A 50,353-nucleotide genomic window follows, 5' to 3' on the forward strand; every position below is an offset into this window, starting at 1 on the left:
AAACTCGCGCACAACAAAGGCAAGAGGTGGAAGCGGCACAACAACACTCCTCAATCAAAACGAGTGCTGTTGCATCGACCCCCTGAACCGAAGGCCGACGTTTGACGCAGAGCTTCAGTTTCGGCGGTGACTTCAGGACATCAATTGCGTGACGACCTTCTTCTTGTCGACCTTGCCGACGGCGGTCTTGGGCAGCGTGGGCAGCGGCGCCAGCACGTCGGGCCTGCAGTGCGCCGACACGCCCCGCTCGTCGAGGAACTCGTTGAGCTCGGCCAGGGTGATCGGGGCGCCCTTGAAAACAACAGCGGCGCAGATCTTTTCGCCGACGAACTCATCGGGCAGGGCCACCGCCGCCGCGGCGTAGACCGCCGGGTGGGCGAACAGATGCTCCTCGAGGTCCGACGCCGACACCGTCTCGCCGCCGCGGTGGATGACGTCCTTGATGCGGCCGGTCACCTCGACGTAGCCGGCGCGCGGACCGTCGGCGAAGATGCGTACGCGGTCGCCGCTGCGGTAGAAGCCGTCCGGGGTGAACGAACGGGCGTTGGCCTCCTCGGCGCGGTAGTAGCCGTTGAGCGTGTAGGGGCCGCGTACCAGCAGCTCGCCCTCCTCGCCGGGCGCCACCTCCGCGCCGGACTCGTCGACCACGCGCATCTCGTCGTGCGCCGACATCGGTCTGCCCTGGGTGTTGACCACGACGTCGACGGGATCGCCGGGCCGGGTGAAGTTCAGCATGCCCTCGGCCATCCCGAAGATCTGCTGCAGCCCCGGCGTGAGGCCCGACAGGATGTACTCGGCCTCCTGCGGTGTCATCCGGGAACCGCCGACCTGGACGAGCCGCAGCCCCGTCGGCAGCACCGGCTCCCACTCGCAGGCCTGGGTCCATACCTTGGCCAGCGCGTTGACCAGCGCGGTGACCGTGACATTGTGCCGGTCGATCAGCGCGAACGCGGCCTCCGGGCTCGCGTCGGTGGTGAAGACCGACGTCGCGCCGACGGTCATCGACCCGAGCAGGCCCGGGCACGCCAGCGGGAAATTGTGTCCGGCGGGCAACACCACGAGATAGACGTCGTCGCCGGTGAGGTGGCACTCCTGGGCGCTCGCCCTCGCGGTGTAGAGGTAGTCGTTGTGGGTCCGGGCGATGAGCTTCGGCAGACCCGTGGTGCCCCCCGACACCAGAAGGAGGGCAGGCGCATCGGGATCGAACGGTGCCCGCTCGGACAGTGGACCATCGAAATCGGCCAGCGCGGACCAGGATTGGAAGCGTCCCGGGTCTCCGTGGACGAACACGTGCTGCAGCGCCGGATTGTTGCTGACGAGTTCGTCGGCGAGTTCGCGGTACTCGAAGCCGCCGACCGAATCGGGCACGATCAGGCCCACCGCGCCGCTGACCGCGGCGAAATGGTTCAGCTCCGCCGACCTGTGCCCCGGCAGGCACATCACGGGGACGACGCCCGCCCGCAGCACACCGAACAGGGCCACGGCGAATTCGCAGGTGTTCGGGAGCTGTAGAAGCATGCGGTCCCCGGGAGCGATGCCGCGATCGGCCAGCGCCGCCGCGATCCGCTCGGCGCGGGCATCGAGTTCGGCGAACGTGTAGCTGACCTGGTTGTCGATCACCGCAGTCCGATCGGGCCACGCCGCGACCGCATCGGTCAGGATCGACTCGAGTGGTTCGTCGGTCCAGTAACCCGCGCGGCGGTACTCGTCGGCGCGGTCTGCGGGGAAGGGTACGAAACCCGTTCCGAGGTCGCCGAGCCCGCCGCCCCCAAGGGGCTGATCTTGTTGTGGGCGCTGCTCGAAACCGGTGCTCATAAAGGATGCGACCCCTTGGGGTAGGTGTGTTCGGTGCGTCGAATATAAGGTAGCGTGCCCCGCGTTAGTTAGGGCAGCCTGTACTAATCCGGAGGACGCGTCGTGGGTGTGGGTGAGACTGGTTCGCTGACCGGGCGAGGGACCGAGCGAACGACCGATCGCACCGTCTGCGAGGAGGTCGCCGAGCTCCTCGGGGTGAGTCCGGACGAGGTCGACCCGAACGCCGACCTGATCGCCTCCGGACTCGACTCGATCCGCATGATGTCGCTGTCGGGCCGGTGGCGCAAGCAGGGCATGGACATCAACTTCGCCGCCCTCGCGGAGAACCCCACCGTGGCGGCGTGGTCGGCGCTGGTCGCCGAGCGGTCCGGTGGCGGCGAAGCCGAGCCGGCGGCGCACACCGCGCCGGCCGGCGACGAGAACGAACCCTTCCCGTTGGCGCCGATGCAGCACGCGATGTGGTTGGGCCGCAACGACGATCAGCAACTCGGCGGGGTGGCCGCGCACCTGTACGTCGAGTTCGACGGCGCCGGCGTCGACCCCGAGCGCCTGCAGGATGCGGCGACGAAACTCGTTGCGCGCCATCCGATGTTGCGCGTGGAGATCCTTCCCGACGGCACCCAGCGGATCGGTGACCGGGGTCTACCGGTGACGGTCCACGATCTGCGCGACCTGGACGCCGCGGAGGCCGAGCAGCGCCTCGAAACCATCCGGCACGAGAAGTCGCATCAGATCCTCGACGGCGACGTGCTCGAGTTGAGCCTGTCGCTGCGTCCCGACGGTCGTACCCGGCTGCACGTCGACATGGACATGAACGCCGCCGACGCGGTGAGCTACCGCAAGTTCATGGCCGACCTCGCGGTGTTCTACCGCGGCGGCGACCTTCCCGACCTGGGATACACCTATCGGGAGTACCGCGCCGCCCTGGCCGCGTCCGATCCGGGGCCCTCCGACGAGGATGTGCGGTGGTGGGCCGAGCGCATCCCCGAACTTCCCGAATCGCCCGCGCTGCCGCTGATTCCGCCCGCCGAACAGGACGACCCCCGGCGCAGCGTCCGGCTGTGGCACATCTTCGACGTCCCGACGCGCGACGCGTTGTTCGCCGCCGCGCACCGCCGTGGCATCACGCCGGCGATGGCCGTCGCGGCGTCGTATTCCCATGCGCTGGCACGCTGGTCGAGCGGTTCGCGGTTCCTGCTGAACCTGCCGATGTTCGGCCGTGAGCCGTTCCATCCCGATGTCGAGAAACTCGTGGGCTGCTTCACGTCGTCGTTGATGCTCGACATCGACCTCACCGAAGCCCGCACGCCCGCGCAGCGGGCGCGCGCCGTGCAGGAGACGCTGCACCACACCGCACGGCATTCGCGATACTCGGGCCTGTCGGTGCTGCGCGACCTCGGGCGCCACCGCGGCAACCAGGTGCTGGCGCCGATCGTCTACACCAGCGCGCTGGGACTGGGCGACCTGTTCGCCGGCGAAGTCACCGACCAGTTCGGGGCTCCGGTGTGGACGATCTCGCAGGGCCCGCAGGTGCTCATCGACGCGCAGGCGACCCCGCTCGCCGACGGTCTGATGATCAACTGGGATGTGCGCGTCGACGCGTTCCGGCCCGGTGTCGCCGACGCGATGTTCGCCTACCACCTCACCGAGCTGACCCGGCTCGCGACCGACGACGCCGCGTGGGACGCTCCCGATCCGCCCGCGGTGCCCGAGACGCAGCGAGCCGTGCGGCGGGCGGTCAACAGCACGACGGCGCCGCCGAGCGGCGAGGCGATCCACGACGGGTTCTTCACCCAAGCGCTCGCGGACCCCGACGCGCCGGCGGTGTTCAGCCGCGACGGCGACCTGACCTACGCCGAACTTCGCGACAGGACCCTGGGGGTGTCGGGGACGTTGCGCGACAACGGCGTTCGCCCCGGCGACCTCGTCGCGCTGATCGGCCCCAAGTGCGCCGAACAGATCCCCGCCGTGCTCGGCATCCTCGCGGCGGGTGCCGCCTACCTTCCGATCGGCGCGGACCAGCCCGCCGAGCGCACCGCGCGGATTCTCGAGTCGAGTGCGGTGGCCGCGGTCCTCGTGTGCGGTGGCGCCGGGGCGAACCACACGGGGACGAACCACACCGGCGTGCCGGTCATCACCGTCGCCGACGCGATCACCCGCGACACCTCCGACGTGCAGCCCGCCCGGACGGACCCGAATTCGCTTGCCTACGTGCTGTTCACCTCGGGTTCGACCGGTGAACCCAAGGGGGTGGAGCTCACCCACGACGCGGTGATGAACACCATCGAGTTCGTCTCCGACCGTTTCGGCCTGCACCGGGGTGATCGCAGCCTGGCGCTGGCCTCGCTGGAAGCCGACATGTCGGTGCTCGAGATCTTCGCGCTGCTGCGCGCGGGCGGCGCGGTCGTGGTGGTCGACGAGGATCAGCGCCGCGATCCGGACACCTGGGCGCGGTTGATCCAGCAGCACGGCGTGACGTTCCTGAACTGGATGCCCGGATGGCTCGACATGCTGCTTGAGGTCGGTGGCGACCGGCTGAGCAGCCTGCGGGTGGTCCTGCTCGGTGGCGACTGGGTGCGCCCGGAACTGATTCGGGCCCTGCGCAACTCGGCCCCGGACGTCCGCGCCGCCGGTTTGGGCGGCGCGACCGAAACCGCTGTGCACGGAACGATCTGTGAGGTCGGTGATCCGCCCGCGCACTGGACATCGGTGCCTTACGGCACGCCCTTCCCGAACAACGCCTGCCGCGTGGTGGCCGCCGACGGGTCGGACTGCCCCGACTGGGTCCCCGGCGAACTGTGGTTCACCGGCCGCGGCATCGCCCGCGGTTACCGCGGGCGACCCGACCTGACCGCCGAGAAGTTCGTTGAGCACGACGGCCGAACCTGGTACCGCACCGGCGATCTCGTTCGCTACCTTCCCGACGGGACACTGGAGTTCGTCGGCCGTGTCGACCACCGGGTCAAGATCAGCGGATACCGCATCGAACTCGGCGAGGTCGAGGCCGCCCTCAAGCGGGTCGCCGGAATCGACGCCGCGGTGGCAGCCGTCATTCCCGGTGAGCGCGACGTGCTGGCGGCTCTGGTGCGCACCGACGATCCCGCGGTCGATGCGCGGGCGGTCACCGCGGCCATGACCGATCTCGTTCCCGCCCACATGATTCCGAAGATCATCGCGGTCGCCGACCGTGTCCCGTTCACCGTCAACGGCAAGATCGACCGCAAGGCCGTGGCGCGCCTGCTGGCCGACGTGGAACCGCCCGCCGCACAGGAGTATCGGGCGCCGGCCACCCCATTGGAGTCCGCGCTGGTGGCGATCGTCGAAGACGTGCTCGACGTCGACGACGACGTCCGCGTGGGTGTCGACGACGACTTCTTCTCCCTCGGTGGGGATTCCGTGCTGGCCACCCAGGTGATCGCGCGGGTGCGCGACTGGCTGGACACCCCGACGGTGTTGGTCACCGACATGTTCGCCGCCCGGTGCGTCGCCAGGCTCGCCGAGCGACTCCTCGGTCGCGAACCCGACGGCGAGCGCCTCAACGCCGTCGCCGAGGTCTACCTGGAGGTCGCGCAGATGGACAGCGCCGCGGTGCTGTCCGAGCTCGGTTCGTCAGCCTAGGGCCTCATCGGAGAGCGCGAGACAACCGACGCCACTGATCGCGCGGGAACTCCCGCGGGTCGGCGGTCAGCACCTGCACGCACACGTGGTCGGCACCGGCATCGAGGTGCTGCTGGACCCGGCTCAGCACGGTCTGTTCGTCGCCCCAGGCGATGATCGCGTCGAACAACCGGTCGCTGACCGTCTCCACCTCCTCCTCGGTGAACCCCGTCCGCAACAGGTTGTTGCGATAGTTGGGCAGCGCCAGATACGAACGCAGCCAATCGGTTCCGACCGAACGCGCCTCGTCGCGGTCGGTGGTGAGCAGGACGGTCTGCTCGGGCAGCAGCAGAGGGCCCTCGCCCAGCTGCTCGCGGGCGTAGCGCGTGTGGTCGGGGGTGACGAGGTAGGGGTGCGCTCCGCCCGCGCGGGTCGCGGCCAGTTCGAGCATCTTGGGGCCCAGGGCCGCGAGCACCCGGTTGGCGACCGGAACCGGTTGCGGGGTCGCATCGATCGCGTCCAGGTACTTGCGGGTCGCGGCCAGCGGCTTGCGGTAGAGCCCCGGCTCCTTCGAATCGATCAGCGGCGCATGGCTCACTCCGATCCCCAGCAGGAAGCGCTCGCCGTGGCTCTCGGTCAGTGCCGCGTAGCGGGCGGCCACTTCGGCGGGCTCGTGCATCCAGAGGTTGAGGATCCCCGTGGCGATCACCACCTGCCTGGTCGCCGAGAGCAGGTGTTCGACCGAATCGAGAACCGGCCCGCCGACGTCGGGGATCCACAGGGCGGTGAACCCGAGGTCCTCCAACTCCGCGGCGGCCTCGGCCGCTTCACCCTGATCGCCGTAGCGCAACTGCGAACTCCAGATACCGACCCCTGCCAGATCCATGAACGGTCCCTTCGAAAGGTGCGAGCTCGTAACAGACGTCCTCACGTTACGTAGCGACCGCCGACTCGTATGCGCCCGGTAGGGTTAGGCGACCCTTACCCACCGCTAGACCTGGAGGGTGCATGACCGCTGTGCAACCCGCGCCCGCCATCGAGACGGGTCCCCCCGAAACCGCGGCCGACGCGGCCAAGCGGGCAGCCACCTACGACAAGCTCGCGCTGCAGCAGCTGCTCGCCCCCACCCGCGCCCGCTCGTCGCGGGCGCAGCGCTACCAGCTGCTGGCCTCGGCGGCGACGATCGTGCCGTTCATCGGCATCGTGGAGATCGGCCGTGAACTGCTCGCCGGCGGACCGCCGGACACCGCCAGGCTCTGGACCGTCGTCGCCATCGTGATCGGCGCGCTGCTGGTGCGCACGCTGGCCGGCGGTGCCGCGCTCACGATCACCCATTTCGCCGACGTGGATCTGCAGCGGTCGTTGCGGCTGCGCATCGTCGACAAGCTGGGCCGGTTGCCGCTGGGCTGGTTCGGCGGCAAGTCGTCGGGGGAGGTGAACAAGGCCGTCCAGAACGACGTCGGCGAACTGCATTTCCTGGTCGCCCATTCGGCCGTGGAGAACACCGGTGCGTTGGCCACCCCGCTGTTCGGCCTGATCTATTGCTTCTACCTCGACTGGCGGCTGGGCCTGCTGGCGATGGCCACCGTGCCGTTCTACATCGGCATCTACCTCGCGCTGGGGCGCGACTCCCGAACGCAGATGGAACGGCTCGACCGGGGGGTCGAACGGATCAGCGCCACCATCGTGGAGTTCATCGCCGGAGTGTCGGTGGTCAAGACGTTCGGCCAGGCCGGCAAGGCGCACAAGCGCTTCGCCGATGCCGCCGACGAATTCAACGAGAGCTTCGCCGGGTGGATCGGACCGCTGGTCCGGGTCAAGGCGGTGTCGTCGGTGTTCATCGACACCCCGGTGCTGCTGCTGGCCAACCTGGCCGGCGGATACTGGTTCGTCCGCAGCGGCTGGGTCACCCCGATCGAGGTGCTGGGCTCGACGCTGGTCGCGGTGACCATCCCGGCGGCCGTCCTGACCGTCGGCTACTCCACCCACATCAAGCGCCAGGCCGCGGCCGCCGCCGGGCGCCTGCAGCGCCTCCTGGACACACCCGTCCTGCCCGTCGCGCGCGAACCCGCGGTGCCGCAGGACAATTCGATCCGATTCGAGGACGTCCGGTTCTCCTACGACGGCGAGAACACCGTGCTGCACGACGTCTCGCTCACACTTCCTGCGGGGACCATCACCGCGCTCGTCGGGCCGTCGGGCAGCGGCAAATCGACGCTGGCCACCCTCGTGCCGCGCTTCCATGACGTCACCGCGGGCGCGGTGCGCGTCGGCGGTGTCGACGTCCGCGACATTGCCCCCGCCGTGCTGTACCGGCACGTCGGGTTCGTGCTGCAGGACGTGCAACTGCTCGGCATCAGCGTCGCCGACAACATCCGCCTCGGCCGCGCCGACGCCACCGATGACGACGTCGTCGCCGCGGCCAAGGCCGCCCGTATCCACGACCGGATCCTGCAGCTGCCAAGGGGATACGACTCCGTCATCGATGAGGACGCCCACTTCTCCGGCGGCGAGGCTCAGCGCGTCAGCATCGCGCGCGCGGTACTGGCCGACACCCCGATCCTGGTGCTCGACGAGGCGACCGCGTTCGCCGACCCCGATTCGGAGGCCCAGATCCAGGAGGCGTTGTCGCGGCTCATCGCCGGGCGCACCGTGCTGGTCATCGCGCACCGGCTGGGCTCGATCGTCTCGGCCGACAACGTGGTCGTGCTGGATCAGGGGCGCGTCGTCGAACAGGGCAGGCATGACGAACTGATCGCCGCGGGCGGGCAGTACGCGCGCATGTGGCAGTCCTACACGGCAGGCCACGCACGGGAATGGGAGGTGGCCCGATGATCCGGGGTTTTCTGCAGATCCTCGGCCCGCAGCGCGGCCGGATGTTCAGCTTCCTGTCGGTGGTGACCGTCTACGGCGTCGTGCACGGCCTGGTGATGCTGCTCCTGGTGCCGGTGACCGTGTCGCTGTTCGAGGGCGACTACGCCGCCACCGGCCGCTGGCTGGGCTTGATGGCGATCACCGTGCTGGTCGCGTCGGTGCTCAGCTACGTCCAAGCCAAACTGGCGATCCGCATGGCGCTGACCACGATGCGGCTGCTGCACCACCGGCTGGGCGATCACATGGTGACCCTGCCGCTGGGCTGGTTCAGCCGCGAGAAGGTCGGCAAGGTGTCCCAGATCGCGGTCAAGGGAACGGTTTTCGTCGGCACCAGCGGCGGCAACCTGGTCACGCCGCTGGTGGTCAACACCGTCAGCGCGCTCACCGTGGTGGTCGGTCTGTTCTACTTCGACTGGCGGATCGGGGTCGTCGCGCTGGCCGGCGGTGTGCTGCTGGTGGTGTGCGGGCGGTTCGCCTCCCGGCTGATCGCCGGCGCCGAGGTGCGCACCCACGACGCGGCGATCGAGGTCAACAACCGGGTGATCGAGTTCGCGCGGTACCAGCCCGTGTTGCGGGCCTTCGGACGCACGGGGGCCGACTACACACCGCTCGGCGACGCGCTGCAGATTCAGCATCGCGCCGGACGCGCCGCCCTGTGGCAGTCGGTGACCGGACTGCTGCTGAACGGCGTTGCCGTGCAGGCGGTTTTCTCGGCGCTGATCGCCGCGGGGGTGTGGATCGCGGTACAAGGCGACATCAACCCCGTCACGCTCGTGGCCATCCTCGGGCTCGCCGCCCGGTTCGCCTCACCGCTGTCGCAGCTGGCCGAACTCGGGTCCGCGGTCAGGCTGGCAACCGGGGAGCTCGGGCGCATCACCTCGATCCTGGACACCCCGTCCTTGGCCGAGCCGCCCGCCGCAAGTGCGCTTCCGACACCCGGACGAGTCGAGCTCGACCGCGTCGCGTTCGGCTACTCGGGCCGCAAGGTGCTCACGGACGTGAGTTTCGTCGCCGAACCGGGCACCATGACCGCGCTGGTCGGCCCGTCGGGCTCGGGTAAGTCGACGATCACCCGGCTGATCGCGCGCTTCTACGACGTCGACGGCGGCGTGGTCCGGGTGGGCGGCGTGGACGTGCGCGACCAGCTGACCGCGGACCTGATGGCGCAATTGTCGCTGGTCTTCCAGGACGTGTACCTGTTCGACGACACGCTGTGGGAGAACATCCGCATCGGTCGGCCCGACGCCGACGATGCCGCCATCGTCGAGGCGGCTCGCACGGCGGGCCTGTTGTCGGTCGTGGAGCGATTGCCCGACGGCTGGCAGACCCGAGTCGGTGAAGGCGGTTCGGCGCTCTCGGGCGGCGAACGGCAGCGGGTGTCGATCGCCCGGGCGCTGGTCAAGAATGCGCCCATCGTGTTGTTCGACGAGGCGACCAGCGCGCTGGACCCCGAAAACGAACATCACGTCGCCGAGTCCATCCGGACGCTGGCGCAACACAGCACCGTCATCGTGATCGCACACAAGCTGTCCACGGTCACCGCCGCCGACAACATCGTGGTGCTCTCCGCCGACGGTGCGGTCGAGGACCAGGGCAGCCATGCCGAGTTGATGGAGCGCGGCGGCCAGTACGCGCAGTTCTGGAACCAACGTGTGGCCGCGAGCGGTTGGGTGATGGCCGCGGCGGAAGGATAGCCGCGTTCGCGCACGTCGCGGCCGGTACCGCTACGCGAAGCAGCGAACGCGACGGGACGAGGATGCCCCTTGGTGGAGGGGCGACGTAGGCGTGTCCGGGTCGCGAAGGATAGGGTAACCTCACTTCCGATTTAGGACAGCCTGCGCGCTAATCACACGGAGGAATTCATGAGTGTTTTCACCGCGGAACCGCAGGCCCGCTCAGCCCATCTGCTGAGCCTTCGCCGCCGCCCCGACGCGTCTGAAACGCGATGATCGACGAACGGAGCCAGCTGACCTTCGCGCCCTGGATCAAACGTTCGGCGGGGCAGTCCTCAGACGGCGCAACCGTCATCTTCCCTCACGCCGGCGGTGCGGCGGCGGCCTACCGGGCATTCGCCTCGGCGTTGGCCCGCACCGGCGACGACGCGTACGTGGTCCAGTACCCGCAGCGCGCGGACCGGCTGCGCCATCCCGCCCCGGAGACGGTGCAGGACCTGGCCGCCGATCTGTTCGCCGCCGGGGACTGGTCTGAGCTGGGACCGCTGCGGTTGTTCGGCCACTGCATGGGTGCGGTGATCGCGTTCGAGTTCGGCCGCGTGGCCGAGCGCAACGGCGTTCCCGTTCGCCAGCTGTGGGTCTCGGCGAGCCAGGCGCCGTCGACCATCGCCACCTCACCGCGGCTGCCGACGGCCGAGGCGGAAGTCGTCGCCAACATGGTCGACCTCGGCGGGACCGACCCCCGCCTACTGGCCGACGAGGACTTCATCGAACTGCTCGTTCGCGCGGTGCGGGCGGACTACACGGCGTTCAACCGCTACGCGTGCGAACCCGACGTCCGTCTCGCCGCCGACATCCACACCGTCGGTGGCCGCGACGATCACCGGATAACCCCAGACATGTTGCGCGGATGGGAGACTCACACCCAAGGCGCCTTCACGCTCTCGTTGTTCGACGGCGGCCACTTCTACATCAACGACCATCTCGACGCCGTCGCGGAGTTGGTCAATGCCGGCTAGCGCGCCCGACGGCGTCAGCGACGATCCGATCGTCATCGTGGGGATGGCGATCGAGGCGCCGGGAGGAATCGGCACCGCCGACGACTACTGGGACCTGTTGGTCAACCGCCGCGAGGGCCTGTGCCCGTTCCCCCGTGACCGCGGCTGGCCGGTCCGCGACATCCTCGACGGCTCGGCGCGCGACGGGTTCAAGCGCATCCACGATCTCGGCGGGTTCCTTTCCGGGGCAGCCGAATTCGATCCGGAATTCTTCGGGATCTCGCCGCGGGAGGCGGTCGCGATGGACCCGCAGCAGCGGGTCGCACTTCGCGTGGCATGGCGGGCGCTGGAGAACAGCGGCATCAACCCCGACGACCTCGCGGGCCACGACGCCGGCTGCTACGTGGGCGCTTCGGTGATGGGATACGGCCCCGATCTGGCCGAATACTCCAACCTCACAGGGCATTTGATGTCCGGGACCGCGCTCGGAGTGATCTCGGGGCGCATCGCCTACACACTCGGCCTCGCCGGACCCGCGTTGACCATCGACACCTCGTGCTCGTCGACGCTGACCGCGATCCACACCGCTTCACAGTCGCTGCGGTCGGGAGACTGCGACCTGGCGCTGGCCGGAGGCGTCTGCGTCATGGGCTCAGCCGGCTTCTTCGTCGAGTTCTCCAAACAACATGCGCTGTCCGACGACGGACACTGCCGCCCCTACAGCGCACAGGCCAGCGGCACCGTCTGGGCCGAGGGTGCGGCCATGTTCGTGCTGCAGCGCCGGTCGCGCGCGCTGCGCGACGGACGCCAGGTCCTCGCCGAGTTGCGCGCCGCCTGCCTCAACCAGGACGGCCGCTCCGTCGGCCTGACCGCACCGAGCGGTCCGGCCCAGGCGCGGTTGTTCGCACGAGCCCTCGAACAGAGCGGACTGAGTCCGCAGGACATCGGGATGGTCGAGGGTCACGGCACCGGCACCCGACTCGGGGACCGCACCGAGCTGATCTCGCTCGCCGGGACCTACGGCGCCACCGAACCCGGCCAAGGTCCACTACTCGGCTCGGTGAAGTCCAACCTCGGACACACGCAGGCCGCCGCCGGGGGACTCGGGCTGGCCAAAGCCCTGGTCGCCGCCGAACACGGCGCCATCCCCGCCACCTTGCACACCGACGAGGCCAGCCGCGAAATCGACTGGGACAGCCAAGGGTTGCGGCTCGCATCGGAGCTGACGCCCTGGCCCGCCACCAACGGGGAACGGTTCGCGGCGGTCACCGCGTTCGGCATGAGCGGCACCAACGCCCATGTGATCGTGTCGATTCCGTCGACCCGACCCGAGGCGGCGTGATGGCCACCGGTTTCCCCGACGGTCGGGTGCCCGTCGTGTTGAGCGCGCACGCCGAGGAACTGCTGGCCGCCGACGCCGAGGCGATACTGCGCTACCTCGATCGCGGCCCCGACGTGGAGGCGGTGGCCGCGACCTTGATGCGCACCCGGCGCTTGCGCAGGCATCGCGCGGTGGTGCGCGCCGCCGACACCGCCGAACTGGCCGAAGGTCTCCGCGCGATCGCCGACCGCGGCACGCATCCGCTGGTGGCCCGCTCATCGCAATCCACCGCGCCGCGAACGGCTTTCGTCTTCCCCGGACAGGGCAACCAGTGGCCGTCCATGGGAGCGGACGCCTACCGGCGGTCCGCGGTGTACCGCATGCACGCCGACCGGTGCGCCGAGGCGTTCGTCGCCGCGGGGCAGCCGTCACCGCTGCCGTACTTGACCGCCGAGACCGACGGCGGGGCGTGGTCGCAGACACAGATCCAGTCGGCGCAGTTCACCCATGCCGTCGCGCTGGCCCAGATGTGGCGCTCGTGCGGAATCGTGCCCGACCTGGTGGTCGGACACAGCCTCGGTGAGGTCGCCGCCGCCTACGTCGCCGGAAGCATCGCGTTGCCCGACGCGGCCGCTGTGGTCATCGCGCGCGCCACGGCAGTCGAGCGCCTCGCCGGCGACTACGGCATGGCCGCGCTGGGGGTCTCACTCGCCGACGCCGAGCGGTTGATCGGGTCCACGCCGGGATGGCTCGAGGTGTCGGCGGTCAACGCCGGTGCGTCGGTGGCGGTGTCGGGGGAGCGCGCCGCGATCGGCGCGCTCGTCGCGGCCGCTACCGAACAGGGTCTGTTCGCCCGCGAACTCGACGTGAACTACCCCGGACACACCAGTGCGCTGGAGCGGGTCCGCGAGGACCTGCTCGCGATGCTCCCGGACACCGAGTTCGCCGACGCCCCAGTCGAATTCATCGGCTCCACCACCGCCGATGTGGTACCCGCAGGCACCGGGTTCACCTCCTACTGGTACCAGAACCTGCGCAACACCGTGCGGTTCGACCGGGCCGTCACGACCGCGGGCCGCTGCGGTGCCACGGCATACATCGAGATGTCGGCGCATCCGGCCCTGCTGTTCGCGCTGGGGGACCTGCTGGCCGAGGAGGACCCGTTGGTCGTCGGATCGGGGCATCGCGACCTTCCGCTCATCGACTCGGTGTCGGCCAACATCGCCACCGCCGCGGTGGGCAACCCCGAATTCCGCTGGACCGACCTGCTCGACGTCGCTGCGCAACCCCACTTGCGCGGCTTCCCGAACGCGCCGATGCGGGCAGTGCGGCTGTGGGCACAACCGCAGCCGTTGGACCCGGTCTACGGCCTGACCGTCGCCCGCGAGAAATGGGACGTCACCACCGCACGCCCGGCGGGATCCGCACCGCGCGTGGCGGTCATCGAGCTTGCCGGCCCGCGCGGGCCGCTCGCTGCGCGACTGCGGTCGGCCCTGCAGGACAACGGGTCGGACGTGGTCGAGCCGTCCGAGGCCGAACTCGTCATCGCGGTCGCCCCCCTGCTGGACCATCCCGACGCCGAACGTGCGGCCCAGGACCTCTCCCAGCTCGTCGGCGCGGGCCTGCTCGATTATGTCGACGCACCGGGAAAGCACTGCCGCGCGGTGTGTCTGGTCACGGTCGGCGGCGAGCACGTCCAGGCACAGGAGCCGGTCGCGTTGCCGGCGCAGACCGCCCTGGCAGCGATGCACCGCAGTCTCGGCCTCGAGCGACCCGAGCAGGCGTTCAGGCATCTGGACCTGCCGTCCTGGGAGCCCGACGACGCACTCACCGCAGCGGCGGTGGGCGCGCTTCTGTCCGGCGGCGACGAACTGGCCGTGCGCGACGATGGTCCGGGCCCAACGGTTTTCTCGCGCTCCGTCGGCGAGGCGGTGGAGCCCGCGCCGTCGTGGCTCTCGGCGCGCGGCGTGTTCGACGACGTCGTGATCACCGGCGGCAACGGTGCGGTGGGCATGCATTTCGCGCGGTACCTGGCCGCCCACGGGGCGCGCCGCATCGTGCTGCTCAGCCGTCGCGGCGTCGATGACGCAGTCAAGGCCGAAATCGCCGCGATCGCACCGGATATCGACGTCTTCGCGCCACGCTGTGACATCACCTCCACCGAGGACGTGGCCGCCGCGGCCGAGGAGTTCGGCGGTGACGGTGCGTCCCTGCTCATCCACGCCGCGGGCGCGGCGGCCTTCGCCGACCGCGACGCGCTCACACCGGAGACGTTCGTCGATGCGGCAGCCGCGAAGATCGGCGGGCTGGCCAGGGTGACCGAGCTTTGGCCGATGCGCGCAGACGCTCGGATCCTGGTGTGCTCCTCGGCGTCCGGAGTGTGGGGCGGGCGCGGGCACGCGGCATACTCGGCCGCCAACCGGATGCTCGACGTGATGGCGGGCCAACTGCGGGCCAAGGGCCAGCACTGCGTGGCCGCCAGGTACGGACTGTGGCGCGGTAGCGGCATCGCCGACGCATCCGAGGTGACCAAGATCGAGCGGTCCGGTCTGCTGGCGATGTCCCCGGACGCCGCCGTCGAGGCCAGCTTGCGGGACCACCGCGAGGATCCGTTGCTGTTCAGCGCCGACCAGGCCCGGCTGCGGGTGTTCCTGGAGAGCCGGACCGCCGAGCGCGCCGAGACAGCCGCGGCGACAACCGAACCCGATGCCGACACGACGACGCTGGTCACCGCGGAGCTGGGTGCGGTGCTCAACATCGACGCGGGCTCGATCGACCTGGAGACCTCGTTGCTGGACCTGGGGGTCGACTCGCTGCTGGCTCTGGATCTGCGTAAGCGCCTGCAACGGACGACCGGACACAAGGTGTCGCTGGCAGTCCTGCTCGGCGGCATCACCGGCGGCGAACTCATCGCCGACCTCGACAGCAAAGAACGATCAGAGAAGGTGGACAACGCGTGACTGACACGGTCGATATCCGCGAGCAGGTTCAGGACCGCCGGCTGGAGCTGTTGCGCCGCAAGCTCGCCGAGCGGGGTCTGCGCGCGGAGAACACCGCGACCGGGGAACAAAGCGGACTGTCCGACGGGCAGCGCCGCATGTGGTTCGTCCAAGCGGCCGACCCCACCGGGGCCATCCTCAACATCTGCCTGTCCTACCGGCTCACCGGCGACCTGGACGCCGCCCGGCTGCACGACGCCGTCAACGCGGTCGCCGCACGGCATGCCGCGCTGCGCACCACCTACGGCGTCGACGAAGACGGCGAACCACAACCGACCGTCCACGACGACCTGGCCCCCGGGTGGGCCGTGCACGACCTGACCGAGCTGACCGAGCATGCGCGCCGGCTCCGCCTGGAGGTGCTGGCCCAGCGTGAGTTCTGCGCTCCTTTCGACCTGAGCACCGACTCGCCGCTGCGGCTCACCGTCGTGCGCACCGCCCCCGACGAACACGTCATGCTGCTCGTCGCGCACCACATCGCCTGGGACGACGGCTGCTGGCAGGTCTTCTTCGGCGATCTCACCCGCGCGTACACCGGTGAGGCGCTTGCGCCCGCGGTCACACCGCCGTCGCACGGCCTCGGCCCGGTCGACGAGGACCTGGAGTTTTGGCGCGACACGCTCGCCGACCCACCGGAGCCGCTGGAGCTGCCCGGGCCCAACGGGTCGGCGGTGCCGACGAACTGGCGTTCGCAGCGGTTGACGCTGCAGTTGCCGGACGCAACGGTCGAACGAGTCGCCGCGCTGGCCAAGGAGGCCGGCGCGACGCCGTACATGGTGCTCCTGGCCGGATTCGGGGTACTGCTGCATCGCTACACCCACGCCGACGACTTCCTGGTCGCCACACCGGTTCTCAACCGCACCGCCGACGTCGAGGACGTCATCGGGTACTACGGCAACACGGTGGCACTGCGCCTGCGTCCGGGCGCCCATCAGAGCTTCCGCGACGTCCTGGCGCAAGCCCGTGACACCGCGGTCGGTGCGTTCGCACATCAGCGCGTCAACCTGGACAGAGTGGTCCGCGAACTGAACCCCGACCGCCGCCACGGCGTGGAGCGGATGACGCGGGTGACCTTCGGCGCGCGCGGCGCCGACGGGCAGGGCTTCAGGCCGCCCGGAATCACCTGTCGCCGAGCCGAATTGCGCGGTCACCACACTCAGCTGCCGTTGGGCTTCATGGTGGAGTTCGACGCGCCGGGGATCGTGGTGGAAGCCGAGTACCTCGTCGAGATCCTCGACGCGCCGCTGGTGCGCCAGCTGCTCGAGCACTACGCGGTGCTGCTCGACGATGCGCTGCAACGACCCGACGTTCCCGTCAACGAGCTCGACCTGATGGCGCCCGACGACGTCGAGTGGTTGCGCCGGGTCTCGGCGGGTGAGGAATTCGACACCGCTCCCTCGACGATGACGGCGCTGGTGGAAGCGCAGGCGGCACGCACCCCCGACGCCGTCGCCGTGGTCTATGAGGGACGCAACTACACGTACCGGGAGCTCAACGAGTCGGCGAACCGGTTGGCGCACTGGCTGATCGAGCGCGGCATCGGCACCGAGGACCGGGTGGCGGTGCTGCTGGACCGGTCACCGGAGCTGGTCATCACGGCGCTGGGGGTGATCAAGGCGGGTGCGGTGTACCAGCCCGTCGACCCGACCTACCCCGAGGACCGGCTGACATTCATCCTCTCGGACTCCGATCCGAAACTGGCCATCTACGAACCGGTCACCGATCTCGACCGGTTCCCGAACACCAACCCCACCGATGCCGAGCGCGTCCGCCCGCTGTACCCGGAAAGCACCGCCTACCTGATCTACACCTCGGGTTCGACCGGTCTGCCCAAGGGCGTCCCGGTGGCCCACAAGCCCGTCGCCGAATATTTCGTCTGGTTCAAGGGCGACTACGGGATCGACGAGAACGAGCGGCTGCTGCAGGTCGCCTCACCGAGCTTCGACGTCTCGATCGCCGAGATCTTCGGCATGCTCGCGTGCGGCGGCCGGCTGGTCATTCCGCGCCCGGACGGACTTCGCGACGTCGGCTACCTCACCGACCTGCTGCACGACGAGGGCATCACCTCCATGCATTTCGTGCCCTCGCTGCTGGGCCTGTTCCTGTCGCTGCCCGGCGTCAACCAGTGGCGGACACTGCAACGGGTGCCCATCGGCGGCGAGGCGCTGCCCGGCGAGCTGGCCGACAAGTTCCACGCCACATTCGACGCACTGCTGCACAACTTCTACGGACCGACCGAGACCGTCATCAACGCGAGCCGGTACAAGGTCGAGGGCAAGCAGGGCACCCGCATCGTGCCCATCGGCAAGCCCAAGATCAACACCCAGATCCACCTGCTTGACGACGCCCTGCGGCCGGTTCCCGTCGGGGTGATCGGCGAGATCTACATCGGCGGAACACATGTCGCGCACGGCTATCACGATCGCCCCAGGCTGACGGCGGAGCGGTTCGTCGCCGATCCGTTCAATGCCGGCGGTCGGCTCTATCGATCGGGTGACCTGGCCCGTCGTAACGCCGACGGCGACATCGAGTTCGTCGGTCGCGCCGACGAGCAGGTCAAGATCCGCGGATTCCGCATCGAGCTCGGCGAAGTGGCGGCGGCGATCTCCGTCGACCCGAGCGTCGGGCAGGCGGTCGTGGTGGTGAGCGATCTGCCCGGTGTCGGCAAGAGCCTCGTCGGCTACGTCACGCCGGCCGAGGACATCGAATCGGTGGATGTCGAGCGGATCTGCAACCGGGTCGCCGCCGCCCTGCCGGAGTACATGACCCCGGCGGCCTACGTCGTGATCGACGAGATCCCGATCACCGCGCACGGCAAGATCGACCGGGCGGCGCTGCCCGAACCCGACATCGATTCCGGCGCGGTGTTCCGCGAGCCGGCCGAAGGCACCGAACGCCGGATCGCCGACCTGTTCGCCGAACTCCTGGAACGCGACCGCATCGGTGCCGACGACTCGTTCTTCGACCTCGGCGGCCATTCGCTACTGGCCACCAAACTGGTTGCCGGAGTGCGCAGTGCGTTCAACGTCGACATCGGCGTGCGCGAGGTCTTCGAGCTGGGCACCGTGGCCGCCCTGGCTCACCGGATCGACTCGTCATCGGTCGCCGGCGGCCCCGCCCGCCCCAAGCTGGTCCCCGTCCCGCATGACGGGCCGCTGCTCATGTCGGCCTCGCAGCTGCGGATGTGGTTTCAGTACCGCATCGACGGTCCGAGCCCGGTCAACAACATCCCGTTCGCGGCCCGCATCAGCGGGCCCTGCGACACCGACGCGTTCGTGACCGCGGTGCGCGACGTGGTGGCCCGGCACGAGGTGCTGCGCATGACCTACCGCGAAATCGACGGTGCGCCTTACCAGATTGTCAACGACGATCTGGAGGTCGCGGTGCGCCGCGCCCATGGCGCCGACGACGACTGGCTGGACGCCGAGCTCGCCAAGGAACGCAGGCACGTGTTCGACCTGGAAGCCGACCCGCCCGTACGCGCCGCCGTGCTCGCGACACCGGACGCACACGTGGTGTCGCTGGTGGTGCATCACATCGCCGCCGACCACTGGTCGGCGATGGTGTTGTTCACCGACCTGCTGACGGCCTACCGGGCCAGGCGCGCCGGTGAGACACCGGGATTCGCACCCCTGCCGATCCAGTACGCGGACTATGCGGCGTGGCAGGCGGCCCTGCTCGGCGAAACCGACGGGCCCGTCGCGGCGCAGCGCGACTACTGGCGCGAGCAGTTGGCCGGTCTGCACGAGGATCCGGGTCTGACACCGGATTTCCCGCGTCCGCCGGTGCTCAGCGGGGAAGGGGACGCCGTCGAGTTCGCCATCGACGCCACCACCCGCGCCAAGCTCGCCGAACTGAGTCAGGAGCTCGGTGTCACCGAGTTCATGCTGCTGCAGGCCGCCGTGGCGGTCGCGCTGCACAAAGCCGGTGAGCGTCCGGACATTCCGCTGGGCACCCCGGTCGCCGGCCGCACCGAGGCCGAACTCGACCAACTCGTCGGCTTCTTCATCAACATCGTGGTGCTGCGCAACGATCTGACCGACAACCCGACGCTGCGAGAGGTGCTGCGCCGGGCCCGCGACACCGCACTGGGGGCCTACGCCCACCAGGACCTGCCGTTCGACCAGGTGGTCGACGCGGTCAGCCCCGCGCGGTCGTTGTCGCGCAACCCGTTGTTCGGTGTCGTCGTGCACGTGCGCGAGGCGCTGCCCGCCGACCAGGTGATCGAATCGCGGCCCGACGGCGACACCACGTTCACCGCGCTCGAGCCGCCGTTCGACGTCGCGCACGCCGACCTGTCGGTGAACTTCTTCGGCGCCGAGGACGGCTACCGCGGCCACGTCATCTACCGCACCGACCTGTACCGGCGCAGCACCGCCGAACGGTTCGTCCGGTGGCTGAACCGCGTGCTGGCCGCCTTCGCCGACGATCCCGGTCAACGGGTGCGCGACGTGCAGATCGCCGACGGCGAGGAGCGCCGGCGCATAGCGCGGTTCAGCGCGGCGGCATCGGCCAGCGTGCTCGACCTCTGGCGCGATCCGGTGGCGATCGGCGTGGTCGGCGACGTCTACGAGCATGTCGTCGACGAGACCGGCGCCGACCTGCGTGCCACGGGTAGACGTGGGCGCTGGACCGCCGACGGTGAACTGGAGTACATCGAGGCCGTCGAGCGGCGCCGCCCGTCGGCGGCGGGACCGGCCGAACCCGTGCGCACCGAAACCGAACGCGTGCTGGCAACGCTGCTCGCCGACATCGTGAACGTGCCCGAGGTGAACCGCACCGACGACTTCTTCGAGCTCGGTGGCGATTCCATCCTCGCGGTTCAGCTCGCCGCCCGCGCCCGTGACGCCGGGCTGGCGGTCACTGCGCGAATGGTGTTCGAGCACCCCACGATTCACGAACTGGCGACCAAGGTCGATGCCGGCGCGGAGACGGAGACACCCGACGTCCATCACGAGCCGATGGCGGCCTCCGGGCTGTCGGCCGACGAGCTGGCAGCGGTCACGTCGATGTGGTCGGAGTCGCAAGAGGGCGCACCGTGACCTCGACGCAGGCCGAACCGAAGGTCGCCATCGAGGACGTGATGGCGCTCAGCCCGCTGCAGCAGGGGCTGTTCTCGCTCGCCCAGCTGAGCACCGCCGAGGACGGTGGCGAGGACCCCTACGTCATCACCATGGCGGCCGATGTCACCGGATCGCTGGACGCGGTGCTGCTGCGCGAGTGCGCGGCGACGATGCTCGCCCGCCACCCCAACCTGAGGGCCAGTTTCGTTCGGGCGCAGAGCAAACCCGTTCAGGTGGTGCCCAACCGCGTCGAGGTGCCGTGGCGCCACATCACCGCGACGGCCGACGAGGTCGAGGCGCTCGAGGCCGAGGAGTGTCGCAGGCCGTTCAACCTTGCACGCGGGCCGGCGATCCGGTTCCTGCTGATCGAGGTTCGGCGATCGCATTGGCGATTTGTCGTCGTCGCCCACCACATCATCATCGACGGTTGGTCTCTGCCGCTGTTCGTCGGCGAGCTGATCTCGCTGTACCGCTCGGGCGGCGACCCGGCCGTGCTTCCCCCGCCGCCGCGCCCGTACCGCGACTACATCGGCTGGCTGGCCGGCCGCGATCAGGAGACCAGCCGCGCCCTGTGGCGTGAGCACCTCGCCGACCTCGACGGCCCCACGCTCGTCACACCCGCCCTCACCTCCGGCGAACCGCCCACCGGTGAACCGCACCGCACCGAGCTGAGCCTGGATCGCGACGCGACCCGGCAGTTGGCGGAGGCCGCGCGGTCCCGCGGCGTCACGGTCAACACCTTGGTCCAGATGGCCTGGGCCGCCGTGCTCTCGGCGTTCACCGACCGCTCCGATGTGGTGTTCGGCGTGACGGTGTCCGGACGCCCCGGCGAGCTGGCAGGCGTGGAGACCATGGTCGGGCTCTTCATCAACACGGTGCCGCTGCGGGTGCGACTGGACCCGGCGGCCCGGGTGGGTGCGCAATGCGTTGCGCTGCAACGCGAAGCGGCCAAACTTCGCGACCATGGATACCTGCCCCACAACGAACTGCGGGCCCTGGGCGGTATCGGCGAGATGTACGACACCTTGCTGGTTTACGAGAACTTCCCGCCCGGGGGTCTTGTCGGCGGCGGCGATTTCGTCGCCAACGGTGCGACGTTCCGGCCGGCGGCGCTGGAGAGCGTGTCGCACTTCCCGGTCACCATCGCCGCGCACATGATCGACGACGAGCTCACCGTCCTGGTCGAGGTCGTCGAGGGGGCGCTCGGCCAGATGAGTCCCGAGTCGCTCGGGCGCCGGTTGCTCACCACCACCCAGCGGCTGATCACCGGGTGGGATCGCCCGCTGCGCGACGTCAGTGTCCTGCTTGACGGTGAGGCCGCGATCGCGACTGCCGAGCCCGCGCCGGCCGGCGAACATCTCGGTGTGCACACCGCGTTCGCCCAAGCCGCGAGCGCACGGTTGGGCTCACCGGCGCTGAGTTGGCCCGGCGGTGAACTCACCTACCGACAACTCGACGAGGCGGCCGACCAGCTCGCCGCCGCGCTGGCGGCCAAGGGCGTACACACCGAAACGCCTGTCGCGATCCACCTTTCGCGAGGACCGCAGTATGTCGTGGCGATGCTGGCGGTGCTCAAGGCCGGCGGTGTGATCGTGCCGCTGGATCCCGGGATGCCCGCCGAGCGGATCGCCGACATCCTCGACCAGTGCGGCGCGACGGTCGTCGTCGACGACGAGATGCTCGCCCAGGCCCAGGCGCAGCCCGCCGAGGACTTCCGACCGGCGACCGTGTCGCCGGGCCAGGCCGCCTACATGGTGTTCACCTCCGGCACCACCGGCAGGCCCAAGGGCGTGATCGGAACCCACCAGGCGCTGCTGGCCTATGCCGAGGACCACGCCCGAAACGTGCTGCGCCCGGCGGCGGCTCGACTGCGCCACCCGCTGCGGGTCGCGCACGCCTGGTCGTTCACCTTCGACGCCGCATGGCAGCCGCTGGCCGCCCTGCTCGACGGGCACGCGGTGCACATCGTCGACGACCACATCCAGCGCGACGCCGAGGCCCTGGTCGAAACGATCGGCCGGTACGGGATCGACCTGATCGACACCACCCCGTCGATGTTCGCCCAGTTGCACGCGGTCGGACTGCTCACCACGGTGCCGCTCGGGGTGCTGGCCCTCGGCGGGGAGGCCGTCGGGATCCCGGCGTGGAACCTGATCCGCGACGAATGCGCGCGCACCGGCATGGCGGCCTACAACTGTTACGGCCCAACCGAAACCACGGTCGAAGCCGTCGTCGCCACGATCGCCGAACACGACCAGCCGACCATCGGGCGTCCCACGTCGCCCAGCAGGGCCTACGTGTTGGACTCGTGGCTGCGACCGGTTCCCGACGGAGTACCGGGCGAGTTGTACCTGTCGGGCGGTCAACTGACCCGTGGCTATCTGGGTCGGTTCGGCGAGACCGCCTCCCGGTTCGTCGCCGACCCGTTCGGGAACGGCGAGCGCATGTACCGCACCGGCGACGTGGTGCGGCGCCTGCCCGACGGGGCGCTGGAATTCCTCGGGCGCTCCGACGCGCAGGTGAAGATCCGCGGCTTCCGGGTGGAGCCGAGCGAGATCTCGGCCGTTCTGCACACCCATCCCGCGGTGCGCCACGCCCACGTGGCGGTGCGCCGGCAACGGTGGGGCGCGCAACTGGTCGCGTTCGTCGCCGCCGAACCCGCACCCGCGGTCTCCGAGCTGCGCGCCCTGGTGTCAAAACGTCTGCCGCGCTACATGGTTCCGCATTCGATCGTGGTCATCGAGCAGATGCCGCTGACCACTCATGGCAAGGTCGACGAGGCCGCGCTGAACGCGATCGCCGTCGCCGAAGGTCCCTCGACCGCCCCGGAGACCGAGACCGAGAAGGCGCTGGCCGCCGTGCTCGGCGAACTGCTCGAAGGCCCCGACGCCACCGGTCTCTCCATCGACGTCAACGCCGACCTTCTGGCCCTGGGCCTGGACAGCATCGTGGCGCTGTCGGTGGTGCAGGCGGCCCGCAGGCGCGGAATCCCGTTGCGCGCCAGGCTGATGCTGGAGTGCGCGACGCTGCGGGAGCTCGCCGAGGCCGTCGAGAACGAGTCGGCGGCCGCCGAACACGACGACGACCCTGACGGCCCGACGCCCGTGCTGCCCAGCGCGCACTGGCTCTACGAACACGGCGAACCGCGACGGCTGGCGCAGACCGAGGCCATCCGACTGCCCGACGGCATCACCGCAGAGCGACTCGAGCAGATCCTGCGCGCGGTGATCGGCGGTCATCCGGTGCTGCGAAGCCGTATCGACCGGCAGACGATGACGCTCGTCGAGAGCGAGGCAGGAAATCTGCTGACCGAGGTCATTGTGGACGACGGCACGGACGAAGCGTTCGTCGCGGCCGTGGCCGAACACGCCCACCGGTCGGTGGAACGCCTCGACCCGGAACAGGGTTCGATGCTCGCCGCGGTGTGGCTGCACCCGCCCGCCGGTCCCGGCATCCTGCTGTTGACCGCGCACGTGCTGGCCGCGGACCCGGCGTCGTGGCGGATCCTGCTGGCCGAACTCGACGCGGCGTGGCACACCATCGCGTCGGGCCGCGAGCCGGCGCCGACCCGGGAGCACACCAGCTACCGGCGCTGGTCGAGGCTGCTCAGCGAACGGGCGTACACGCTTGACACGGCCGACTTCTGGGCGGCCCAACTCGAGGGCGAGGACCCGGTGCTGGGCGCCCGCCGGCTGCGGCCGCAGACCGATCGGGCCGGCGATGTCGTCGTCTCCATGGCGGTGACCGACAGCGACGTCACCTTGCGGTTGCTCAACGCCTCCGAACCCGCACCGCATCTGTTGGCCGCGGCCGCCGCGCGCACCGTCACCCGATGGCGGCTGCACCGCGGCCAGGACACGCCAACGCCGCTGTTGGCCCTGGAGACCCACGGCCGCGCCGACGCCCTCATCGACACCGTCGACACCTCCGACACCGTGGGCCTGCTCACCGCGATCTATCCGCTGCGTGTGCAAACCGCCCGCAGTGTCGGCGAGATCCCCGGCGACGGAATCGATTACGGGCTGCTGCGTTATCTGCGGCCCGATACCGCCGAGCGCCTCGCGGCGCTGCCCGAACCGCAGGTGTTGTTCAACTTCCTGGGCCGGGTGCACGCGGGCTTCGATGGCGGTGCGCTGCGCCCGGACCGGGCGCTGCTGGCGGGGGTGTCGCCGCTGCCCGAGCCGCGGCTGGCGGTACGGCACGAACTGACGGTGCTGGCCGCGGTGCTCGGTGACAGCGACGCGCCGCTGCTCGGCACGCAATGGCGCACGCTTCCCGAAATTCTGTCCGCCGACGACGTCGCCGCACTGCAGGCGATGTGGCAGGAATCGCTACGAGAGGTCGTTTCATGAGCCGGACACTTGCGGTGGTGGGCGCGGGCGCGAAGGCCGTCGCCGTCGCAGCCAAGGCCGCCGAACTTCGCGACATGGGCATCGACGTGCCCGAAGTCGTGGCCGTCGAGAAGACCGGCGTGGCGGCCAACTGGCAGGCCGAGGGCGGATGGACCGACGGGCAACACCGGTTGGGCACGAGCCCGGAGAAGGACGTCGGGTTCCCGTACCGGTCGGCCCTGGTCCCGCGGCGCAACGCCGAACTCGACGAACGCATGACCCGGCACAGCTGGCAGCAGTACCTGATCTCGACCGGCCAGTTCGCCGAGTGGGTCGACCGCGGAAGACCCGCCCCCACCCACCGCCGGTGGAGCCAGTACCTGCGCTGGGTCGCGGGCAACGTCGAGATGAACGTGGTCAGGGGCGAGGTGCGCGGCATCTCGATCGACACAACCGGCACCGGATCCGGTGAGCCGCGGTGGGCGCTGCGCACACCCGACCGCACCGTGACGGCCGAGGGCCTGATGATCACCGGGCCCGGTCAGCCGGAGCGCTCGATCCTGCCCGGCAACCCGCGTGTGCTGTCGATCGCGCAGTTCTGGCATCGCGCAGCGCAACACGAGCTGATCCGTGCCGAACGCGTGGCCGTCATCGGCGGGGGAGAGACCGCGGCGTCGATGCTCAATGAGCTGTTCCGGCACCGGGTTTCGACCATCACGGTGATCTCGCCGCAGGTGACCCTGTTCACCAGGGGCGAGGGCTTCTTCGAGAACACGCTGTTCTCCGATCCCACGGGCTGGACCAGCCTGACCATGGCGGAGCGACGCGACGCGCTGTTGCGGACCGACCGCGGGGTGTTCTCCGCGCGCGTGCAGGAGGCGCTGCTCGCCGACGACCGGATCCGCCACCTGCGGGGCAGGGTCGCGCACGCGGTCGCCCGCGAGGGCCGGATCCGGTTGACGCTGAGCACGACTGCGGGCGGTGAGTCGCTGGAGACGGTGCACGGATTCGATCTGGTCATCGACGGCTCGGGTGCCGACGCGATGTGGTTCGTGCCGCTGCTCGGTCAGGACGCGTTGGATCTGCTGGAACTTGGCCTCGGTGCGCCGCTGACCCCGGACGTGCTGCAGGAGGCCATCGGCGATGACCTCGCCGTCGGCGGGTTGCGGCCCAAGCTCTTCCTGCCGGGTCTGTCCGGGCTCACGCAGGGACCGGGCTTCCCCAACCTGTCGTGCCTGGGGCTGTTGTCGGACCGCATCCTGGGCGCCGACCTGGGCGCGGCCGCCGGCGCGCAGTCACTGAAAGGACATGAGCGGCAATCCGTTCGGTGAGCGGCGGCGCTGAACCGGTTATGCCTGCGCCCATCCGTGAGCTGAGGAGGGCACGTCCATGTCGAACACCCGCGCGTGCAGCACCGTGCGGTTGCGCAGCGCGGCCCGCACCGCGCGGTGCAGCCCGTCTTCGAGGTAGATGATGCCCTTCCAGCGCACCGCGTGCGGGAACAGGTCGCCGTAGAACGTCGAATCCTCGGAGAGCAGTCGGTCGAGCGCGAGCACCGTGGTGGTGGTGACCAACTCGTCGAGCCGGATCTGGCGCGGCGGGATCTGCGCCCATTGGCGATGTGACAACCCGTGGTCGGGGTAGGGCCTACCCTCCCTGACTCCCTTGAAGATCATCGGGCCAGCGTCCTTCGAGTCGTCCCCCGAGTCCTCCCCGGACTGTGATTTCACGATGACAACAACAAGCAAGGTTAGTGCACCGCAGTTGAGCACGTCGCCCGTGTCGAAGGACCGCTCGCGCGCTATCGGCGCTGTTGGTGCCCCTAAAATGGGTGACAACGCGATTCGAGGGGTAGGTGAGCAGACATGGGTAGCGCCGACGACCGCAGGTTCGAGGTGCTGCGTGCGATCGTCGCCGACTTCGTGGCCACCCAGGAGCCGATCGGGTCGAAGACGCTCGTCGAGCGGCACAACCTGGGTGTCTCCAGTGCGACCGTGCGCAACGACATGGCGGTGCTGGAGGCCGAGGGCTACATCACCCAGCCCCACACCAGCTCCGGGCGGGTGCCCACCGAGAAGGGGTATCGCGAGTTCGTCGACCGGATCGACGACATCAAACCCCTGTCGTCGTCGGAACGCCGCGCGATCCTGTCGTTCCTCGAATCCGGTGTCGACCTGGACGACGTGTTGCGCCGCGCCGTGCGGCTGCTTGCGCAGCTGACACGCCAGGTCGCGATCGTGCAGTACCCGACGCTGTCGACCTCCACGGTCCGTCATCTCGAGGTGGTCGCGCTCACCCCGGCCAAGCTGCTGCTGGTGGTGATCACCGACACCGGCCGGGTCGACCAGCGCATGGTCGAGTTGGGCGACACGCTCGACGAGCACGACGTCACCAAGCTGCGCGACCTGCTCGGCCAGGCGCTCGAGGGCAAACCACTCGCGGCGGCATCGGTCGCCGTCGCGGACCTGGCCTCACACCTCGACGGGCACGGCGGGCTCGCCGACGCGGTCGGCCGCTCGGCCACCGTGCTGGTCGAGACGCTCGTCGAGCACCGCGAGGAGCGCCTGCTGCTGGGCGGCACCGCCAACCTCACCCGCAACACCGCCGACTTCGGCGGCTCCCTGCGGTCGGTGCTCGAGGCGCTCGAGGAGCAGGTGGTGGTGCTGCGGCTGCTGGCGGCGCAGCAGGAGGCCGGCAAGGTGACGGTGCGCATCGGCCACGAAACGCAGGCCGAGGAGATGGCGGGCACCTCCGTGGTGACCACCGCGTACGGCAGTTCGGGCAAGGTGTACGGCGGTATGGGTGTGTTGGGCCCCACCCGAATGGACTATCCGGGAACTATCGCTAATGTCGCTGCGGTTGCTCTCTATATCGGGGAAGTCTTAGGCAGCCGGTAGACACCGGCACAGGCGGAAGGTCAGGCAAGTCAGCGTGGCACGCGACTATTACGGGCTGCTCGGCGTGAGCAAGGGCGCATCGGATGCAGAGATCAAGCGCGCCTATCGCAGGTTGGCGCGCGAACTGCATCCCGACGTCAACCCGGACGAAGAGGCCCAGGCCCGGTTCAAGGACATCAGCGCCGCCTACGAGGTGCTCAGCGATCCGGAGAAGCGCCGCATCGTCGATCTCGGCGGTGACCCGCTGGAATCGGCGTCGAACGGAGCCGGGTTCTCCGGTGGCTTCGGGGGCCTGGGCGACGTGTTCGAGGCGTTCTTCGGCGGCGGCGGCGCCACCCGCGGGCCGATTGGCCGGGTGCGGCCGGGGTCGGATTCGCTGCTGCGGATGCGCCTGGACCTGTCGGAGTGCGCGACCGGCGTGACCAAGCAGGTCACCGTCGACACCGCGGTGCTGTGCGACCTGTGCCACGGCAAAGGCACACACGGCAACTCCAGCCCGGTGGCCTGCGATACCTGCGGCGGTCGCGGCGAGATCCAGACGGTGCAGCGCTCGCTGCTGGGCCAGGTCATGACGTCGCGGCCGTGCCCGGTGTGCGGCGGCGTCGGCGAGGTCATCCCCGATCCGTGCCACCGCTGCGGCGGCGACGGCCGCGTGCGCGCCCGCCGGGAGATCAGCGTGAAGATCCCGGCAGGCGTCGGCGACGGCATGCGGGTGCGGTTGGCGGCCCAAGGCGAGGTCGGACCGGGCGGGGGACCGGCGGGCGACCTGTACGTGGAGGTGCACGAGCAGCCGCACGCCACGTTCCTGCGCGACGGCGACGATCTGCACTGCACGGTCTCGGTGCCGATGGTCGATGCGGCGCTGGGCACCAGCGTCACCGTCGACGCGATCCTCGACGGACCGACCGAGATCGCGATCCCGTCCGGCACACAGCCCGGCGCCGTCGTCACGCTGCGCGGTCACGGCATGCCGCACCTGCGCTCCGGAGTGCGCGGCGACCTGCATGCGCACATCGATGTGGTGGTGCCGTCGCGGCTGGACAACGAGGACGCCGAACTGCTGCGCAAGCTCAAGGCGAAGCGGGCCCGCGACGTCGCCGAGGTGCGATCGGCGCAGCCGACGGCCACGAGCGGGGGTGGGCTGTTCAGCCGGCTGCGTGAGACCTTCAGCGGCCGCTGACGGGGCAGTGGTATGCCGAAGCCTATGCGCGAGATTGCGCTGCGGGCTGTGCCGAACCGCGAGCCGCAACCATCAGTGCAGTCACGGGCCTACCCGCCGTGACGCAGGGCCTGTTCTACGTCGACTCGCTGCCTGCGGTCGGTGAGCTCGCGGTCGTCGAGGGCGACGAGGGCTTTCACGCCGCCAATGTGCGCCGCATCCGCCCCGGCGAGCGGTTGCAACTCAGCGACGGCGCCGGAGAGTTGGCGCACTGCGAGGTCAGCGAGGTCACAAAGGGCAGATTGACCGCGCGGGTGCTGGACCGGCGCTTCGTACCGCCCCCGTCGCCGACCGTGACCGTCGTGCAGGCGCTGCCCAAGTCGGATCGCTCGGAACTGGCGATCGAGATGGCGACCGAGGCTGGCGCCGACGCGTTCGTGGCCTGGCAGGCCGCGCGCTGCGTGGCGCGGTGGGACTCGGCGGCCAAGGCCGAAAAGGGGCTGCGGCGGTGGAGCGCGGTGGCCCGCTCGGCGGCCCGGCAGTCACGGCGGGCCCGCATCCCCGAGGTCAGCGGCCCCGTCTCGACGGCCCAGTTGGTCGACGGGCTCGGCGGCCGGGACGCCGTCGTGCTTGCGCTGCACGAATCGGCGACGCAGCGGCTCGCTGATGTGGCGGTGGCCGCGACGGATTCGGTGGTCCTGGTGGTGGGACCCGAAGGCGGCATCGCCGACGACGAGGTGGCCGCGCTGCGCGACGCGGGTGCGACGGCGGTGCGACTGGGGCCCACAGTGCTGCGGACCTCGACGGCCGCGGCCGTCGCGCTGGGGGCGTTGGGCGTGCTGACCGGCCGGTGGTCGTGATACACCGCCGCCTTGAGCATTGGGTGGTGTCGCTGACCAGCGGTAAACTGTGAACAGACATCTGCAACGGCCAGGTCAGAACCAGAAAGCAGGCACTGAACCCTCTTGACGCCCCGCGAGACGACCGCTGACTCTGATCAGTCTTCTGAGTCGGTACGCAGCAGCATCAACATTCCGCCCGACCTCGTCGTGGGCCTACTGGGTTCCGCCGACGAGAATCTGCGCGCGCTCGAACGCGTCCTGGCGGCCGACATCCATGTGCGCGGCAACGCGCTGACCCTGTCCGGCGAACCCGCCGACGTCGCGCTGGCCGAGCGGGTGATCTCCGAGCTGATCGCGATCGTGAGCAACGGGCAGGTCCTGAACCCCGACGTCGTGCGGCACAGCGTCGGGATGCTCACCGGAACCGGCAACGAGTCGCCCGCCGAGGTGCTCACCCTCGACATCCTGTCGCGGCGCGGCAAGACCATCCGGCCCAAGACGCTGAACCAGAAGCGCTACGTCGACGCCATCGATGCGCACACCATCGTGTTCGGCATCGGGCCGGCGGGCACCGGCAAGACGTATCTGGCGATGGCCAAGGCCGTCAACGCCTTACAGTCCAAGCAGGTGTCGCGCATCATCCTCACGCGGCCGGCCGTGGAGGCCGGTGAGCGGCTCGGCTTCCTGCCCGGCACGCTGAGCGAGAAGATCGACCCGTACCTGCGCCCGCTCTACGACGCACTGCACGACATGATGGACCCGGAGCTGATCCCGAAGCTGATGAGCGCGGGCGTGATCGAGGTCGCGCCGCTGGCGTACATGCGTGGCCGCACTTTGAACGATGCGTTCATCATCCTCGACGAGGCGCAGAACACTACCGCCGAGCAGATGAAGATGTTTTTGACCCGGCTCGGCTTCAACTCCAAAATCGTTGTGACAGGCGATATCACGCAGGTCGACCTGCCCGGCGGGGCCGCTTCGGGCCTGCACGCGGCGATGCGGATCCTCGACGGCATCGACGACATCCACTTCGCCGAGCTCACCAGCGCCGACGTCGTGCGGCACCGGCTGGTGTCGGAGATCGTCGACGCGTACGCGCGACACGACGAACCCACGCAGCTGAACCGGGCACAGCGCCGCGCCTCCGGCTCCCGGTCCCGACGGTAGCGGTCGATATGAGCATCGAGGTGTCCAACGAGTCGGGCATCGACGTCTCCGAAGAGGAACTGATCAGCGTCGCCCGCTTCGTCATCCGCAAGATGAAGGTCAACCCCGCCGCCGAATTGTCGATGGTGCTGCTCGACACCGCGGCGATGGCCGATCTGCACATGCGGTGGATGGACCTGCCCGGTCCCACCGACGTCATGAGCTTCCCCATGGACGAGCTGGAGCCCGGTGGGAGGCCCGACGCGCCCGAACCCGGTCCGGCCATGTTGGGCGACATCGCGCTGTGCCCCCAGTTCGCCGCCGACCAGGCCGCCGCCGCCGGGCATTCGCTGGGCCAGGAGCTGGCGCTGCTCACCGTGCACGGGGTGTTACACCTGCTGGGTTACGACCACGCCGAGCCCGCCGAGGAAAAAGAGATGTTCACCCTGCAGCGTCAACTGCTCGAGGAGTGGGTCGCCGACCAGGTCGAGGCCTACCACCAGGACCGCCAGTCCGAGAAGGAACGCCGGCTTCTCGACAACTCCCGATACTTCGACGAGCTGTGACCGGCGCCGGACAGCTGATCTTCGCGATCGTCCTGGTCTTCTTCGGCGGGCTTTTCGCGGCGATCGACGCGGCGCTGAGCACGGTGTCGATGGCGCGGGTCGAGGAACTCGTTCGCGAGGAACGACCGGGAGCGGTGCGGTTGGCCAGGGTGATGGCCGAGCGCCCTCGCTACATCAACCTGATCGTGCTGCTGCGCATCGCCTGCGAGGTCGGGCCGACGGTGCTGTTGGCCGCCTACCTCGACGGCCATCTCGGCGTCACATGGGGGTTGTTCGTCGCCGCCGCGATCATGGTGGTGGTGAGCTTCGTCGTGATCGGCGTCGGCCCCCGCACAATCGGCAGACAACACGCCTACACGATCGCCCTGCTCGCCGCCCTTCCGCTGCAAGCGCTTTCGGTGTTGCTGACACCGATCAGCCGGCTGCTGGTGCTGATCGGTAACGCGCTGACGCCGGGTCGCGGATTCCGCAACGGCCCGTTCGCCTCCGAGATCGAACTGCGCGAGGTGGTCGATCTGGCGCAGCAGCGCGGGGTCGTGGCCGACGACGAGCGGCGAATGATCCAGTCGGTGTTCGAACTCGGTGACACTCCGGCACGCGAGGTGATGGTGCCGCGCACCGAGATGGTGTGGATCGAAAGCGACAAGACGGCGGGGCAGGCGACCTCGCTGGCCGTGCGCAGCGGCCACTCCCGTATCCCGGTGATCGGGGAGAACGTCGACGACATCGTCGGTGTCGTCTACCTCAAGGACCTCGTGCAGCGGACGTACTACTCGACCGACGGCGGTCGCGGCACCAAGGTTTCCGATGTCATGCGGCGCCCGGTGTTCGTACCCGATTCCAAACCGCTCGACGAGCTGCTGCGCGAGATGCAACGCGACCGCGTTCACATGGTGCTGCTGGTCGACGAGTACGGTGCGATCGCCGGCCTGGTCACCATCGAGGATGTGCTCGAGGAGATCGTCGGCGAGATCGTCGACGAGTACGACGCCGGCGAAGTGGTTCCCGTAGAAGACCTGGGGGACAACCGGTATCGCGTCTCGGCGCGGCTGCCGATCGAGGACCTCGGCGAGCTCTACGACATCGAGTTCGACGACGATCTCGACGTGGACACCGTCGGCGGTCTCGTCGCGCTGGAACTCGGTCGCGTCCCGCTCCCGGGCGCGGAGGTGACGTGGGACGGGCTGCGACTGCAGGCTGAAGGGGGACCGGACCACCGTGGGCGGGTGCGCATCGGCACGGTGCTGGTCAGCCGCACCGAGCCTGCCCAAGGAGACGACGAGGACAACAATGAGCGCTTGGGCGAAGAGCGGTGAGGCACGATGACTGACCTCGACAGTGAGGATGCCAAGCTCGTGACGCTGGCGCGCGGGGCGATGGCGAGGGCCGAGGCGGGCAGCGGCGCCGCCGTGCGTGACCGCGACGGGCGCACCTACGCGGCTGCTCCGGTCGCGCTGACGGCGTTGGAACTGACCGCCTTACAGGCCGCCGTGGCCGCAGCGGTGTCCAGCGGTGCGACCGGTCTGGAGGCCGCGGTGGTGCTCGGCGGATCCTTTGACGACGCGGGGGTGGCGGCGGTGCGCGAGCTGTCGGCGGATGCGGTGGTGATCGTCGCCGATCGATCCGGGCGTCCGGTGTCAAACCCGTGAGCGACGAATTCCGTTCGGGCTTCGTCTGTTTCGTCGGCCGGCCCAACACCGGTAAGTCGACGTTGACCAACGCGCTGGTCGGCACCAAGGTCGCGATCACGTCGAACCGCCCGCAGACCACCCGGCACACCATCCGCGGAATCGTGCACCGGGAGAACTTCCAGATCGTGCTCGTCGACACCCCGGGGCTGCACCGTCCGCGCACGCTGCTCGGCCAGCGGCTCAACGACCTGGTCAAGGACACCTACTCCGAGGTCGACGTCATCGGATGGTGCATCCCCGCCGACGAGAAGATCGGCCCCGGCGACCGCTGGATCCACGACCAGATCCGCGCGGTCGCCCCCAAGACCACGCTGGTCGCGATCGTCACCAAGATCGACAAGGTGTCCAAGGACCGCGTCGCGGCGCAATTGGTCGCCGTGAGCGAACTGGTCGGCCCCGACACCGAGATCGTTCCGGTGTCGGCGACCGCGGCCGACAACCTCGATGTGCTCGTCGACGTGCTGGCCTCCGAACTGCCGCCGGGGCCGGCGTTCTACCCCGACGGGGAGCTCACCGACGAGCCCGAGGAGACCCTGATGGCCGAGCTGATCCGCGAGGCCGCACTCGAAGGTGTGCGCGACGAACTGCCGCACTCGCTGGCCGTCGTCATCGAGGAGGTCTCTCCGCGGGAGGGCCGCACACCGGAGCAGGGTGAACTGATAGACGTGCACGCCATCCTGTTCGTCGAACGCGAAAGCCAGAAGGGCATCGTCATCGGCAAGGGCGGGGCCAGGTTGCGCGAGGTCGGCACCGCCGCGCGCCAGCAGATCGAAAAGCTGCTGGGCACCAAGGTCTACCTCGACCTGAGGGTCAAGATCGCCAAGAACTGGCAACGCGATCCGAAACAGCTGGGCCGGCTGGGCTTCTAGCTCAGCTCTGGGCGCCCGAGCCGGGCTCCCCGAACGGCCGTCCCGGGCCGTGCGCCGGTGGGGCGGCGTCGCCCTTGCCGTAGACCGCCACCACCACCGTGCGGTCGAGCGCATTCGCCGACCACACGCCGATGTCGACGTTCGAACAGTCGGCCATGATCGCCTTGTAGTCGGGCCGGTGGTACCACTGGTTGATCAACTCGATGCCGCTCATCGCCAGCGCGGGGTTGATGGCCACCGTCTCGGTGACCGCGCCCGCGTAGCCGGCATTGCGCGCCCGGTCGGCCACCGTGCTCCCGTCCGACCCGATGTCGCCGCCCAGCGCGCGGTTGTTGAGCACGTCGTTGGTGTGCCATTCGGCGGCCAGGCGCAGCTTCGGGTTGATCTTGATGTCGGTGTCGCAGCCGGCCTGCCGCTGCACGGTGTAGACATTGGCCACCACACCGTCGTTGAACCGCTTGTTGTCAGCGGCCGCGGTCGGGACTCCAGTCACCAAGCCGCCCACCAGCCCCAGAACCGGAAATGCGCACGCGTAACCCAGCGCTCTCATGCCCGCAGACTTTACGCGACCTCCTCGGAGACGTCGTCGGGTTCGCGCCGATCGCAGGCCGCTACCGGCTCGTCGGAGGCCGCGGCGGGCTCGGGGTCGGGCGCGGGTGCGGGAAACCACCACGGCTCGGGCTGGCGCACCGTCCAGCCGTTGATCGCTTCGAGCTCCGCGGCCAGCGAGATCAACAACGGCTCGCTGTTGGCCGGGCCCATCAGCTGAACGCCGATCGGCAGACCCTCGGAGGTGAACCCGGCCGGCACGTTGATCGACGGCCAGCCCAGCAGGTTCCACGGCCAGGTCACCGGGCACGCCTTGATCATCGTGCGGTCGGTGGCCAGCCCGCCGAGCTCGTCGAACTCGTGCACCTTCGGCGGTGGCTGCGCGGTCGTCGGCGCCAGCACCACATCGGCGATGTTGAAGATGTATCCGATGCGACGGTGCGCGCGAGCCTCGCGGGCGCGGGCCTTGCGCAGCACGTGCTCCGACAGCAGCCGGCCGGTGCGCAGGTTGGCTTTGGTCCGTTTGTCCAGTGTGACGCCGTGACCGAGCCGGTCCGCCCAGTCCAGCAGCCCGGACGTGGAGCGGGACAGAAAGTTCCACGACATCTCGAGGCTGTAGTCGGGATCGGCGGCGAACAGGCTGTGCCCGAGGTCCTCGAGCTGAGCGGCGACGACGGACATCGCTGCCTGGATCTCCGGGTGCAGTTTGGCCCGGAACCCCGTGAACGGAAACTTCGTCGACATCGCGATCCGCAGGGGACCGGGCGCCTGAGCCACGTATTCCGAAACCTTGACCGGCGGCGGTTGATGGCGATCGCCCGCGACGTTGCCGGACGCGGCGTCGAGCACCAGCGCCGCATCGGCGACGGTGCGCGCCAGCACCCCGTTGACCGTGATCCCGTTGAACGCCTCGGGCAGCGGCCATGTCGAGATGCGGCCGCGCTGCGGTTTGATGCCGACCAGATGTGTCCACGCGGCGGGGATGCGCACGCTGCCCGCCCCGTCGGAACCGATCGCGGCGGTCACCAGCCCGGCCGCCACCGCCGCGGCGCTGCCACCGGAGGAACCGCCGGGCGTGTGGTCACGCGACCACGGGTTGCGGGTATGGCCGAACGCGGGCCCGCTGGTGAACGGCCACTGACCCAGTTCGCAGGTGTTGGTCTTGCCGACGATGACCGCGCCCGCGGCCTTCAACCGCCGCACCACCTCGGCGTCCCGAGTGGCGGGGCGGACGTCGCCGTCGGCGCCGAACCTGGTCGGGTGGCCCGCGACGTCGACGTCGTCCTTGACCGCGATGGGGATGCCGCAGAGCGGATACTTCGAAAGATCGTGGCCCGCGGCGCGTTTGCGGTCCGCACGGGCTGCGTCGGCCAGCGCCTGCTCGGTGAACACCACGCGGAACGCATTGAGCGTCGGCTGGCTGGCCGCGATGGCGTCGAGCGAGCGCGCAACCAGTTCCACCGACGTGACGGAGCCGCTCGCCAGCTGGAAGAGCTGTTGAGTGAGGGTGGGGAATCGCGCATTTTTGACCATCGAGTAGAAGCTTATCGGCGGTGCGGATCGGAATCTGACGGACCGCAGTGGGAGACTGAACCGATGCGGCTGTATCGGGACCGGGCGGTGGTGCTGCGCCAGCACAAGCTCGGCGAGGCCGACCGCATCGTGACACTTCTCACCCGCGATCACGGGTTGGTGCGGGCGGTGGCCAAGGGGGTGCGGCGCACCCGCAGCAAGTTCGGCGCCAGGCTGGAGCCGTTCGCGCACATCGACGTTCAGCTGCATCCGGGCCGCAACCTCGACATCGTCACCCAGGTCCAGGCCATCGACGCGTTCGCCTCCGACATCGTCAGCGACTACGGCCGCTACACCTGTGCCTGCGCGGTGTTGGAGACCGCCGAACGCCTGGCCGGTGAGGAACGCGCCCCGATGCCCGCGCTGCACCGGTTGACGGTGGCCGCGTTGCGGGCGGTGGCCGACGGCGGCCGGTCCCGTGAGCTGGTGTTGGATGCGTACCTGTTGCGCGCCATGGGGATCGCGGGCTGGGCCCCGGCGTTGACCGAGTGTGCCCGCTGCGCTGCGCCGGGTCCCCACCGGGCGTTCCACGTGGCGGCCGGGGGCAGCGTGTGCGTGCACTGCCGGCCCTCCGGGTCGGTGACGCCGCCTCAGGCTGTGCTGGACCTGATGGCCGCGCTGCACGACGGGGACTGGGAGTACGCCGAGACGTCGACGGCGTCGCACCGCAGCCAGGCCAGCGGGCTGGTGGCCGCGCATCTGCAGTGGCATCTTGAGCGCCAATTGCGGACGTTGCCGCTGGTGGAACGGGTGTACCGGGTGGATAAGAGTGTCGGCGACCAGCATGCGTCGGTGGTCGGGCAGGATGTGCCACATGGCAAGCGAACGGGATGGGCGGAGGAAGAAGGCTCCGCCGACCTACCCACAGCTGCCCCCGGCGCCTGACGACTATCCCACGTTCCCGGACAAGTCGACCTGGCCCGTGGTCTTCCCCGACATCCCTGCGGGCACCAACGGCCGGTTCGCGCGCCCGCCCCAGCACACGTCGAAGGAGGCCGCGCCGAGGATCCCGGCCGACCAGGTGCCCAGCCACGTCGCTGTCGTCATGGACGGCAACGGGCGCTGGGCCACCCAGCGTGGCCTGCACCGCACCGAGGGGCACAAGATGGGCGAGGCCGTCCTCATCGACATCACCTGTGGCGCAATCGAAATCGGCATCAAACACCTGACGGTGTACGCGTTCTCCACCGAGAACTGGAAACGCAGCACCGAAGAGGTGCGCTTCCTGATGGGCTTCAACCGGGAGGTGGTGCGCCGCCGCCGCGAGAACCTCAACGACATGGGCGTGCGGATGCGCTGGGTCGGCTCGCGGCCGCGCATGTGGCGCAGCGTGATCAAGGAGTTCGACATCGCCGAGCAGATGACCGTCGGCAACGACGTCATCACGATCAACTACTGCGTCAACTACGGCGGCCGCACCGAGATCGTCGAGGCGACCCGTGAGCTCGCGCGGTTGGCCGCCGACGGCAAGATCAAGCCGGACCGCATCAGCGAGGCGACGTTCGCCAAGCACCTGCACCGCTCCGACATCCCCGACGTCGACCTGTTCATCCGGACCTCGGGGGAGCAGCGCGCCAGCAACTTCCTGCTCTGGCAGGCCGCCTACGCGGAGTTCGTCTTCCAGGACAAGTTGTGGCCGGATTACGACCGGCGTGATCTGTGGGCCGCCTGCGAGGAGTACGTCAACCGCAACCGGCGCTTCGGCAGAGCCGAATGATGTACCTGAGCGGGAGAGTCTGATGGCACTGCAGGAGCGGCTGGGCGAGATCCTCGAAGGCGTGCTGCCCGTGACGCGCGAGGACGACGGGGCGATCACCGTCCACCACGACGAGACCTTCGCCTCCCTGCGCACGGTTCCGGTCGCTGAGGGTCTGGAGCTGGTGTCGCTCACCCAGATTCTGGCCTGGGATCTGCCGCTGGACGCCAAGCTGCGCGCCGCGGTCGCCGAGCACGCCCACAACACGCTGCTGGGTACGGTGTCGCTGGCCTCCAAGAGCGCACCGAAAGAGGTTGCGGCCGGAGCCAAGCGGAACTCGAAGAAGGCCGCGGATGTGTTGCTGCGCTATAACTTTCCCGCCGCCGGGCTCACCGACGACGCGTTGCGCACGCTGATCCTGATGGTGCTCGCCACCGGTGCCGAGGTGCGCCGCGCGTTAGTCGGCTGAACCGTTCGTCGTCGCGCACTGGCCGCAGACGCCGAAGATCTCGATCGTGTGGCTGACATCGGAAAAACCGTGCTGTCGGGCGATGTCGGCCGTCCAGGTCTCGACGTCGCCGCCCTGGATCTCCACCGTCGAACCGCACGCGCGGCAGACCAGGTGGTGATGGTGGTCTTCCGAACAGCGGCGGTACACCGACTCGCCGGTGTCGGTGCGCAACGTGTCGACGACGCCTGCGGCCGCCATCTGCTGCAGGGTGCGGTACACGGTCGTCAGCCCGATGCCTTCGCCGCGCCGGCGGAGCTCGTCGTGCAGTTCCTGGGCCGAACGGAACTCCTCGACGTTCTCCAGCAGGGCCGTGATGGCCGCGCGTTGTCGGGTCGCGCGCACTCCCGTGCTCATCGGCATGTGTTCACTCGTCGCCCTCGGCCGCGTGCGTCACCGCCGCGACGACGATGTCGGCGAGGTGATGATCGACGAGGCGGTACATCACCTCGCGCCCAGACCGTTCACCGGCAACGACGCCCGCGGCCTTCAGGATGCGCAGGTGCTGGCTGACCAACGGCTGCGGCACGGCCAGCGCGTCGACGAGCTCGTGCACGCAGCGCGCCGACTCCCGCAACTGCAGCACGATGGCGATCCGGACTGGGGCGGCCAACGCGCGCAGCAGGTCGCCGGAGGTGTCGAGCACATCGCGCGGCGGTAGCTCGGGATACGGTGCGCCGCCGTGGTCGTGGGCGTCCCCGGTGGCGACGCGCCCGTCAGCCAAAGTGGAAACGATTTTCATTACGGCCAACAATACATGCGCTTCCATGCATGTCAACGCCGGACTGAGGCCTCTTCCGTTGGCGCGAGCGACCGTGTCTGTGCGCGAAATCACGGCGTGTCGCCGTCCAAATGCGGTCGCTCGGCGGCGGTGAGGGTGTCGCTAGGCTATGCAGTCGTGGCTCACTCTTCCTCGATCATCGACACCGTTGCGAACCTGGCCAAGCGGCGCGGTTTGGTCTACCAGGCGGGGGAGATCTACGGCGGCACCAAGTCGGCGTGGGACTACGGCCCGCTCGGCGTCGAACTCAAAGAGAACATCAAGCGTCAGTGGTGGCGGTCGGTGGTGACCAGCCGCGACGACGTCGTGGGCCTGGACTCGTCGATCATCCTGCCCCGCGAGGTGTGGGTGGCGTCCGGGCACGTCGACGTGTTCAACGATCCGCTCGTCGAGTGCCTGAACTGCCACAAGCGGCATCGACAGGATCACCTGCAGGAGAACTACGTCGAGAAGAAGAAGATCGAGGATCCCGAATCCGTCGCGATGACCGAGATCGCCTGCCCGGACTGCGGGACCAAGGGCCAGTGGACCGAACCGCGCGACTTCAACATGATGCTCAAGACCTATCTCGGTCCGATCGAGACCGAGGAAGGCCTGCACTATCTGCGGCCGGAGACCGCGCAGGGCATCTTCGTCAACTTCACCAATGTGGTGACCACACAACGAAAGAAGCCCCCGTTCGGCATCGCGCAGACCGGCAAGAGTTTCCGCAACGAGATCACCCCGGGCAACTTCATCTTCCGGACCCGCGAGTTCGAGCAGATGGAGATGGAGTTCTTCGTCGAGCCGTCGACCGCACGCGAATGGCACCAGTACTGGATCGACGAGCGGCTGCAGTGGTACGTCGAACTGGGCATCGACCGCGACAACCTCCGGCTCTACGAGCATCCGAAGGAGAAGTTGTCGCACTACTCCGACCGCACCGTCGACATCGAGTACAAGTTCGGGTTCCAGGGCAACCCGTGGGGTGAGCTCGAGGGCGTCGCGAACCGCACCGATTTCGACTTGTCCACGCATTCCAAGCATTCCGGTGCCGACCTGTCCTACTACGACCAGGCCAACGACACCCGCTACGTTCCCTATGTGATCGAGCCGGCGGCCGGGCTGACGCGGTCGTTCATGGCGTTCCTGGTCGACGCCTACGCCGAGGACGAGGCGCCCAACGCCAAGGGCGGCGTCGACAAGCGCACCGTGTTGCGACTGGATCCGCGACTCGCGCCGGTCAAGGCCGCGGTGCTGCCGCTGTCGCGCAACGAGGCGCTCTCACCGAAGGCGCGCGACCTCGCCGCGGAACTGCGCAAGTGCTGGAACGTGGAGTTCGACGACGCGGGCGCGATCGGGCGGCGCTACCGTCGCCAGGACGAGATCGGCACTCCCTTCTGCGTGACGGTCGACTTCGACACGCTCGAGGATCACGCCGTCACCGTCCGCGAGCGCGACGCGATGACGCAGGACCGGGTGTCGCTCGACAACGTCAGCGACTACCTCGCCGCCCGCCTCAAGGGCTGCTAGGCCCACTGCCGCGAGCGCCCGTGTTCGTCCGCAACACGCCGCGAAACTGTGACACGTCGCGGTCGCTCGCGCGCCCCGGGCGACCTAGAAGCGGCCGCCGCCGCCGAACATCCCGCCTCCGCCACCGGAGCCGCCGAACGAACCGGGGCTGAACCCGCCGCCGCCGAAGCCGCCGAACCCGCCGCGCATTCCTCCGCTGAGGATGTTGCCGATGAGAATGCCGCCGATGATCGCGCCCATGTTGCCGCCACCGCCGCGGCCACCCCCGAACGGTCCCATGTACGAACTCTGCGCGTTCTGCACGTCGGCGTTGGCCAGGTTCTGCGCCTGTGAGGCGAGCATCGCCGCGCCGTTGGCGTGCTTGATGGCCTCGGCCGGATCGGTGGCCCGCCTCTCTTCGGCCGCGCCGATCTGACGGACGGCCTCGGCCAGCCGGGTCCGGGCCTCGGGACCGACGATGCCGCGACGGGTGTCGATGAAGTCCGACACCGACCGCACCCGCGACCGCGCCGTGAACAGCGCCTCGTCCAGCGCCCGGCTGAGGCGTTCGGCGGCCTCCCGCTCCTGCTCGACGGCGGCCAGCAGCCGATCGAGATCCGCGTCGGCCTTCGTCAGTTCGGTGAAAGTCCCCAGCGGGTCAGCGGCTTTCGAGCGCTGCGCGGCGGCGACGGCGGCCGCTGCCGCGTCACGCGCCTCGGCCAACTGCGCGGCCTGCGGCACGTTTCCCTGCTGCAGCAGGGCGCCGGCCTGCTTGATGCCGTTCTGGATGTCCTCGATCGCGGCGGGCAACGTGGCAGCGGCGCGGCGGATGTCACTGGCGGCGCTGTCCACCGCGTCGAGCAGTCCGCGCGCCTGCGCCAGCGCCGACTCCGCCGCACGGACACATTCGACGAGCTCACTCTGGCGGCCCGGCACCGGGCGTGCGGCAAGGTCGCGCCCGCGGCTGATGCTCTCATCGGCGAAGTCGAGGAGTTCCTTGGCCGCGTCGACGTTTCCGGCCACCGAACTCAACGCCGTCGGATCGAATTCGCTGTGCAGTTCGGCGAGTTTCTGACGCGACGGCTCGAGCCGGGCGGTGATGTCGACGACGCGCTGCGTCATCGAGTCCAGTTTCGACGGAGCGTTGATCACCAGGTTCCGCAGCTCGGTGAACGCGTCGCGCTGCGCGTCCAGCTCCCGGTCGGCCTTGGCCGCCGCGACGACCACACGGGTCAGCAGGTCGCGCCGCTGAGCCGGGGTTTCGGGAATGGCGTCATCGAGGATCTGCCGGACGTTGAATGCTTGAGCGAGCGTGGTTTTCGCGTTGGTGACCGCCCGCGTGAACGGCTCGGTCCGTGCGGTGCCGAACTCCTCGACCGCCAACTCGAGTTCGTGGTCGCTGGTTCGCACCGCATTGTCGACCTCGACCACCATCGCTCGCGACAGGTCGTCGAGCGCGTCCAGCGACACCGCCGCCAGGGCCTGTGGGTCACTCGGGTCGACTCTGCGCGCAGCGGCGAATTCGGCCTCCCGGCGCTTGCGCCGGCGCCGACGCCGCCAGATCATCAGCACCACCACCGCGAACGCGATCACTCCCAGGGCGATGAGCAATCCGACCCAGCTCAGACTCGAACCCGAGCTGCCCGACCGGGCGAGCCCGTCCGCGGCCGCGACCGCCGCTCCGGCCCAGTCGCCGCTGCGCAGCGCGGGTTCGACGTCGTTGCGCCGCACGCTGTCCACCCGGCTCGAGCTCAACTCCGTTGCGCTGTCGGGCACCAGGAAGGCGTACGAACGGTCGACCGTGGCCACCGCCAACAGCGCGTCATAGGAACCCAAGTCGCTGATGCGCATGGTGTTGCGTGCCCACGTCTCGGCCGACTGACCGGAGAACGAGTCGACGTAGACGACCCACAACCGGGTCCTGCGGCTGTTGTAGAGCGAGTCGACCGCCGAGGTCACCTCCGCCCGGCCGGCGCTGTCGAGAACGCCCGCGTTGTCGGTGACGTAGCCCGGCAGTCGAAACGGTGGCTCGGCAGCCGCCGTCGGCGCGATGAGCGCGCCGGCGGTGAGCAAGGCGAGCACGAGGGTCAGCAAGCGGACGAGGCGCATGCCCGCCAATCTAGTGCGCGACACGGTGGGGCCGGTTGGTGCTGGCAGACTATCCGTCGGTGACAGGCAACGCAGATCCCTACGACGAGTTCGACCGCCGGCGATGGGTGGTCGAATCGCCCAAGAGTGCTGCGCTGCCCGGGACCGACGCCGAGCACCGCACCGATTTCGCGCGCGACCGGGCGCGGGTGCTGCACTGTGCGGCCCTTCGCCGGTTGGCCGACAAGACGCAGGTGGTCGGGCCGCGCCAGGGTGAAACGCCGCGCACCCGGCTGACCCATTCGCTGGAGGTCGCCCAGATCGGCCGCGGTATGGCGATCGGCCTGGGCTGCGACCCCGACCTCGTCGACCTCGCCGGACTGGCCCACGACATCGGTCACCCGCCCTACGGCCACAACGGCGAGCGCGCCCTCAACGAGATCGCCGCCGACTGCGGCGGCTTCGAGGGCAACGCACAGAATTTCCGAATCCTGACCCGCCTCGAGCCGAAAACCCTTGACGCAGAAGGCGGTAGCGCTGGGCTGAACCTCACCCGGGCCGCGCTGGACGCCGTCACCAAGTATCCGTGGCGACGCGGAAGCCGACCCGCCAAGTTCGGTTTCTACGAGGACGACCTGCCGGCGGCCGACTGGGTGCGCGCCGATGTGCCCGCGGAGAAGCCCTGCCTGGAGGCCCAGGTCATGGACTGGGCCGACGACGTCGCCTACTCGGTGCACGACGTCGAGGACGGGGTGGTCTCCGGTCGCATCGACATGCGGGTGCTGGCCGACACGGACGCGGCGGCGGAACTGGGCCGGTTGGGGGAGTCGAGCGGGATGGGTGCCGGGCTGCGGTCCGACGACCTGGTGGCCGCCGCATCGCGGCTGTCCAGCCTGCCGGTCGTGGCCGCTGTGGGTAAGTACGACGGCACGCTGGCCGCATCCGTCGCGCTCAAGAAATTGACCAGCGAGCTCGTCGGCCGGTTCGCGTCCGCGGCCATCGCGGCGACCCGCGAGGAATCCGGCCGGGGACCCCTGGTCCGCTACCAGGCCGATCTGCGCGTCCCGGAGCTGGTGCGGGCCGAGGTGGCCGTGCTCAAGATCCTGGCGCTGCAATTCATCATGTCGGATCCCCGGCATCTGGAATTGCAGGCCCGGCAGCGCGAACGCGTACACCGCGTGGTGGCGTGGGTCGCCGCCGGCGCACCGGCAACGCTCGACCCGATCTTCGTACCGGCTTTCCACGCCGCCGGTGACGACGGCGCCCGCCTGCGGGTGATCATCGACCAGGTCGCGTCCTTCACCGAGGGCCGTCTCGAGCGGTTGGAACCCGCCTAGGCATCCGCGCGGGGCGCTCTAGACTGGCCCGGTGGCCGGCCGCATTCCTGATCGCGATATCGCGGCCATCCGCGACCAAGTCCGCATCGAGGACGTCGTCGGGGACTATGTGCAGTTGCGGCGCGCGGGCGCGGACTCACTGAAGGGGCTGTGCCCGTTCCATGACGAGAAGTCGCCGTCGTTTCACGTGCGGCCCAATCATGGCCACTTCCACTGTTTCGGCTGCGGTGAGGGTGGCGACGTCTACGCGTTCGTGCAGAAGATCGAGCACGTCAGCTTCGTCGAATCGGTCGAACTGCTCGCCGACCGCGTCGGCTACACGATCACCTACACCGGCGCCTCGACCACCAACGTGCAGCGCGACCGCGGCAGCCGCAGCAGGTTGCTGGCCGCCAACGCGGCAGCACAGGAGTTCTATGCGGCGGCGCTGGAGTCCGACGAGGCCGCACCGGCGCGGCAGTACTTGATCGAGCGCAACTTCGACGGCCAGGCGGCCAACCGGTTCGGCTGCGGCTTCGCGCCGTCAGGCTGGGACACGTTGACAAAGCACCTGCTGCGCAAGGGTTTTGAGTTCAAGGAGCTCGAGTCGGCAGGCCTGTCCCGGGAAGGCAAACGCGGCCCGATGGACCGCTTCCACCGTCGGCTGCTGTGGCCGATCAGAGCCAGCGGCGGCGAGGTGATCGGTTTCGGCGCGCGCCGGATCTTCGACGACGACCCGATGGAGGCCAAGTACGTCAACACGCCCGAAACCGTTCTGTACAAGAAATCGTCGGTGCTGTTCGGGTTGGACCTGGCCAAACGCGACATCGCCAAGGGGCATCAGGCCGTGGTGGTCGAGGGATACACCGATGTGATGGCGATGCACCTGGCCGGGGTGACAACCGCGGTCGCGTCCTGCGGAACCGCGTTCGGCGACGAGCATTTGTCGATGTTGCGTCGACTCATGATGGACGACAACTTCTTTCGCGGCGAGCTGATCTACGTCTTCGACGGCGACGCGGCGGGCCGTGCCGCGGCGATCAAGGCATTCGAGGGTGAACAGAACCTGGCGGGCCAGTCGTTCGTCGCAGTGGCCTCCGAAGACAAGTTGGCCGGAATGGATCCCTGTGACATCCGGCTTCATTTCGGCGACGGTGCGCTGCGCGACCTGGTGGCACGTCGAACACCGTTGTTCGAGTTCGCGATTCGCACCGCTCTGGCCGAACACGACCTCGACAGCGCCGAAGGTCGGGTCGCCGCGTTGCGCAGGTGCGTGCCGATGGTGGCCCGCATCAAGGAGCCGATGCTGCGCGACGAGTACGCGCGCCGACTGTCGGGATGGGTCGGCTGGGCCGACGAGGGGCAGGTGCTCACGCGGGTGCGCGAGGAAGCCCAGAAGCGGGGCATGCCCGAACGCGCCGGTCGCAGGCGCGCCGCAAGCGAGCAGGCGCAGCCACGCAGGTCACGCACTCCTGACCCGGGTTCGCGGCCCGACCCCGCGGATCCGACGCTGTGGCCGCAGCGCGAGGCGCTCAAGGCCGCCTTGCAGTATCCCGCGCTCGCGGGGCCGGTGTTCGATTCGCTGACGGTCGAGAGCTTCACGCATCCGGGTTACGCCGCGGTGCGCGCGGCCGTCGACGCCGCCGGTGGCACGTCCACCGGCCAGTCCGGCGCGGAGTGGATCGAGACGATTCGCACGCACACCGAGACGCCCGCGGCGGCGAGCCTGGTCAACGAACTCGGGGTGGAAGCCATCAACGTCGTCGACGACGAACGGTTGCCGCGCTACATCGGCGGGGTGCTGGCCCGGTTGCAGGAAGTCTGGGTGGGGCGGCAGATCGCCGAGGTCAAGTCCAAACTCCAGCGCATGTCACCGGTCGAGCAGGGCGACGAGTACCACGCATTGTTCGGGGACCTGGTCGCAATGGAGGCGTATCGGCGCAGCCTTCTCGAGCAGGCCAGCGGAGACGACATCTCTGCGTAGCCCCCGGTAACGCGATATGGTGGGCGCGCTATAAACCGTGGGAACGGTCAGGAAGGCGTGGACGTGACATCGACCAACAACCGGGCGCGACGCTTCGTTGCTGCGGGGGCGTTCGCGGTGACCGCGGTCGCGGCGCCGCTCGCCGCCTCCGTGCTGTCCGAATCCGATGCAGCCCCGCCGCTCAGCCAGTGCCTGGCGTGGTTCGGGAACAAGGAGGACGGCCGCTGCCTCGGCGTCTCCAACGGCAACGGCATCAACGTCGGCACACCCGATATCGGCCTGAATCAGGGTCAGACCGGCGTCAACACGGGCCCGTTGGTCCCGGGCCAGACGATCACCGATCCGTACCGCTAACGGACCTTTCTCACCTGCGCAGTCTCGGGGCCGATGATCTCGGTTCCGTTGTCGATCTCGGTCAACGTGATCATCGGTGGGTCCGGTGACACCCGGTCGGCGATCTTGCGTCGTCCGGCGTCGAGCACTGCTTTTGCCGCGGGGCTCTCGGTGACCGCCTTGTAGGTGCCGGCGATCTGCTCATATCGGCGGCGGCCGGCCTTCGAGCCCAGTACATAGCCGACACCCAATACGACGAAATACCCGATCACAGGGTCCCTTCCAGAAACGGTGCGTTGCGTTCCATCCTGCCTCACGTACCTGAGAGCGCGAGCGGTGGCGGCGTATTGGCGACGCCGCCGACACGTACGCTAGAGTCAACCCCCGTCCCGCACACAGCGTGCCGGCGGGAGAGCAGTCCCCTGTAGCTCAATTGGCAGAGCATTCGGCTGTTAACCGAAGGGTTGCTGGTTCGAGTCCAGCCGGGGGAGCAGGCATTCGCGCAGGGTGACAACAGCGGCGCCGATCATTCGCTAGTGGTGACGCGTCAACCTCAACTCCTTCGACGTGTCGGCGCTTGCGCTTGGGCCTGCGCGGGCATGATGGGCCCATGGCCGAGGCAGGATTCTGGATCGCGTGGGGAATCCCCGCGCGCGGACGCGAAGTGCAGGCGCTCGGACTCCTCCGACAGTCCCTCACCGGCTACCTCGCCGAACTCCAGCGGGACGGGTTGATCGAGCGTTTCGACACCGCGATCCTCCGTCCCCAGAGCACGGAGCTCGGAGGGTTCATCTTGATCCAAGGATCCCAAGAACAGCTCGACGCCCTTCGTCGAGACACCCAGTTTGAGCAGTGGATGACCCAGATCCAACTGGTGGCCGATAGCGTCGGAATGGTCGACGCCTGGGTCAACGACGGCCTCGGCGAGGCCCTGGATCTCTACGACGAAGCGCTGCGCAAGGCCGGGATCACCTCCTAGCGGATAGCTCGGCCGTGGGCACCGTAACGCAAAACCCGTACACGGCGATGACAGCACTGACAGTTGTTGCGGATGAGACATCGCCGGATTTTGCTGTACACCCCCAGAACTGCTACTAGATTGCTTCAACGGGGGCGGGTTTCGTTGGAGGGTAATCATGGGCGCAGCACGGTATGTCGGTCGTGTCGGGGGACTGGCCGTCGCTCTGGGGATCGGCACCGCGGTCGCTACCGGCCACGGCATCGCAACGGCCGACAGCAGCGACTCTCAGTCCGACAAGCCTTCAGCCAACTCCGAGCAGTCTTCGGCGGCCACGACGGGCGGCAAGGAAGCGGGCGGCGGGGTCACGGCACCGGCCGCCAGTGCGCCATCCTCGACCAGCACCACAAAGTCGACATCCGCGTCCGCATCGACGACGGCGTCGACGGAAACCGACGATCCGACGGGCAAGGACTCTGACGAGACGTCCTCGATCAGGACGGGCACCGTCACTGGTGGTGTCACCATCAGCGCCCAAACCAACACCGGTTCCTCGCGCAGCACCGCGAAAGAGGAGAAGGAAGTCACTGCCGAGGAGAAGGCTCCGACGGTGGAACCGACAAAGCCGGCCACGACGCCGACGGCCGAGCTCACCGCGACATCGACGGCCGAGCCCACCGCGACGCCGGTACCCGAGCCCGCCGTGACACCGGCGACTGAACCGGCACCGAAGACACCAGAGCCATCACCGACTGCCGCCCCGCCGCCGGCGCCGGAGTCCGCGAAGGACACCTCGAAGGCCGATGCGCGCGACTCAGACCCGCACTCGCGCACCTCGCAATCACCACCCGACGGGACCTCTGCGGCCTCGGTGCAACAGCAGGGTTCCGCCATTTCTGCCCGTGTGGTGCAGTCACTGTCCGATCCAGCCGCCAATATCCAGGAAAGCGCCAAGTACGCCCTCTTTGCCGACGCACGCTCGCTGGCATCGGCGACCACTGTTTCACCGATGACGGCCGCCTACCAGCCAACGACGGTGAAACCGGCCGCGCCCGCTGTTCAGAACCTCTTCACCGCGGTGGCCAATGTCGTCTCCAACACGATCAGCTGGATACTCAACCCGCTCGCCGGAACCGCGCCCTCGACCCCGGCGCAACCGCCGCTGATCTGGGGCCTGCTCGCGTTCGCGCGTCGCGAGTTCGAGAACCTCTTTGCGACGCTGTCCGGGCGGTCCAACACGCCTACGACGACCGTGACCGAACCGCTCGCGAGCGCAGCGCTGGCGGCTGCGGCACCGGCGGGTCCGCTGTACTCGCCGTGGCCCAACCCGCAGGTCAGCCCTTCGACGCAATTCGTGTCCTGGGTGACGGGTCCATGGGTGTATCCGAACGATCCGGTCACCGGTTACTCCGACCTGATGGCCAACACCGTCAACCGCTACCGGGTGGGCGGCACGGATCTCGGCATCATGTGGGACAACGGGATCGTGGACAACCCGGATACCCCGGAGATCGAGCGCAGCCAGGTCCTGATCGCTGTCGGTGACACATTCTTCGACGGCAACATGTCAGTGGATTGGCGGTCGAACACCATCTTCCGTAGCGGGGACACCGATCTCAGCAACGGAATGGAAATTCCTAACGGGCAGTGGTACACGGGCGACATGTTCGGCGGCGCGCCTCTGGGACCCGACGGTAACCCCAACCGCGCCAGGCAGGTCATCTTCCCTGAAGGCCTGCCGGCCGGTATCACGCTGATCCCGACTGCAGGCATCTCCGTGCCGGTAGAAGGTTCTCGGTTCGGCGCAATCCAATATGTGAGTTTCATGTCGGTCACCCAGTGGGGCGCACCGGGTTCCTGGAAGACGAACTACTCGGCGATCGCATGGTCCGACGACAACGGCGAGACCTTCCACGTCGCGCCGCAAACCGTGCGCTACAACCAACCCTGGACCGGCAACCAGAAGTTCCAGCAGTCGGCGTTCGTCCGACCGGGCGACGGTTTCGTCTACATGTACGGCACACCCAACGGCCGTCAGGGTGCGGCGTATCTTGCGCGCGTCCCCGAGCAGGACATCCTTGACCTGAGCAAGTACGAGTACTGGAAGGGCGGGACTCGGCCCGGTTGGATCAAGAAGAATCCCGCAGCCGCCACGTCCGTCTTCGGGGTCGACAAAGGTGCGTGCGGCGTCGCCAATCCGGGCAACCAGGTAAGCGAGATGTCTGTGCAATACAACGAGCACTTGGGCAAATTCGTTGTGCTGCACGGGGATCAGTTCAACAACATCGTGATGCGTACGTCGGACACTCCGCAGGGGACGTGGTCGAAAGCGACCGTGTTGATGAAGCAGCAACCCGGCGGCATCTATGCGCCGATGATGCATCCGTGGTCGCCGTCGACCCTGGGGACCGGCTCTGACCTGTACTGGAACCTGTCGTTGTGGGACTCCTACAACGTTATGCTGATGAAGACGGACCTCAGCAAGGTGTGACGTGTTGAGAATCGTGCTCGCTGGCATGCTGATCGCACTGATCAGCGCACCGGTCGCGTGCGCAGAACCCGCTCCGCCACCCGGACCGCCGCCGCAAACCGGTCAGTGCACCGCCGATCTCGAGGGCGCCAGGACGCAGTCGCCGGGTACGGACACCGTTTCGGTGTGCCGGGGCGGCGCGTGGCAGGACGTCACCGGTCCGCAGCCGCCCGCCGACCGCTGGGTGAGCCAGGCAGCTCCGTTGAAACTGCACGGGCAGGGCATGCGCAATCCGGACATGGCAGCGGGCAAATGGGTTGGGACACCGCAGGACTCGAGCACGACGTGCCGTGCCCAGCAGCAGGTGGTCGTCAGCCCCGGTGAACTCAGCACACCGACGATCGTCGAAGGGAAGCCTGGCCAACCGCTACAGTTCGACATACCGCCGAGGATGTTTCTCATCGAACTGAGCGGCGACTGCCTATGGACGCGGAGCTGAGCCAAAATCGCGCGTCCCGCGCGCGTTCTGCCTGGTGAGAGCAATCAGGAGTTGCCGGATGCAACAACGGCGTACCGACCGTGCGGAACCAGCTCCAACGGAGCCGACCAGGCGGACAATCTGTTGCGGCGGCGAACGGTCTGACTGATCCGGGAGCTGCACACCTGCGGCTCCCTAGCCCGGATTTTTCGTGGAATGTTGACTGTGGGGGTGTGTAGATAAGCGAAAGTGCCTGTCCTGCAAGGAATAATTGGACTTCTCTACGGT

At 68.9% G+C, this 50,353-nt stretch carries 36 protein-coding genes and 1 tRNA gene; 28 read left to right on the forward strand and 9 right to left on the reverse strand.

Annotated elements, in window-relative coordinates; genetic code table 11:
• Window positions 1-132: 132 nt before the first annotated feature.
• Window positions 133-1,815, reverse strand: a complete 1,683-nt coding sequence (locus RMCN_RS21290) for a (2,3-dihydroxybenzoyl)adenylate synthase (protein ID WP_067393394.1) — start codon at window positions 1,813-1,815, stop codon at window positions 133-135.
• A gap of 102 nt (window positions 1,816-1,917) precedes the next feature.
• On the opposite strand from RMCN_RS21290, the gene RMCN_RS21295 reads away from it, so the two are divergent.
• A complete protein-coding gene (locus tag RMCN_RS21295) occupies window positions 1,918-5,433 on the forward strand; it encodes a non-ribosomal peptide synthetase (protein WP_084377640.1) in 3,516 nt (1,171 codons plus the stop codon).
• 4 nt (window positions 5,434-5,437) lie between these two features.
• Here RMCN_RS21295 and RMCN_RS21300 read toward each other — a convergent pair whose 3' ends face one another.
• Entirely contained in the window at window positions 5,438-6,298 is an 861-nt protein-coding gene (locus RMCN_RS21300; RefSeq protein WP_067393397.1) for an LLM class F420-dependent oxidoreductase, read from the reverse strand.
• A gap of 122 nt (window positions 6,299-6,420) precedes the next feature.
• Here RMCN_RS21300 and RMCN_RS21305 point away from each other — a divergent pair, with 122 nt between their 5' ends.
• The 8 genes from RMCN_RS21305 (at window position 6,421) to mbtG (ending at window position 26,002) form a co-directional block, all read left to right on the forward strand.
• Window positions 6,421-8,247 carry an ABC transporter ATP-binding protein gene (locus RMCN_RS21305; RefSeq protein ID WP_067393399.1) on the forward strand — a complete coding sequence of 609 codons (1,827 nt, stop codon included), beginning with the start codon at window positions 6,421-6,423 and terminating at the stop codon, window positions 8,245-8,247.
• The gene (locus RMCN_RS21310) at window positions 8,244-9,980 is read left to right on the forward strand and encodes an ABC transporter ATP-binding protein (protein WP_067393474.1); all 1,737 of its coding nucleotides are present in this window, start codon (window positions 8,244-8,246) and stop codon (window positions 9,978-9,980) included. The genes RMCN_RS21305 and RMCN_RS21310 overlap by 4 nt, the downstream gene beginning before the upstream one ends.
• 251 nt (window positions 9,981-10,231) lie before the next feature.
• Window positions 10,232-10,978, forward strand: coding sequence for a thioesterase II family protein (locus RMCN_RS21315; RefSeq protein ID WP_067393402.1), 747 nt, complete (start codon window positions 10,232-10,234; stop codon window positions 10,976-10,978).
• Entirely contained in the window at window positions 10,968-12,299 is a 1,332-nt protein-coding gene (locus tag RMCN_RS21320) for a beta-ketoacyl [acyl carrier protein] synthase domain-containing protein (protein ID WP_067393404.1), read from the forward strand. The genes RMCN_RS21315 and RMCN_RS21320 overlap by 11 nt, the downstream gene beginning before the upstream one ends.
• Complete coding sequence (gene mbtD / locus RMCN_RS21325; protein WP_067393408.1) at window positions 12,299-15,238, forward strand: mycobactin polyketide synthase MbtD; 2,940 nt, start codon at window positions 12,299-12,301, stop codon at window positions 15,236-15,238. Before RMCN_RS21320 ends, mbtD begins: the two co-directional genes overlap by 1 nt.
• Window positions 15,235-20,319 (forward strand): non-ribosomal peptide synthetase, encoded by a 5,085-nt coding sequence (locus RMCN_RS21330; RefSeq protein WP_067393412.1) that lies wholly within the window; start codon window positions 15,235-15,237, stop codon window positions 20,317-20,319. The genes mbtD and RMCN_RS21330 overlap by 4 nt, the downstream gene beginning before the upstream one ends.
• A 41-nt stretch (window positions 20,320-20,360) precedes the next feature.
• Complete coding sequence (locus RMCN_RS21335) at window positions 20,361-24,692, forward strand: non-ribosomal peptide synthetase (RefSeq protein ID WP_067393477.1); 4,332 nt, start codon at window positions 20,361-20,363, stop codon at window positions 24,690-24,692.
• Window positions 24,689-26,002, forward strand: a complete 1,314-nt coding sequence (mbtG, locus tag RMCN_RS21340; RefSeq protein ID WP_067393413.1) for an NADPH-dependent L-lysine N(6)-monooxygenase MbtG — start codon at window positions 24,689-24,691, stop codon at window positions 26,000-26,002. The genes RMCN_RS21335 and mbtG overlap by 4 nt, the downstream gene beginning before the upstream one ends.
• Window positions 26,003-26,020: 18 nt before the next feature.
• Here mbtG and RMCN_RS21345 read toward each other — a convergent pair whose 3' ends face one another.
• Window positions 26,021-26,347 carry a type II toxin-antitoxin system VapB family antitoxin gene (locus RMCN_RS21345; protein ID WP_067393416.1) on the reverse strand — a complete coding sequence of 109 codons (327 nt, stop codon included), beginning with the start codon at window positions 26,345-26,347 and terminating at the stop codon, window positions 26,021-26,023.
• A 189-nt stretch (window positions 26,348-26,536) separates the two neighbouring features.
• Here RMCN_RS21345 and hrcA point away from each other — a divergent pair, with 189 nt between their 5' ends.
• The 8 genes from hrcA to era all read left to right on the forward strand — a co-directional run bounded on the left by hrcA (window position 26,537) and on the right by era (window position 33,841).
• Window positions 26,537-27,568 carry a heat-inducible transcriptional repressor HrcA gene (hrcA, locus tag RMCN_RS21350; RefSeq protein ID WP_064415635.1) on the forward strand — a complete coding sequence of 344 codons (1,032 nt, stop codon included), beginning with the start codon at window positions 26,537-26,539 and terminating at the stop codon, window positions 27,566-27,568.
• Window positions 27,569-27,602: 34 nt separating this feature from the next.
• Entirely contained in the window at window positions 27,603-28,748 is a 1,146-nt protein-coding gene (gene dnaJ, locus RMCN_RS21355; protein WP_067393418.1) for a molecular chaperone DnaJ, read from the forward strand.
• A gap of 98 nt (window positions 28,749-28,846) precedes the next feature.
• Window positions 28,847-29,587 (forward strand): 16S rRNA (uracil(1498)-N(3))-methyltransferase, encoded by a 741-nt coding sequence (locus RMCN_RS21360; protein WP_067393421.1) that lies wholly within the window; start codon window positions 28,847-28,849, stop codon window positions 29,585-29,587.
• Between the two features lie 105 nt (window positions 29,588-29,692).
• On the forward strand, window positions 29,693-30,736 hold the full coding sequence (locus RMCN_RS21365) for a PhoH family protein (RefSeq protein ID WP_064415632.1): 1,044 nt from the start codon (window positions 29,693-29,695) through the stop codon (window positions 30,734-30,736).
• 8 nt (window positions 30,737-30,744) lie between these two features.
• A complete protein-coding gene (gene ybeY / locus RMCN_RS21370) occupies window positions 30,745-31,281 on the forward strand; it encodes an rRNA maturation RNase YbeY (protein ID WP_064347598.1) in 537 nt (178 codons plus the stop codon).
• Window positions 31,278-32,597 (forward strand): hemolysin family protein, encoded by a 1,320-nt coding sequence (locus RMCN_RS21375; RefSeq protein ID WP_064415631.1) that lies wholly within the window; start codon window positions 31,278-31,280, stop codon window positions 32,595-32,597. Before ybeY ends, RMCN_RS21375 begins: the two co-directional genes overlap by 4 nt.
• A gap of 6 nt (window positions 32,598-32,603) precedes the next feature.
• Entirely contained in the window at window positions 32,604-32,930 is a 327-nt protein-coding gene (locus RMCN_RS21380; protein ID WP_067393424.1) for a cytidine deaminase-like protein, read from the forward strand.
• The gene (era, locus tag RMCN_RS21385; protein ID WP_067393427.1) at window positions 32,927-33,841 is read left to right on the forward strand and encodes a GTPase Era; all 915 of its coding nucleotides are present in this window, start codon (window positions 32,927-32,929) and stop codon (window positions 33,839-33,841) included. Before RMCN_RS21380 ends, era begins: the two co-directional genes overlap by 4 nt.
• A gap of 1 nt (window position 33,842) precedes the next feature.
• On the opposite strand, the gene RMCN_RS21390 is transcribed toward era, so the two are convergent.
• A complete protein-coding gene (locus tag RMCN_RS21390; RefSeq protein ID WP_064415630.1) occupies window positions 33,843-34,391 on the reverse strand; it encodes a CAP domain-containing protein in 549 nt (182 codons plus the stop codon).
• A gap of 11 nt (window positions 34,392-34,402) precedes the next feature.
• Entirely contained in the window at window positions 34,403-35,923 is a 1,521-nt protein-coding gene (locus tag RMCN_RS21395; RefSeq protein ID WP_067393429.1) for an amidase, read from the reverse strand.
• 63 nt (window positions 35,924-35,986) lie between these two features.
• Here RMCN_RS21395 and recO point away from each other — a divergent pair, with 63 nt between their 5' ends.
• The 3 genes from recO to RMCN_RS21410 are packed head-to-tail and all read left to right on the forward strand — an operon-like array spanning window position 35,987 to window position 38,127.
• A complete protein-coding gene (recO, locus tag RMCN_RS21400; protein WP_067393432.1) occupies window positions 35,987-36,847 on the forward strand; it encodes a DNA repair protein RecO in 861 nt (286 codons plus the stop codon).
• On the forward strand, window positions 36,777-37,679 hold the full coding sequence (locus tag RMCN_RS21405) for a decaprenyl diphosphate synthase (protein ID WP_067393435.1): 903 nt from the start codon (window positions 36,777-36,779) through the stop codon (window positions 37,677-37,679). The genes recO and RMCN_RS21405 overlap by 71 nt, the downstream gene beginning before the upstream one ends.
• Window positions 37,680-37,701: 22 nt before the next feature.
• The gene (locus tag RMCN_RS21410; protein WP_067393438.1) at window positions 37,702-38,127 is read left to right on the forward strand and encodes a hypothetical protein; all 426 of its coding nucleotides are present in this window, start codon (window positions 37,702-37,704) and stop codon (window positions 38,125-38,127) included.
• Here RMCN_RS21410 and RMCN_RS21415 read toward each other — a convergent pair.
• Entirely contained in the window at window positions 38,116-38,523 is a 408-nt protein-coding gene (locus RMCN_RS21415; RefSeq protein WP_067393480.1) for a Fur family transcriptional regulator, read from the reverse strand. The genes RMCN_RS21410 and RMCN_RS21415 overlap by 12 nt on opposite strands.
• Before the next feature lie 10 nt (window positions 38,524-38,533).
• On the reverse strand, window positions 38,534-38,908 hold the full coding sequence (locus tag RMCN_RS21420) for an ArsR/SmtB family transcription factor (protein ID WP_067393441.1): 375 nt from the start codon (window positions 38,906-38,908) through the stop codon (window positions 38,534-38,536).
• A 156-nt stretch (window positions 38,909-39,064) separates the two neighbouring features.
• On the opposite strand from RMCN_RS21420, the gene RMCN_RS21425 reads away from it, so the two are divergent.
• Window positions 39,065-40,459: a glycine--tRNA ligase gene (locus RMCN_RS21425; protein WP_067393444.1), complete on the forward strand. Its 1,395-nt coding sequence runs from the start codon at window positions 39,065-39,067 to the stop codon at window positions 40,457-40,459.
• Window positions 40,460-40,543: 84 nt separating this feature from the next.
• On the opposite strand, the gene RMCN_RS21430 is transcribed toward RMCN_RS21425, so the two are convergent.
• Entirely contained in the window at window positions 40,544-42,547 is a 2,004-nt protein-coding gene (locus RMCN_RS21430; protein ID WP_067393446.1) for a TPM domain-containing protein, read from the reverse strand.
• A gap of 59 nt (window positions 42,548-42,606) precedes the next feature.
• On the opposite strand from RMCN_RS21430, the gene RMCN_RS21435 reads away from it, so the two are divergent.
• The 3 genes from RMCN_RS21435 (at window position 42,607) to RMCN_RS21445 (ending at window position 46,180) form a co-directional block, all read left to right on the forward strand.
• A complete protein-coding gene (locus RMCN_RS21435) occupies window positions 42,607-43,863 on the forward strand; it encodes a deoxyguanosinetriphosphate triphosphohydrolase (RefSeq protein ID WP_067393482.1) in 1,257 nt (418 codons plus the stop codon).
• Between the two features lie 31 nt (window positions 43,864-43,894).
• On the forward strand, window positions 43,895-45,826 hold the full coding sequence (gene dnaG / locus RMCN_RS21440; protein ID WP_067393449.1) for a DNA primase: 1,932 nt from the start codon (window positions 43,895-43,897) through the stop codon (window positions 45,824-45,826).
• A gap of 63 nt (window positions 45,827-45,889) precedes the next feature.
• Window positions 45,890-46,180 (forward strand): DUF7155 family protein, encoded by a 291-nt coding sequence (locus RMCN_RS21445; RefSeq protein WP_308206432.1) that lies wholly within the window; start codon window positions 45,890-45,892, stop codon window positions 46,178-46,180.
• Here RMCN_RS21445 and RMCN_RS21450 read toward each other — a convergent pair.
• A complete protein-coding gene (locus RMCN_RS21450) occupies window positions 46,177-46,431 on the reverse strand; it encodes a hypothetical protein (protein ID WP_064347626.1) in 255 nt (84 codons plus the stop codon). The two genes, RMCN_RS21445 and RMCN_RS21450, sit on opposite strands and share 4 nt — an antisense overlap.
• Window positions 46,432-46,577: 146 nt before the next feature.
• Between RMCN_RS21450 and RMCN_RS21455 the strand changes: the two genes are divergently transcribed.
• The 4 genes from RMCN_RS21455 to RMCN_RS21470 all read left to right on the forward strand — a co-directional run bounded on the left by RMCN_RS21455 (window position 46,578) and on the right by RMCN_RS21470 (window position 50,086).
• Window positions 46,578-46,650: transfer RNA gene (locus tag RMCN_RS21455), tRNA-Asn, on the forward strand.
• A gap of 119 nt (window positions 46,651-46,769) precedes the next feature.
• Complete coding sequence (locus tag RMCN_RS21460) at window positions 46,770-47,138, forward strand: hypothetical protein (protein ID WP_067393462.1); 369 nt, start codon at window positions 46,770-46,772, stop codon at window positions 47,136-47,138.
• A gap of 157 nt (window positions 47,139-47,295) precedes the next feature.
• Complete coding sequence (locus RMCN_RS21465; RefSeq protein ID WP_067393465.1) at window positions 47,296-49,608, forward strand: DUF4185 domain-containing protein; 2,313 nt, start codon at window positions 47,296-47,298, stop codon at window positions 49,606-49,608.
• A gap of 1 nt (window position 49,609) precedes the next feature.
• Window positions 49,610-50,086: a hypothetical protein gene (locus RMCN_RS21470; protein WP_067393468.1), complete on the forward strand. Its 477-nt coding sequence runs from the start codon at window positions 49,610-49,612 to the stop codon at window positions 50,084-50,086.
• Window positions 50,087-50,353: the final 267 nt, after the last annotated feature.

The sequence above is a fragment of the Mycolicibacterium novocastrense genome (assembly GCF_001570485.1).
Lineage (GTDB): Bacteria > Actinomycetota > Actinomycetes > Mycobacteriales > Mycobacteriaceae > Mycobacterium > Mycobacterium novocastrense.

Coding starts and splice junctions, on each gene's coding strand:
- RMCN_RS21290 (WP_067393394.1), bottom strand. CDS start 1,815: ATGAGCACCGGTTTCGAGCAGCGCCCACAACAAGATCAGCCCCTTGGG.
- RMCN_RS21300 (WP_067393397.1), bottom strand. CDS start 6,298: ATGGATCTGGCAGGGGTCGGTATCTGGAGTTCGCAGTTGCGCTACGGC.
- RMCN_RS21305 (WP_067393399.1), top strand. CDS start 6,421: ATGACCGCTGTGCAACCCGCGCCCGCCATCGAGACGGGTCCCCCCGAA.
- RMCN_RS21310 (WP_067393474.1), top strand. CDS start 8,244: ATGATCCGGGGTTTTCTGCAGATCCTCGGCCCGCAGCGCGGCCGGATG.
- RMCN_RS21315 (WP_067393402.1), top strand. CDS start 10,232: ATGATCGACGAACGGAGCCAGCTGACCTTCGCGCCCTGGATCAAACGT.
- RMCN_RS21320 (WP_067393404.1), top strand. CDS start 10,968: ATGCCGGCTAGCGCGCCCGACGGCGTCAGCGACGATCCGATCGTCATC.
- mbtD (WP_067393408.1), top strand. CDS start 12,299: ATGGCCACCGGTTTCCCCGACGGTCGGGTGCCCGTCGTGTTGAGCGCG.
- RMCN_RS21335 (WP_067393477.1), top strand. CDS start 20,361: ATGGCGCTCAGCCCGCTGCAGCAGGGGCTGTTCTCGCTCGCCCAGCTG.
- mbtG (WP_067393413.1), top strand. CDS start 24,689: ATGAGCCGGACACTTGCGGTGGTGGGCGCGGGCGCGAAGGCCGTCGCC.
- RMCN_RS21345 (WP_067393416.1), bottom strand. CDS start 26,347: ATGATCTTCAAGGGAGTCAGGGAGGGTAGGCCCTACCCCGACCACGGG.
- hrcA (WP_064415635.1), top strand. CDS start 26,537: ATGGGTAGCGCCGACGACCGCAGGTTCGAGGTGCTGCGTGCGATCGTC.
- ybeY (WP_064347598.1), top strand. CDS start 30,745: ATGAGCATCGAGGTGTCCAACGAGTCGGGCATCGACGTCTCCGAAGAG.
- RMCN_RS21380 (WP_067393424.1), top strand. CDS start 32,604: ATGACTGACCTCGACAGTGAGGATGCCAAGCTCGTGACGCTGGCGCGC.
- RMCN_RS21390 (WP_064415630.1), bottom strand. CDS start 34,391: ATGAGAGCGCTGGGTTACGCGTGCGCATTTCCGGTTCTGGGGCTGGTG.
- RMCN_RS21395 (WP_067393429.1), bottom strand. CDS start 35,923: ATGGTCAAAAATGCGCGATTCCCCACCCTCACTCAACAGCTCTTCCAG.
- recO (WP_067393432.1), top strand. CDS start 35,987: ATGCGGCTGTATCGGGACCGGGCGGTGGTGCTGCGCCAGCACAAGCTC.
- RMCN_RS21405 (WP_067393435.1), top strand. CDS start 36,777: ATGGCAAGCGAACGGGATGGGCGGAGGAAGAAGGCTCCGCCGACCTAC.
- RMCN_RS21410 (WP_067393438.1), top strand. CDS start 37,702: ATGGCACTGCAGGAGCGGCTGGGCGAGATCCTCGAAGGCGTGCTGCCC.
- RMCN_RS21415 (WP_067393480.1), bottom strand. CDS start 38,523: ATGAGCACGGGAGTGCGCGCGACCCGACAACGCGCGGCCATCACGGCC.
- RMCN_RS21420 (WP_067393441.1), bottom strand. CDS start 38,908: ATGAAAATCGTTTCCACTTTGGCTGACGGGCGCGTCGCCACCGGGGAC.
- RMCN_RS21430 (WP_067393446.1), bottom strand. CDS start 42,547: ATGCGCCTCGTCCGCTTGCTGACCCTCGTGCTCGCCTTGCTCACCGCC.
- RMCN_RS21460 (WP_067393462.1), top strand. CDS start 46,770: ATGGCCGAGGCAGGATTCTGGATCGCGTGGGGAATCCCCGCGCGCGGA.
- RMCN_RS21465 (WP_067393465.1), top strand. CDS start 47,296: ATGGGCGCAGCACGGTATGTCGGTCGTGTCGGGGGACTGGCCGTCGCT.